Raw genomic sequence first — 47663 nt, forward strand, 5'->3', positions numbered from 1 at the left:
GGGCGCCTGATCGCCGAGCAGGACGCCCTCGGCGCCGTCACCGAATACCATTATGACGAAGCCGGCCGGTTGATCGTGCGGCGTGCGCCCGATGAGGCGCCCATGACCTGCAACTATCGGCACGGTTTCCTGCGCACCCTCACCCGTGGTCAGGCGACCTGGACCTGTCAGCGCAATGCCCAGGGCGACATCACTGCTGTTTCCGATCCCGACGGGCAGATCACCCGCTATTTCTACGACCCCAAGGGGCGCTTGCTGACAATCCGATTCCCCGATCAGAGCGGTCACCGGTTTGTCTGGAACGCCTTGGGGCAAATGTTGGAGGAGACCTTGCCGGACGGTGCCCAGCGCGCTTTTTCCTACGATGTGCTGGGCCGGCGGATTACCCGGCAGGACGAACACGGTGCCGTCACCGGCTATGAGTGGGACGCCGTGGGTCGACTGACCAGGATCACGCTGCCCACCGGTGCCTGCCGTGCCTATCGCTACAACGCCTACGGCCAGGTCACCGCCGAAACCGACGAACTGGGACGGGTAACCCGTTACGAATACGCCGACGACCTGCACTTGGTCAGCCGTCGGATCAACCCCGACGGCAGCACGCTGAAGTACGGCTACGATCATGCGCAACTGTTGCTCACCGAGATCGAAAACGAGGTCGGCGACTCCTATCGGCTGGACTACACGCCTGGCGGATTGATCCGACAGGAAACCGGCTTTGATGGCCGTCGTACCACCTATGCGTATGACGGTAATGGCCAGTTGCTGAAAAAAACCGAGTTCGGCGACGACGGTTCGCAACTCGTCACACAATACCAACGCGACAGCGCCGGGCGCTTGTTGCTCAAGACCCTGCCCGACGGGATCAAGGTCGAGTACCACTACGACAACTCAGGGCGACTGGTTCGCGTCGATGACGGTCAAGGCCATCCGCTGGCGTTCGAATACGACCGCCAGGGCCGGCTGATCACCGAACATCAGGGCTGGGGCACCCTGCGTTACGGCTACGATGCCTGCGGTCGGCTCAAGCGGCTGCACCTTCCGGACGACAGTGTCCTTGTCTACCACCATGCCAAGGGGGGCGCCCTCACTGCCATCGATCTCAATGGCACGCGCCTGACCTGCCACCGTTTTGTCGGCGGGCGCGAACAGCAACGCCAACAGGGCCTGCTGCTCAGCGACTACGCCTACGACGAGCAAGGCCGCTTGCAGCTCCATTGCGTCAGCCAAAAGCAACGAGCGCTGTATCGCCGCGAATATGCCTACAGCGCCAAGGGCAATCTCCTGCAGATTGCGGACAGCCGTCACGGCCAACGCCACTATCAATACGATGCGTTCGACCGCCTGACCGGCGTACGCCACGACCGCGATCCGTTCGCGGAGAACTTCACCCATGACCCGGCCGGCAATCTGCTGATCCGTGGCCGTCCAGGCCCGTTCGTGCTCCAGGGCAACCGTCTGCACCGCCATTGCAACAGCCACTACGACTACGACGCCTTCGGCAACCTGATCCGCGAACGCCGCGGCATGCCGCCCCAAGTCACCCAATACACCTATGACAGCCAGCACCGCCTGATCAGCGTCAGCACCCCGGACGGTAAAAGTGTCAGCTACCGCTACGACGTCTTCGGCCGGCGCATCCGCAAAACCATCGACAGCCAGACCACGCAATTCTTCTGGCAAGGCGACCAGCTCATCGCCGAAAGCACTCCCGAGCACTACCGCAGCTACGTTTACGAACCCGGCAGCTTCCGCCCGCTGGCGCTGCTTGACGGAAAAGGCCGGGCAGACGCCCGCCCGCTCTACTACCAACTCGACCACCTCGGTACTCCGCAGGAACTGACCAACTACGGCGGCGCTATCGTCTGGTCGGCCAAATACACCGCCCACGGCAAACTTCGTGAAGTGAGCCAGGGCGACGGCGAACGACTCAAACAGCCTCTACGGTTTCAGGGGCAATACTTCGACGCCGAGAGTGGCCTGCACTACAACCGTCATCGCTACTACCATCCCGACATTGGTCGTTATCTGACGCTGGATCCGGTCATGCTGGCCGGTGGGCTGAACCCGTATCGGTACACCCGGAACCCGACGGGGTGGGTGGCTCCATTGGGATTGGGCGGGAATTGCCCGCAGGAGAACAGGCCGGGATGCTCGGTGCCGTATGGGCAAGGAAGGGCAAAGGTTGATGAGGGAGAGCCTGATGCGCCCTCTCCAAAACCGTCGAATAAATAGGTGTATTGCGGAGACTCACTAGAGCCCCGGGGAATTTTCTAACCGGATTCCCCCCTCGGACCGAAGCTTCAAAGAAGCAATCGAGACCCGGGGTGCTTCACTGTCGCTTTGTAATAGCTGGCTCACCCGTGCCATCGTCCCGATCTTCTGGATTGGCCTCTATATCATCGTCGTCGCTCGGAACCTGCTCCACACCTGCATCATCATCGTCCGGTGGTCGTTGGTCGCGGCTCAAGGAATCGGTAGGCGACGGCAGCGGATACTCCGGTGTTTCATCAACGTCGGGGACTTTCCGATCAGTGTTCATATCGCACCTCTCGCGTGACCTGAAGTGCAGGCCACGACCTGGCGAGGATCGGGCGATGGACACGTTCGATCAGCTGGACAACCGGTCAATCCGACAGCACGATTCGATCAGTCCTCGTCCTCTTCCTCATCTTCAAACTCGATATTCCCCACATCGCCCGCATCATCAGCATCGTTAAGCGGCACCGTCGCATCGTCCATCAGCGATCCCGGATCTTCATTGCCGGGATCGTTTATAGATGGCTGTGCGCTCGGCCCCTTTTCTTCCTTGTCTTCGCTTTTCGCAGTCATGGGATGCCTCGCTCAACTAGTGATGCTTATTGTGGTGCTTATTGTGGTGCTTGTTCGAATGTTTATGTCCGCCACCGGAATGGGAGTGGCCGCTATCACTCCCCAGATCATTGCCGACCGCACCACCGGCTGCACCGCCAAGACCGGCACCGATGGCCGATCCGGTCGAACCGCCAAGACTGTTGCCGATCACTGATCCACCCGCCGCGCCCAAACCACCGCCTACCGCCGCTTCGGTGCGACTGCGCTTTGGTGCGGCAATGGCACTACCGGCCGCGCCGCCGACCCCGGCACCGACGGCCGCACCCGTGCTGCCACCCACCTGGCCACCGACAACATTGCCCAGCACCCCACCAAGACCACCGCCCACTGCGGCATCTCCATTACCTCCCGCCAGCGCCACCTGAGAAACCAACAATCCAAAAACAATCGCAGGCAACATCAATCGCCGAGCACTCTGGCTTACGGTTTTTTTGTCGTTGGTTTTCGGGTTCATGGCACGCCTCACATTCTTCAAGGGAGTATGGAAGATTTGAGCCATTGCGGCGTAAAACGTTCATAAATGAAAAAGCCCGGCATCAAGCCGGGCTCTTTTCAAATCTGGATCAGGATCAGTGACGCTTGTGACCATTGGCCAGGTTGCTGCCCACGCCGCCGCCCAATGCACCGCCCAGGCCCGCACCGATGGTGGCACCGGACTTGCCGCCGAGGCTATTGCCGATCACCGAACCACCGGCCGCGCCGACACCGCCACCGATAGCAGCGCTGGTGCGATGACCTTTTTTGGCGGCAACTGCGCTGCCTGCCGCGCCAGCGACGCCCGCACCAATCGCGGCGCCAGTGCTGCCGCCCATCTTCTGGCCGACGACGTTACCCAATGCGCCGCCCAAGCCACCGCCCAGCGCGGCAGTGCCGTCACCAGCCATTGCACCTTGAGCAACCAGAAGCCCCAGAACCAGAGCGGGCAGTGTTAAACGCATGACAAAAACCTCAAAAATAGGGGGTACACAAAAGGGGGCGAGATTGAATGCTTTTGCGCGGATAAAGTCCAGCACACCGGTCCAACTTCGCGATTGGCGAGGGTTGGACAGCGTTTACCGAAAAGGTTTTATCGCGGACAAAAAAAAGCCCGCTGGGGAAACGGGCCAGGTGTTGCTTTCTAACGGATGAGTCGAGATTACGGAGGGTGTTGTGAAAAGTTTGTGAAAGATCTGCCCCTTCAAAAAAATTGTCATAAAATTTTTCAGGCATGAAAAACCCCGCTCTATGACGGGGTCTGCCTGACGTTCGATTACTTCCTGACCGGCGCTGTCACCTTGGGTAAAAATTTGCCCTTCAGTACCCGGCACGCCCTGGTCTTGATCTTGTCGACCTCAGTCTGGTCCTCGCCAAAACTGGCCACATACTGGGTCTGACCACACCGCACGGAGTTGTTGATCGGAAACTCTGCGCCATCGTCCTCGATATACGGATCAGCCATCTCTCCACCCCTTTCAAAAAGCGCGATCGACATCGGCAAGCCCTTTGCCTGAAAGAATATCGATCGCCAAGGTTTTTGAGACTAGACGGTCACTAACGGACCTGCCGTTCGGATTTCCCCGTGACCGACGAATGGCTTCTCACCTTTTACCTCAACTTGACCGCAGTCCCGGTCACAAACACCACGACCATTCCTCCCTTACCGGCCGGCATGCTGATCTCATAATCAAGCCCGACCACCGCGTCCGCCTGAAGCGCCTGAGCCCGCTCCTTGATCTCATCGGTGGCCTGAATGCGTGCTTCCTTCAACGCTCGCTCCAGTGTCTGGGAACGCCCGCCGAAAAAGTCGCGCATCCCGGCAAACACGTCGCGGACAACGTTGATCCCTTGCACCGACTCGGCGCTGACGATGTCCAGGTAGGCGGTAATTTGCCGGCCTTCGATGGACTGGGTCGTGGTGATGATCATGGGTGTTCCTTCCTGTTCAGATAGTCAGCCAACGCGTCAAACGCCGGCAAAGTGACGGGATCATTGGCCGAGTTGTTGGCCACCGGATGGGATGCGTAGCGGACGATGACCATCTCGGCCTTCGGGTCGACATAAATGCGCTGCCCATGGACCTGCTTCGTTTTCGCTTGGTTATCGGCAGGATGATGTATTTGGGGCCGGATTGCGGAGTAGATGGGGCATACGAACGGGAATATGATCCGGCAACATTCCCATATCGCCCTTTTTCAGACGCCAAAAACCACAAACCCCCGACTTTCTCTAGGAAAATCAGGGGTTTGTGTTTACTAAATGTGGCGGTGAAGGAGAGATTCGAACTCTCGATACAGTTTCCTGTATACACACTTTCCAGGCGTGCTCCTTAAGCCACTCGGACACTTCACCGTATCTCTTCAAACATGTTCTGTCTGTCGAGGCGCGCTAATGTAGTCGAAAGCTTTTCCGATGGCAAACATTTTTTTCAGAATTTTCATGCGGTTAACGCGATTCAGCGTTTCCGGTCGTTCCCGGCCATGGCAAACCGGCCAATCTCCGGCTTCGTGCCCTCTTCTATATAGAGGGGAATGCGCAGCAGGCACGGCGGGCTGCGCCTGACGGGCGGGCAAAGGGTGACTGGCGGGTCAGTCACGGCGCTTTACCTGGCTTGCGGCGGTGGGTAACGTCTGCCCAACTTTATTGAAAGGAATAGCGTCATGAGTGAGTTGATTTCCTACCATCTCGAAGACGGTATCGCGACCCTGACCCTGAGCAATGGCAAGGTCAATGCCATCTCCCCGGATGTGATTGCCGAGTTCAACGCTGCGCTGGATCGGGCAGTGGCTGATCGTGCGGTGGTGATCATTACCGGCCAGCCGGGCATTCTCTCTGGCGGTTATGACCTGAAGGTGATGACGGCCGGTCCTAGAGAAGCCGTGGCGCTGGTGACCGCCGGCTCGACCCTGGCCCGCCGCCTGCTGTCGCACCCCTTCCCGGTGATCGTGGCGTGCCCGGGGCACGCGGTGGCCAAGGGCGCGTTCCTGCTGTTGGCGGCTGACTATCGCATCGGCGTTGAAGGTGCGTTCAGCATTGGCCTGAACGAAGTGCAGATCGGCATGACCATGCACCACGCGGGCATCGAGATTGCCCGTGACCGCCTGAACAAAGTGGCGTTGCAACGTTCGGTGGTCAACGGCGAGATGTTCAATCCACAAGGCGCCGTGGCGGCCGGCTTCCTCGATGTCGTGGTCTCGCCTGAAGAACTGCAAGGCGCGGCACTGGCGGCGGCTCGTCAGTTGAAGAAGATCAACATGACCGCGCACAAGAACACCAAATTGAAAGTGCGCAAAGCGCTGCTGGAGGCCCTGGACAACGCGATCATCCAGGATCAGGAGCATTTGGGCTAAGCCCGGATCTGCTGCAACGAAAAGCCCGACCGTCGTGTCGGGCTTTTTCATACATGTCTGCGTTAAACGTCTGTGACCGCTCTAGGCTGCATCTGACCAAACAGTCGGAAACATCAGCTCAAACATCGACCATCTCCCACTTCCCTGGGAGCAATTGCCGAAAACAGTGCACATCCGTACACTGCGCCACCTTTTGTCCCGGTGGGGCCTGTAAATGCTGTTTTTGTGCCGTATGTCATTGATGGGCCTGCACTTTATCGTGGCGGGTGTGCTGGGGGTGATGCTCGGCCTGTGCCGGCCGTTCAATCCGGACAACAGCCGCCTGTGCGCACGCCTGTACGCATGGCCGGCCATGTGCATTTTGCGTTTGCGAGTGAAGGCCGAAGTCGGGCCGTTGATGGATAAACCCGACAGCTGCGTGATCATCGCCAATCACCAGTCCAACTATGACCTGTTTGTGTTTGGCAACGTGGTGCCCCGTCGTACCGTGTGCATCGGCAAAAAGAGCCTGAAGTGGGTGCCGCTGTTCGGGCAGTTGTTCTGGCTGGCCGGCAATGTGCTGATCGACCGTGGCAATGCACAAAAGGCACGCAAGTCGATGTTGACCACCACCCACACCCTGCAAAACAAAGACACCTCGATCTGGGTTTTTCCGGAAGGCACGCGCAACTTGGGTGAGGACTTGCTGCCCTTCAAGAAAGGCGCCTTTCAGATGGCCATTGCCGCCGGGGTGCCGATTGTCCCGGTGTGCGTCAGCAGTTACGTCAAACACATGCGGTTGAACCGCTGGCGCAGCGGGAAAATCCTGATTCGCTCGTTGCCGGCGATTCCCACCGCTGGATTGAGCCTGGACGACATGCCCCTGCTGATCGCTCAGTGCCGCGAGCAGATGCGTGAATGCATCGAATCGATGGACCGGCAACTGCAAGCCGCCTGAAAAAGAAACCCGCCTGGTGCGGGTTTTCTTTTGCCTGTGCGTCTTTGCCCAGAACTCGGCAGATTTAACTGACTCTCAAACACTGCAAGGCTAAGCTGAGCCACACTGCCAATGCATTCGTTGCCAATTGAAAGCTGCCAAAAGAAGTGAACCACCATCATGGGTAGAGTTGTTGCTGCTGCGGTTTATAGCGCCGGTAAGAGAGTCACTGATATCAGCCTTGACGAAGGCGCAGCCTGGGCTGCAAAGCCCGGGCACTTTGTCTGGATCGGCCTCGAAGAGCCGAACGCCGAGGAGCTCTACAATCTGCAACGCCAGTTCAACCTGCACGAACTGGCCATCGAAGACGCCCTGGAAAAGCACAGCCGACCGAAGCTGGAAACCTTCGGCGATGCGCTGTTCATCGTGACGTATTCGCCCATCCGCCATGAGGGCAAACTCGAGTTCATCGAGACGCATATCTTTGCCGGCAATGGCTACATCATTACTGCGCGCAACGGTCACTCCGCGTCCTACGCCCATGTCCGCCAACGCTGTGAGGCGCGTCCGCTATTGCTTGAGCACGGGGAAGATTTCGTACTCTATGCCATCCTCGATTTCGTGATCGAAAACTACCAGCCGATGGGCGAAGCCATTCACGGGGAAATCGATGAGTTGGAGCGCAACGTGTTGTGCGGCTCGCTCAATGACTACGACATCCAGAAGCTACATGGCCTGCGTCGTGATGTTTTGCGCTTGCGTCGTTATGTGGCACCGATGATTGAGATCGGTGAGGAATTGCAGAGGCTGAGCTTCCCGTTCATCGACAAGAACATGCGCCCGTACTTTCGCGATGTGCAGATCCACGTCACTCGACAGATGGAAGACCTGACAACGCTGGCGGATATTGCCAGCCAGACGATTGAGGTCGGGGTGCTGTTGGAGGCCTCTCGCCAGAGCGTGGTGCAACGCAAGTTTGCGGCTTGGGCGGCGATTCTGGCCTTCCCGACGGCGGTGGCGGGGATCTACGGAATGAACTTCCAGAACATGCCGGAGTTGGGCTGGCACTACGGGTATTTCGGGGTGCTGGGGTTTATTACGGTGGGTTGTCTGGGGTTGTGGGCGAGCTTCAAGAAATCGGGGTGGCTGTAGGAGCGAGCCTGCTCGCGAAAAACCTGAGAGCACCGCGGGCTGTCAGGTTTGGCGCGTTATCGTTCACGACCATCGCGAGCAGGGCTAGCTCCTACAGGTTTTAAACAGCTGTTGGCTTGTGCGCGACAAACCGCATCATCCACTCGGCAACCGTGGTGCCGTGGTGTTCCTGTTCCAGGCTCGCGATACCTTTGGAGTAGACCTGCTCGCCCAGTGCCTGTTGGCGAATATCCAGCAGTGCACGGGAGTAGTCGTGGATGAATTCCGGATGCCCCTGGAAGCACAGCACCTGGTCGTTGATGTGGTAGGCGGCAAACGGGCAGAAGTCGCTGGAAGCGATGACCGTGGCGTTCTCCGGCAGCGACGTGACCTGATCCTGGTGGCTGATCAGCAACGTCAGCTCCTCGCGCACCGGGTTCATCCACGGCGCCTTGGCGGCCAATTTGTAATTGTGGGTGCCGACGCCCCAACCCTGGGTCGCACGCTCGCTCTTGCCACCGAGCAGCAACGCCAGCAACTGATGACCGAAGCAGACGCCCAGCAACTTGTCGCCGCTCTCGTAGCGGGTCAGCAGATATTTCTTGAGGGTTTCGATCCACGGGTCGGTGCCGAAAGAGTCGGCCTTGCTGCCCGTCACCAGGTAGGCGTCGAACGTCAGGTCGTCGCTTGGGTACTCACCCTGCACCACGTTGTAGACGGTGAACTCGGCGGCAATCGGCTGCTGCGAAAACAGGTGTTTGAACATCTGCCCGTAGCCCTGATATTGGTCAACCAATTCCGGACGCAGGTGGTCGGTTTCCAGAATGCAGATGCGTAACGACATAAAAAATACCTGACACGTGATGGGAATAATGCACACCCCAGAGCCTGCCTTGAAACGCTGTGACAAGGCAAGCCCCGAAATGCATCATATCCCCCTTAGAACCCCTCCCCTTTGGCGGCCTTCTCCAGCAGCAAGGCGGGAGGCGCGAACCGCTCGCCATACTGTGTGGCCAGATACTGGGCTCGGGCCACAAAGTCCTGCACGCCGTACTGGTTGATGAACTGCAGCGCACCGCCGGTCCAGGCGGCGAAACCGATGCCGAAGATCGAGCCAATGTTGGCATCCGCCGTCGAGGTCAACACACCCTCCTCCACACAGCGTACGGTTTCGATGGCTTGCACGAACAGCAGGCGATCACGCACGTCCTTGGGCGAAATCTGCCCGTCGGCTTTCTCGAAGCGGGTTTTCAACTCAGGCCACAGGTGTTTCTGGCCGCCCGCCGGATACTCGTAGAAACCTCCACCGCCAGCCTTGCCCGGACGCTTGAACTCATTGAGCAACAAGTCAATCACGGCAAATGCCGGGTGTTCTGTCAGCGGTTTGCCTTCTGCTTGCAGGTCCTTGGCCGTTTGCAGGCGGATATGGTTCATCAGGCTGAGGGAAACTTCGTCAGAGATCGCCAGCGGTCCTACCGGCATGCCGGCCTTGCGCGCTTCAGTCTCGATCATCGCCGCGCTCACGCCCTCACCCAGCATGGCAATGCCTTCATTGGTGAAGGTGCCGAACACCCGCGACGTGAAGAAACCGCGGCTGTCATTGACCACAATCGGGGTTTTCTTGATTTGCAGGACGTAATCGAAGCCGCGGGCCAGGGTTTCATCGCTGGTGTTGGCGCCCTTGATGATTTCCACCAGCGGCATTTTTTCCACGGGGCTGAAAAAATGCAGGCCGATGAACTTGCTCTGATCGGGCACGGCACACGCCAGGCCGCTGATCGGCAAGGTCGAGGTGTTGGAGGCGATCACCGCGTCCGCGCCGACGACCTTCTGCGCCGCCAACGAGACTTTGGCCTTCAAATCCCGATCCTCGAACACTGCCTCGATGATCAGGTCGCAACCGGCCAGGTCGGCATCGCTTTCACTGGTTTGAATGCGTGACAGAACGGTGTCGCGTTGCTCGATGCTCATTTGTCCGCGAGCAACCTTCTTGTCCAGCAGCGCCGCCGAATGCGCCTTGCCCTTCTGCGCCGCCGCGAGGTTGATGTCCTTGAGCACCACATCGATCCCCGCCGACGCACTGACAAACGCAATACCGGCGCCCATCATCCCGGCGCCGAGCACGCCGACCTTGCGGGTGACATAAGGCGCAAAGCCTTGAGGCCGCGAGCCGCCGGCATTGATTTCGTTGAGCTGGAACCAGAACGTGCCAATCAGGTTCTTCGAGACCTGGCCGGTGGTCAGTTCGGTGAAGTAGCGGGTTTCGATCAAGTGCGCCGTGTCGAAGTCCACTTGGGCGCCCTCGACCGCTGCGCAGAGGATTTTCTCTGGCGCGGGCATCGTGCCCTGGGTTTTGCTGCGCAGGATCGACGGCGCAATCGCCAGCATCTGCGCAACTTTCGGGTTTGACGGTGTGCCGCCCGGAATCTGGTAGCCCTTCACGTCCCAGCGCTGCACCGCCGCTGGATTGGCCAGAATCCACGTCCGCGCCTTGGCCAACAAGTCTTCGTGATCAGTCGCCAACGCGTCGATCAATCCTGCCTGCAATGCCTGTGGTGGCCGCACTTTCTTGCCTTCAAGCAAATAAGGCAGGGCTTTTTCCAGGCCGAGCATGCGCACCATGCGCACCACGCCTCCGCCGCCCGGCAGCAGGCCAAGGGTGACTTCCGGCAGGCCGAGTTGCACCGACGGGTGGTCCAGCGCCACGCGGTGATGGCAGGCCAGGCAGATTTCCCAGCCGCCGCCCAGTGCGGCGCCATTGATCGCCGCGACCACAGGCTTGCCGAGGGTTTCCAGGGCGCGCAACTGGCCCTTGAGGCTCAGCACCATGTCGTAGAAGGCCTTGGCCTGGGGTTTGCCAACCTTGATCAGCTCGTTGAGATCGCCGCCAGCGAAAAATGTCTTCTTGGCCGAGGTGATGATCACACCGGCGATGCTGTCCTTGTCGGCCACCAGGCGCGCAACGCAGTCCGCCATGGCTTCGCGGTACACCGCGTTCATGGTGTTGGCGCTCTGGCCCGGCATGTCGATAGTCAGGACGACGATCTGGTCCTGGTCTTTTTCGTAACGAATGGCTTCGCTCATAACTGGGTTCCTTGATGTCCGGGCTCAGAGGCGTTCGATGATGGTGGCAATGCCCATGCCGCCGCCGACACACAGGGTCGCGAGGCCATAACGCAGGCGCCGGGCTTCCAGCTCATCGAGCAGGGTGCCGAGAATGGCGCAGCCAGTGGCGCCCAGCGGGTGGCCCATGGCGATTGAGCCGCCGTTGACATTGACCTTGTCCGGATCGACGGCCATGTCCTTGATGAATTTCAACACCACCGACGCGAACGCCTCGTTGACCTCGAACAGGTCGATGTCTTCGACCCGCAGCCCGGCCTTGGCCAGCGCCTTGCGGGTCGCCGGCGCGGGGCCGGTGAGCATGATGGTCGGATCGGTGCTGGTGACCGCCGTGGCGACAATCCGCGCCCGTGGCTGCAAGCCCAGCGCCCGGCCCTTGGCTTCGGAGCCGATGAGCATCAGCGCCGCGCCGTCGACAATCCCGGAGCTGTTGCCGGGGGTGTGCACATGGTTGATCCGCTCGACATGGCTGTATACCCGCAGCGCGGTGGCATCGAAACCCATCTGCCCCATCATCTCGAAACTCGGCTTGAGCTTGCCCAGGCCTTCCAGGGTCGAGTCGGCGCGAATGAACTCATCGTGATCGAGCAGGATGATGCCGTTCTGGTCCTGCACCGGCACCAGCGATTTGTTGAACGAGCCATCGGCCCGCGCCCGTGCAGCCTTTTGCTGGGAATGCAGGGCGTAGGCATCGACGTCCTGACGGCTGAAGCCTTCAAGGGTGGCAATCAGGTCGGCACCCACGCCCTGTGGCGTGAAGTGACTGTGCAGGTTGGTCGCCGGGTCCAGCGCCCAGGCCCCGCCATCGCTGCCCATCGGCACCCGGGACATCGACTCGACACCACCGACCACCACCAGGTCTTCGAAACCGGAACGCACTTTCATCGCGCCGAGGTTCACGGCCTCCAGCCCCGAAGCACAGAACCGGTTGATCTGTACTCCCGCCACGCTGACATCCCAATCGGCCACCTGAGCGGCAGTCTTGGCGATGTCGGAACCTTGATCACCAATCGGGGTTACGCAGCCAAGCACCACATCATCGACCTGGCTGGTGTCCAGCGCTGTGCGCTGTTGCAGTGCGGTGAGCAAACCAGCCACCAGGTTCACCGGTTTGACGCTGTGCAAGGCGCCATCGGCCTTGCCTTTGCCACGGGGCGTGCGTAACGCGTCGAAAATCAATGCTTGGGTCATGACGTCCTCGAACCGCAGTGCAGGTGGGTAGATACCGAGTGCCCACTCTTGGCCCGAGCCGCGTTTGATTCAATGACCGCAGCGCTCACAGACATTGACCCTCACGCTCAGACGAACGGTAGTCAGCTACCGTTCAGGACACCAAGCTGTCTAGCCAACGGCTGCCAAAGAAGCTGGCACTAGGCCTCATGCCATTTTTAACGCGAATTTGAAGAACACCATACGAAATGGATCTAAGCCAAGCGTATCGCGGGCTCTAAGGTGAACATGTACGAAGTTGTCGTCGGGTTTTGCCGAGGCACTCGTCACTACAGGAAGTGCAACGCGCTGCCATCATGGATGCTATGCGGGCAGGCATCAGGAAATAACAAAAAAGGCGGTCAAGCCATGTTCAAACAATCGAAAGTACGTCAAGCCGGGCTCATCCTTTTCGCCACCACGCTGTTGTTGATATTGCCGAACCTGACCAAGGTCATCGGCTAGTCGCGTCTATAAAGCTACGGCGTCACAGTTTTTGAATTGCCACTCTCAAAATGTGACTGGCCCGCTACCCGGGCCAGCGTGGCTGTGCCAATCTTTGCGGCACTTGCACGACATGGACGGCGATCACTTGAAAATGCTCATTCTGCTCGGGGCCACGCTGTTCGGCTCGCCCCTGTATGCCGCACAGCTGAACCTGGAGCTGGGCGCGAACAGTCGCACCTGGCAGACCGAGCAATTGCTCAAGCATCCTCAGGTTCAAACCATCGACATCAGCAACGACGTTTCCTACAAGCGGGACATGAGCTACCGCGCCGTGCCGCTGTCCGCACTGCTGACCGGCATCAAGCCTGAAGACCACCTGCAAGCCGTTGCGCTGGATGGTTTTGCCGCCGAAATGACCGCCGCGCCGTTGCTCAATACCCAGGGTGCACAGGCGTGGCTGGCGATTGAAGACCCGAGCAAGCCCTGGCCACCGCTATCCGAAGGCAAGCCGGGCGCCGGGCCGTTCTATCTGGTCTGGAGCAATCCGCAGGCCGGCAACATCAGCCCAGAACAATGGCCATTCCAGGTGGCGAGCATCAAACGCCTGGCACCCGTGGCCGAGCGCTTTCCCGCACTGCTGCCCGATCCGGCATTGAAGGCGGATGATCCGGTGAACAAGGGATTTGCGTTGTTCCAGAAGAACTGCCTGGCGTGTCATCGACTCAATGGCGCCGGGGACGCGCAATTCGGGCCGGACCTGAATATTCCGTACAACCCGACCGAGTATTTCGGTGCGGACTTCCTCAAGCGCTACATCCGCGATCCACAGAGTTTGCGCCAGTGGCCGCAAGCGAAGATGCCCGGGTTCTCGGCCGAGGTGTTGCCGGATGGGGATCTGCAGAGCCTGGTGGGGTATTTGCAGCATATGGTCGGGCGCAAGGTTAAGCCGTAACAACATCGTACCTGTGGGAGCGAGCTTGCTCGCGATAGCGGTGTATCAGTCACAAAAGTATTGACTGAAATGACGCCATCGCGAGCAAGCTCGCTCCCACAAGGTTCCTTGGTATCGCGCCTACTGCTGCTGCACTGAAATCACCGGCGCTGGCGTCGGTGACACCAGCACCTTGGCGTGCATCTGCTCACACCCGCCGCCCCGGCGCATCCCGCGCACCGGGCAGGCATCCAGGTAATCCAGGCCCACCGCCAGTTTCAGATGGCGTTCCGGCCGGGCCAGCTCATTGGTCACGTCGAAGCTGTACCAGGCGTCATCCAGCCAGGCTTCGGCCCAGGCGTGGCTGGCCAGGTGTTCGCTGTTTTCGCTGTACAGATAGCCCGACACATAACGCGCTGGAATGCCCAGGCTGCGGGTGCAGGCGAGAAACGCGTGGGTGTGGTCTTGGCACACGCCGGACCGTCCGGCAAAGGCCTGGGCCGCGCTGGTGTCCACTTCCGTGGAGCCCGGTGTGTAGGTCATATGCTGGTTGAGGCCGTGCATCAGATCGATCAGCGCCGTGCGATCGCGACGTTGCCTGCATTCCTTCTCGGCGAACGCACGCAGGGCGGCGTCGGCTTCGGTCAAACGGGTGAAGCGCAGAAACGGCAGTGCCGACTGGCTCTCGTGTTCGGCCTCACGCAATTCGTCGATATCGACCTGGCCACGGGCACCGATGATGATCGCCTCATGGGGCTCGTCCATGGTCAGCACATGCAGGATGTTGCCGAACGGATCGAGTTGCGCCCGCACCGGACGCGGCAGGTCGAGCTGCCAGCTGAGCACGTGCTGGCGCTCGCTGTCGTGGGGGGTCAGGCGCAGATACTGGATGCTCGCACGCACCTTGTCTTCGTAGTGATAGGTGGTTTCGTGGCTAATGGAAAGTCTCATGCGGCCTCCAGATAAGAACTGTGTATCGCGTTACCCAACTGGCGCACCAGCGGGATGAACTCGGTCAGCCAGGCGTGCAGGCCTTCTTCGAGAATTTCATGGATGCCGGTGTAGCGCAGGCGTGCGTCCATTTCTGCCGCCAGGCGTTGTGCCGGGCGACCGTTGGCCCCCGGCAATTGCGAGAGAATCTGGTCGATTTCTTCGGTGCAGGCGCGCAGGGATCGCGGCACATCGGCGCGCAGCAACAGCAACTCCGCCACATGCCTGGCGCCGGGGGCGTCGCGGTAGATTTCCGTGTAGGCCTCGAACGACGACAATGCCCGCAACAACGCGCTCCACTGGTAATACGCATGAGCGGTGCCATCGCTGACCGCTTCGGCCTGATCGCCGGCCATTTCGTAGCGGGCATCGAGCAGACGCAAGGTGTTGTCCGCCCGTTCGATAAAGGTCCCCAGACGAATGAAGCGAAACGCATCGTTACGCATGATGGTGCCGTAGGACGCACCCCGGAACAGGTGGGAACGTTCCTTGATCCACTCGCAGAAACGGCTCATGCCGTAGCGACTGAGGCCCTGTTCGGCGATGCCGCGAATTTCCAGCCAGGTGGCGTTGATGTTTTCCCACATGTCGGCGGTGATGCGCCCACGCACCGCATGGGCGCTGGCCCGTGCCGCACCGAGGCAACTGTAGATGCTCGCCGGGTTGGCCGCATCCAGGGCGAAGAAATGCAGCAGCCGTTCGGCATGCAGTTCGCCATGGCGCTCCAGGTAATCGTCCAGGGTGCCGGTGATCAACAGCGGCATGGCCAGTTCGTGCAAACCGTCGCCACGACCGTCCTGCGGCATCAGCGACAGCGAATAGCTGATGTCGAGCATCCGGGCGAGGTTTTCCGCCCGCTCCAGGTAACGCGACATCCAATACAAATCCGAGGCAGTTCTACTTAACATGACAGGCTTCCTTTAATCCTCGACCACCCAGGTGTCCTTGGTTCCACCACCCTGGGAGGAATTGACCACCAGGGAGCCTTCGCGCAGGGCGACACGGGTCAAGCCGCCGGGCACGACCCGGGTTTCACGACCCGACAGGACAAACGGCCGCAAGTCGATGTGGCGTGGCGCAATGCCGTTTTCGACAAAGGTCGGACAGGTCGACAGCGACAGCGTCGGTTGCGCGATATACGCATGGGGCTTGGCGATGATCCGCGCACGGAAGGCTTCGATTTCCGCCGCCGTCGCCGCCGGCCCCACCAGCATTCCGTACCCGCCGGAGCCTTGGGTTTCCTTGACCACCAGTTCTGGAAGATTGGCCAGCACGTGGGAAAGCTCAGACGGATTACGGCATTGCCAGGTCGGCACGTTCTTCAGGATCGGTTCTTCATCGAGGTAGAAACGGATCATGTCGGTAACGAACGGATACACCGATTTGTCGTCCGCTACCCCCGTGCCAATGGCATTGGCCAGCACCACGTTGCCGGAACGGTAGGACGACAGCAGCCCCGGCACACCGAGCATCGATTCCGGGTTGAAGGCCAGGGGATCGAGGAAGGCGTCGTCGAGGCGACGATAAATCACGTCGACCGCTTTCGGCCCGTCGGTGGTGCGCATGTAGACCTTGTCGTCCCGCACGAACAGGTCCGCGCCCTCCACCAGTTCCACGCCCATTTCCCGCGCCAGGAACGCATGTTCGAAGAACGCACTGTTGAAGCGCCCCGGCGTCAGCACCACCACGCTCGGGTTATCGATGGGACTTGAACTTTTCAGGGTGTCGAGCAGCAAGTTCGGGTAGTGGTCGATGGGGGCAATGCGTTGCGCCGCGAACAGCTCGGGAAACAGGCGCATCATCATCTTGCGATCTTCGAGCATGTAGCTGACGCCGCTCGGCGTACGCAGATTGTCTTCGAGCACGTAGTAGGTGCCGTCGCCGTCGCGCACCAGGTCGACGCCGGAGATGTGCGAATAGATATCGCGGTGCAGGTCCAGGCCCTGCATCGCCAACTGGTACTGCTCGTTGGCCAGCACCTGCTCGGCCGGAATGATGCCGGCCTTGATGATGCGCTGCTCGTGGTAGAGGTCGGCGAGGAACATGTTCAACGCCTTGACCCGCTGGATGCAGCCGCGTTCGACAATCCGCCATTCGCTGGCGGGGATGCTGCGTGGAATGGTGTCGAAGGGGATCAGGCGCTCTGTGCCCTGCTCGTCCCCGTAGAGCGTGAAGGTAATCCCGGCGCGATGAAACAACAGATCGGCCTCGCGTCGCCGTTGTGCCAGAAGCTCGTCAGGCGTCTCGGCCAGCCAACGGGCAAACTCCCGATAATGCGGGCGGACCTGGCCGCCGGCATCGTACATCTCATCAAAATAGGTGCGGATCATGCCGTACTCCTTGTCACTCGGACGTCCAGACCTTCGCAAGGCCCGTGCCATCGGCATAAACGCTTAAATTTCAATCGGTTGGATAATCAACGCGCACGTACCGCACCAATCCTGTGCGGTAAATGCCCCAACCTGATCGCCCCCGCTTCATTGCAAGGCGTGGTGGTCGCCTATCACCAGCATAGTCAGAGTTGATTTCACTGCCCGGCAATGGGTACGGATAATCCAGGCATTCGCTGAAAAGCTCACCGGACTTCCCTTTTAGCCGCCTGCCCTGGTGGCTTTTTTTTTGGTGTCCAACGCCCACAAATGAAAACGGCCAACCCGAAGGTCAGCCGTGATTGCTGATTGTCACTGTTCATAAGGTTATGCGAGTCGCCCTCGTACCTCCTGTTTCACACCCCAGCCTTCGATGATGCCGCCCAGAGGCTCGACCACTGCTTCGAAACCCTGTTCGAAGTCGCCGATATCGTCGTAGGTGGCATACATGACCTTGCACAGCTCCAGCGCCCAGGCGCCGTCGTCGCGCACACTGACTTGCGCATCCAGGGATTCACCACGGTGGAAATGACCTGCCGCCCTGCGTGCCCGCTCCTCATCCGGGAAAATGGCGTAGAACTCGATGGGATGAAACCGTGAAAAGTCAAAACCGCCTTCTTTCATGCGGCGCAGCACGCTGCTGCTGATGTCTTCTTGATAGGCTGTGCTCATGAAACGTCCTCCTCAAAACGATGGATAGACTTTCCGTACTCCCTCACCCGCAACCGAACAGCGCGAGCGACGGCAACCGATGTGCCGGCGGGAAACAAGCATGGAGCTACAAGACCAGACCTTAGCGATTCATTCGCTGATCTCGCTTGCAGAGTAGCCTCAAGACAGAGCCCGTGCCAAGGCCTGGATGTGAATGCGACAGGTGTTGTTCAGATTGGAGTAATGTCGAGGATTTGAATGCTGTTCTGGGACTTGAGCTCTTTGACGCTCGCGTCACTGGTCCGCCCTTCCAGATCGTTCAGATCCAGTTCGGCGGCGACAGGAAGAAGCCGGGCCTTGATGAGCTTGGCAGCACGCTCGTAGTCCGGGCGCTCGGTGCACTCAAAGACTTCGTTGATGGTTTCGCCATGATCATCCACGAAAGTGACCTTCCACTTTTGCATTGGTGCCTCCTCGATAAAACCCATGGATGGGCTTACCTCTATCTCGACCTTGTTAGCTGGCTAATTGTTCCGGTGGATCTGCACCCATCGCAAATTTCTGTAGGAGCGAGCCTGCTCGCGAAAAACTTGAGAACGCCGCGTTAAATCAGACATCCCGCGTCATCGTTCACGTCCATCGCGAGCAGGCTCGCTCCTACAGGTCTGCGTTTCAATCCATCAGTCGTTACTTGGCTTGTTCACTGCCTGCAACACGTATTGCGGCAAGGCGAAGGCGCCGATGTGGATTTCAGGATTGTAGTAGCGGGTGATGATGCCGCTGCCCGCGAAGCGCTGTTGCAGGGTTTCGCGGGACAACTTGCGATAAGCGGTATTGGTGGCGCCCCAGGCGAAGGTCATCGAGCCACCGATGTAGGTCGGTACGGCGGCCTGATAGAAGTGCCAGTCCGGGAACAGGCTGCGCAGGCGACCGGCGGTGGTCTTCACTTCTTCGATCTGCATGAACGGCGTGCCGTTCTGGGTCACCAGGATGCCGCCTTCGTTCAGGCAGCGGTGGCAAGCCTGGTAGAAGTTTTCCGAGAACAGCACTTCGCCCGGTCCGATCGGATCGGTGGAGTCAGAAATGATCACGTCGAACTTTTCAGTGGTGGTAGCGACGAAACGCATGCCGTCGTCGATCACCAGGTTCAGGCGTGGATCATCGAATGCACCCTTGGAGTGATTCGGCAGGAATTCCTTGCACATGTCGACCACGGTGCCGTCGATCTCGACCATGGTGATGTGCTCGACGCTGCGGTGCTTGGCCACTTCACGCAACATGCCGCCGTCACCGCCGCCGATGATCAGCACGCGCTTGGCGGCACCGTGCGCCAGGATCGGCACGTGGGTGAGCATTTCGTGGTAGATGAATTCGTCGGCTTCGGTGGTCTGGATCACGCCGTCCAGCGCCATCACCCGGCCCATGCGCGGGTTCTCGAAGATCACCAGGTGCTGGTGCTCGGTGCGCACTTCGTGCAGCAGTTTTTCCATGCGAAAACGCTGGCCGTAGCCTTCGTAGAGGGTTTCCAGGTAGTCGCTGGCAGGGATGTTGCTCATGGGAAGTGCTCCGATGAATGCGGGTGGCAACGGACGGTTACCCGCCCATGATGGCCAATCGAGCGTCTCGATTGGCCGGGAAAGGCGCGCATTCTACGTCGCGCAACATGACAGGTCGAACCTCTGTTGATCAGCATTCCACAATCCTGTGGGAGCCTGTTCAGAGTTTGACGTTGCCCCGCGGCCCGGCAATGGCCCAGATGATCAGTCCCAGCACCGGCAACAGCGCAATCAGCAGTACCCAGAGGATTTTCATCCCGGTCCCGACACTACTTTTGAAGACGTTGATGATGGCCCAGATGTCCAGGACAAAAATGATCAAGGCAACCAGGCTGTTGAACGTAGAACCCATGGTGACGCTCCCGAAAAGTGATATGCACCCTCAGGATAGACGGTCGTCGCGAGGATCCCTTTTTATTGACAGTGTCTGGATCAGACGTGGATCGCCACTTTCAGGGCTTCCAGGGATGGCGCGGCTGTAATACCCACTTCGGTGCACAACTCCAGCACCCGTGGCACGTCGTTGCCGTAGACCAGGACCACCTGCAACTCGTCATCGAGCAACTGGCTGAAGTTCATCAGCGTGTAGCCACCGTTTTCCTTGTTCATGCTGCTCATCTGTATCTGGATGCGGTTGAGCGCGGTCAGGGCTTCGGTCCTGGCCAGTTGCTTGGGCTTGAGATTGAACTCCACCCCCGGGCCGAACGAGGCGACGATCTGCGCGAACAGGTCCATGTATGTGTCAGCCTGGAACAGCACCGTTTCCGGCAGGCTGCCGACCACCACCCACTCACCCAGCGGGATCGGGAAGGTTTCGTCGTAGTTGATGTCCAGATTGGCCGTCAGAAATGCCTCGGGATCGGCGTAGGCCTGGGCTGCTTCGTCCGCGATCTTGAGGATTTCGTCTTCGCCCATGCACCCGGAGCTGATTTTGCTGATGAGTTCGACGAGTGCGGCTTTCATGGGGAGGATCCTGTAGCGAGGTGAATTTTGAGGGCGCGAAGGATAGCGCATTAATGAGGGAAATGCGGACCTGTGGCGAGGGGGCTTGCCCCCGTTGGGTCGCGAAGCAGCCCCAAAACATTCAATTGGGGTACATCAGAAAGACCGCATATGCTGATTCTACGACTGCTTCGCAGCCGAACGGGGGCAAGCCCCCTCGCCACAAAAGCCCCCTCGCCACAGGGTACGGCGTCAGCTCAAGAGCTTTTGCAGTTGCGCAACGGTATCGGAAGCCCCCATGGTCCTGGCAGCCTCCAGCGCGGTGATGCCATTGGCGTCCTTGGCTTTCGGGTCGGCGCCCTTGCTGATCAGGTAATCGACCACTTCGACGCGGTTGAACATCGCCGCCATCATCAGCGCCGTGCGGCCATCGAAGGACGAGCCTTCAACCTGGGCGCCGCCATCGACCAAGGCCTTGATCACCGCCAGGTCACCCTTGAAGGCGGCACCGGCAATCGGGCTCTGGCCGTTGTCGTTGCGGATCTCCGGGTCGGCCTTGTGCTCCAGCAGGACTTTTACCGTGTCCACATGCCCGTGATACGCGGCCAGCATCAGCAAGGTATCGCCCTTGTGGTTACGCAGGTTCGGCGGCAAACCCTTGGTCAGCAGCGCGGCCATCATCGCCGCATCGCCCTCCCGTGCCTTGTTGAATACCTGTTCGGTAAATTCGGCGGCTTCTTCGGGGGTCATCTGGCGGCTTTTGTCTGACATTGGGCACTCCCTTTTCTGTCATTCGTAAAAGCCGACAGTTTCCCGAGCGCCCCCGGCACTGTCACTTGTTTTTTCTCATGGGCCGCCATAGTCAGATTCAATAGCGGTACTTGCCGCCGTGAATGTCGGACAACAACTGCTCCGTGACCTGTACATAAGTCTGAGTCCCCGGCAGCCAGGCATAGATCGGGTCATCGCCGGTTTTACCCGGGTCGAAGGCCTCGTCCTTGAGTCGGGTCTTCTGATATTTGAACGTCCCGGTGGTTTCCATTTTCACTTTCACCCGCAGGAACAACGGCACTGCATAGGCCGGCATCTGCTCGCGGGCGAAGGCCAGCAGCTCACTGAAGTCCAGAGTTGCCAAGGATTCGGCGGGAGTGATCGCCGCCATCCCGGCCCGGCCATTGGTGTTGCGGATTTCCACGCCATAGGCCACGGCTTCGGAAATAAGCGGGTGTTGCAGGAGGATGTTTTCGACCTCCGTGGTCGAAACGTTTTCGCCCTTCCAGCGGTAGGTGTCGCCCAGGCGGTCGACAAACTGTGCATGCCCAAAGCCGATGCTGCGCAACAGGTCGCCGGTGTTGAAGTAGCGGTCTCCCTTTTCGAACACATCCTGAAGCACGACCTTGGCGGTTTTCTGCGGATCGGTGTAACCGTCCAGGGGGGCCTTGTCGTCGATTTTTGCCAGCAACAACCCCTGCTCACCCTTGGCGACCTTGCGCATCAGGCCATTGGCCTGTCGAATCGGCGCGCCGCTGTCGTGGTCGTACGCGACCAACTCCCAGGACATCAGGGAAAAGCCGATGGTGTTGTCGAAATTGAGAATGTTGGTGAAACCGATATTGCCGTCGCTGGCAGCGTACAGCTCGCAGATGTGATTCACCGCAAAGCGGGTCTTGAACTCGCTCCAGGCGCCGGGGCGCAGGCCGTTGCCGATCATTTTCTTCACATCGTGCCGGCTGTCCTCGGAGCTGGGCGGTTGATCGACCAGGTAGCGGCACAGTTCGCCGACATAACCGATGGTGGTCGCCCGGTACTTGCGCGCATCGTTCCAGAACTGACTGGCGCTGAATTTGCGGCGGATGGCGAACCCGCTGGCCCCACTGACGGCCGAACCCCAGCACACGCAAAGGCCCGTGGCGTGGTACAGCGGCAAAGTGCAATAGACGACATCCTCAGGGCGCATGTCCAGGGCGATCATGCCGAAGCTCGCAGAGCTGCGCATCCAGCGACCGTGCTTGAACACGCCGGCCTTGGGCAGCCCCGTGGTGCCCGAGGTGTAGATATAAAAGCAGGGATCGTCGAAGAAAATCTGCTGGCTGCTGGCCGGGTTGTCGCTGGCGTCGTCGAGGCTGACGGTCATCAGGTTGATGAAACCTTCAGGCGCGATACCGGGTTGGCGAGAGGTGTCCTGATCGGCAACGAACCAGGTTCGCGCAGCCTTGATCGACACCCGCTCACGCACCGCCAGGTACGCCGGGACCAACTCCTCACCGACAATGATCGCCACCGGCGCCACCAGGTTCACACTGTGCACCAGGGTGTCGCGGGTCTGCGAGGTATTGAGCAGCGCACTGATCGCGCCGACCTTGGCCACCGCCAGAATCGTCACCAGCAATTCCGGGCGGTTCTCGATGAAGACCGCCACCACATCACCCTTGCCGATGCCTTGGCCGATCAGGTGATGAGCGATGCGATTGGCCCATTGGTTGACCTCGGAGTAACTGAGCGTTACGTCGCCTTGCAACAGCGCCGGGCCATCCGGGTTGCGCAACGTGGCTTGCTCGAAACTCCAGCCCAAACCACACGCCTGGGTCGGGTCCTTGACGTTGGCTGCCTTCATGCCCCTCACCACCCGGGGGATGGCCTTGGCGATGGAAGGCAGCTTGCGGAGCATCATGCTCCAGGTAATCGTGTCGTTCGACGTGCGACTCATGATGCTCCCGTTCGATCTTTTTATTGTCGGGCTGCGATGACTGAGTCCGAAAATACGTCAACGGTTCTTGAGCTGTACACGCGGTTTTTGAAATGTTTTGTATCTGCGATCTTGATCCGCGATCTTGATCCGCGATTGATACAAGGCCAATCGTGAACCCCCGCACACGCAATGGTTCCATCGAATCGCCGAGCGACCTCGCAAAATGCAGGATGCACGATGGCCGTTCATGCAGAATGCACGAAAGCAAAAATCACCACAGATACTAACTTGTTGTTTTATAAGATAATTTACAAACAACCCAGACTGGCACAATCACTGCAACCCTCTCCGTATGCTTGCCATTCAAGAGCCAACGGAGCTGAAAGAAATGAACCTGATTCAGGAAAAATTTTCGTCCCTGTTCTCCAACTTCGAAGTCACCACCCATGCCCGGCCTGACGGTGGGATCCTGCTGACCCTGAGCGGCGGCGAAGGCAAGGTGTTCAAGCGCTCGATTTCCTATCAGCAATTGCACAATGGCGACCAACTGACGTGGGTCATCAGTGCGATTCGCCGCGACCTCGCCGAACAAGCCAGTGAACTGCCGCAGATTTCCATGCTGCAGAGCCAGCAACGGTTTGCCCTGCCGACCTATCACTCGCTGTAAATAAAATTGCCGGAAAAACACTGTGGGAGCGAGCCTGCTCGCGATAGCGGAGTGTCAGTCAACATCAATGTTGGATGACATATCGCTATCGCGAGCAAGCTCGCTCCCACAGGTTTTGCGGCGTTTAGAAATTGGCGGGATTTATCCGCGCAAAGCTGTCCACGGTGACATGCCCCGCCAGTTCCCCACCCTCGCGGGCCAGCCCGCAAGTGGCCATCCCCGCCGTGCACGCCGCGTCGAGTTCTTCGACGATGTCCGACAGAAACAGAATCTGCCCCGCCTCAAGGTTGATCGCCTGGGTGATGTTGGCGTAGGACTGCGCCTCGCGCTTGGGGCCTGAAGTGGTATCGAAATAGCCGCTGAACAGTGGCGTCAGATCCCCCGCCTCTGAGCAGCCGAAGATCAACCGCTGGGCCTGGATCGAACCGGACGAATAAACAAACAGTTGAAAGCCGTCCCGATGCCAGCGCTCGAGCGCTTCAACGGCGTCCGGGTACACGTGCCCCTTCAACTGCCCGGCCTGATAGCCCTGCTCCCAGACCATGCCCTGCAACGCTTTCAGCGGCGTGGCCTTGCGGTCTTCAGCGATCCAGCCCAACAGGATCTCGACGACCCGCTCGACGTCGGCGTCCGGTTCATTGCTGTCGCGGCGCACGGCAGCCAGTTGCTCCGCCACATCGGCGCGTTCGGCATGCTGACGGACAAACGCCGGCAAGTGTTTGGCGGCATAGGGGAACAGCACGTCGAACACAAAACTCACCGCGCTGGTGGTGCCTTCGATGTCGGTGAGAATCGCTTTGATCGGCATCGACTCAGTCCTCCAGGCGCGGGAATTGGCTGGCGATGTCTTCACCGGTGAAATTGGCCACCCAACCTTCCGGGTTGTTGAACAGACGGATCGCGACGAAGTGCGGATGCTCGCCCATGTCGAACCAGTGTTTGGTTCCGGCCGGCACCGAGATCAGGTCGTTTTTCTCGCACAGCACCGCGTAGACGTAATCGTCGATGTGCAGGGTAAACAGGCCACGGCCGGCAACGAAAAATCGTACTTCATCTTCGCCGTGGCGATGTTCGTCGAGGAACTTGGCACGCAGTTCGGCTTTTTGCGGGTGATCGCTGTTGAGGCTGATCACGTCGACAGTGACGTAACCGCGCTCGGTCATCAGCTTGTCGATTTGCTCCTGGTAGGCGGCAATCACTTCGTCCTGAGTGGCGCCCGGCTGGATCTTCGCCGCGGCTTGCCAGCGATCGAAGCGTACGCCCTGCTCGGCCAGGGTCGAGGCTATGTCCTCGAAATGGGTCAGCACCTTGTTGGGGATTTCAGGGCTGGAGACGTGATAGACGGACAGGCTGCTCATCAGGGCAACTCCTTAACGGTTCATGCTTTAAAGAGCGAGCGCATCTTCAACTCGCACTCGAACAAAAATTCAAAGGCCTCGATCTGCCGCAGGGCATCGCTCATGCGCGCGCCCCAGGTGTACAGGCCATGGCCACGGATCAGGTAGCCGACGCAATCGGGATGGGCGTCGAGCCAAGGCTGCACCTTGGCGGCCAGTCGCGCAATGTCCTGGTCGTTGTCGAAAATCGGCACCCGCACCCGGGATTCGTGGGTCGTCACACCGCTGAAGGCCTTTTGCAGTTCGTAGTCTTCGAACTCGATGAAGTCTTGCGGCGTCAGGCGCGACAGCACGGTGGCGTTCACGGAATGGGTGTGCAACACGGCACCGATCTCCGGGCGCCAGCTGTAGAGCTGGGTGTGCAACAGGGTTTCGGCGGACGGTTTCTTGCCCGGTTCCAGGCTGTTGCCGGACAGGTCGGTGGCCAACACGTCGTCCATGCCCAGTTGCCCCTTGTGCTTGCCGGACACGGTCAACAAGGCTTCGCTCGGCGACAGGCGCGTCGAGTAATTACTGCTGGTGGCCGGCGACCAGCCGCGGCCATACAGAAAACACCCGGCGTCGATTATTTCCTGGGCGAGTTGTTCACGGGTAAGGCTCATGGCCTGTCCTCTTGCATACGTGTGGCAATGATAACGGCAGCCGCGACGGCTGCGAGACTGGCAATACTAAATGTCCATGCCGCGCCGAGGGCATTCCAGCTGTAGCCGGAATACAACGCGCCCAACGCACCGCCGGTGCCGGCCAATGCGGCGTACAGCGCCTGGCCCTGGCCTTGCTGGCGCGCACCGAAGCTACGTTGCACGAATGAAATGGCAGCGGCGTGAAAGCTGCCGAACGTCGCCGCGTGCAGGATCTGGGCAAACAGCAGTACCCAAAGAAACTCTGCGAGCGAACCCAGCAACAGCCAACGCAACGCCGCCAGCAGAAAGCTGGCCATCAGCACCCGGCGCAGTGAAAAGCGCGCGAAGATCCGGCTCATGGCCAGAAACATCAGGACTTCGGCGACCACGCCGACCGCCCAGAGCATGCCGATCACACCCCGGCTGTAACCCAGGCGCTCAAGGTGCAAGGTCAAGAACGTGTAATACGGTCCGTGGCTCATCTGCATCAGCGCCACGCAGCCGTAAAACGCCAAAACACCGGGGTTGCGCAGTTGCTTGAGGAATCCCTCCCCCGCCACCCGGTTGCCCGGGGCCGGTTGGGCATTGGGCACCCACAGACTGCTGAGCACGATGCCCACCATGATCAGCACCAGCGCCGCCGGATAGATGTCCAGGCTCAGCCATTCAAACAAACGGCCCAGCGCGACCACGGTGATGATGAAACCGATCGAGCCCCACAGGCGAATCTGGCTGTAGCGCGAGGTCTGGCTCTGCAAATGCGCCAAGGTGATGACTTCGAACTGAGGCAACACCGCGTGCCAGAAGAACGCATGCAAGGCCATGACCATCGCCAGCCAGGCGTAGGTCTTGCTGACGAAAATCAGCGAAAAGGTCAGCAGCGTGCACACCGCGCCAAAGCGCACGATGGCCAGTCGCCGACCGGTGTAGTCGCCCAGCCAGCCCCAGATGTTCGGCGCCACACAGCGCATCAGCATCGGGATCGCCACCAGCTCGCCGATGCGCGCGGCGCTGAACCCCAGGTGATCGAAGTACAGCGCCAGAAACGGCGCTGTCGAACCGAGCAAGGCGAAATAGAACAGATAGAAACTGGAGAGCCGCCAGTACGGGAGCGCCGCAGTCGCCATCAGACGGCTGCGACCATGATGTCAGCCATTTACAGCTGACCCAGCACCGGCGTGCTCACACGCACGTCGGCGTTTTGCCCACGATGGCGCAGCAGGTGATCCATCAGCACGATGGCCATCATCGCCTCGGCAATCGGCGTGGCGCGGATGCCCACGCACGGGTCGTGACGGCCCTTGGTGATCACTTCCACCGGGTTGCCATGGATGTCGATGGAGCGGCCCGGCGTTGTGATGCTCGACGTCGGCTTCAGCGCCAGGTGCGCAACGATGGGCTGACCGGAGGAAATACCGCCGAGAATGCCGCCCGCGTTGTTGCTGAGGAAACCTTCCGGGGTCATTTCATCGCGATGCTCGGTGCCACGCTGGGCGACGCTGGCAAAACCGGCGCCGATTTCCACGCCCTTGACCGCGTTGATGCTCATCAGCGCATGGGCCAGCTCCGCGTCGAGGCGATCGAAGATCGGCTCGCCCAGGCCCGGCATCACGCCTTCGGCGACCACGGTGATTTTCGCACCGACCGAATCCTGGTCGCGACGCAACTGGTCCATATAGGCCTCCAGCTCAGGCACTTTGTCCGGGTCCGGGCTGAAGAAGGCGTTCTGCTCGACCGAATCCCAGGTCTTGAACGGGATTTCAATCGGCCCCAACTGGCTCATGTAGCCGCGAATGACGATGCCCTGGCTGGCCAGGTATTTTTTTGCAATCGCACCGGCCGCGACGCGCATCGCGGTTTCACGGGCCGAGCTGCGACCACCGCCGCGATAATCGCGCTCGCCGTATTTGTGGTGGTAGGTGTAATCGGCGTGGGCCGGGCGGAACAGGTCCTTGATCGCCGAGTAGTCCTTGGACTTCTGGTCGGTGTTGCGGATCAACAGGCCGATGGCGCAACCGGTGGTGCGGCCTTCGAACACGCCAGAGAGGATTTCGACTTCGTCGGCTTCCTGGCGCTGGGTGGTGTGGCGGCTGGTGCCGGGCTTGCGGCGGTCCAGGTCACGCTGCAGATCCTCCAGGGATATCTCCAGCCCCGGCGGGCAGCCATCGACAATGGCGACCAACGCCGGGCCATGGCTTTCGCCCGCGGTGGTGACAGTGAACAGCTTGCCGTAGGTATTGCCGGACATGCAGGACGCTCCGTGAAATGAACCTGAATACGTAATGCGCGCCAGTATACGCAGGCTACCCAAGTAGTTCATCCTCGAACCTTATGGGTGCCCGTGAGTCCAACCGGCATCTTCTTGATAATGGCGCGATGATGCTGCGAGTTCTAGCCTTGAGCCTTACCCTGATTTCCGGCTTCGCCCAGGCGACTGTCCTGCAACGACCGATCACATTGGATACGGGCACCGGCGAGCTTTTCGGCTCGCTGTTGCTGCCAAAATCCGACAATCGAGTACCGGTTGTCCTGATCATTTCAGGCTCCGGCCCTACGGATCGTGACGGAAACAACGCCGACGGCGGGCGCAATGACAGCCTCAAGCGCCTGGCCTGGGTGCTGGCCAAACACAACATCGCCAGCGTGCGTTACGACAAGCGTGGCGTGGCCGCGAGCCTGGCGGCGACCCCGGATGAACGCAATCTGACGGTGGAAGCTTATGTGGCCGACGCCCAAGCCTGGGGCCGGAAACTCAAGACCGATCCGCGCTTTGGCCAGTTGATCGTGCTGGGTCACAGCGAAGGCGCCCTGATCGCCAGCCTCGCTGCGCCGGATATCGATGCCGACGCGGTGATTTCTGTCTCCGGCAGCGCAAGACCGGTGGATCAGGTCATTCGCGAGCAACTGGGCAATCGCCTGCCTCAACCGCTGATGCTGCGCAGCAATCAATTGCTCGACAGCCTCAAGGCCGGGAAAACCGACGACAATGTGCCGCCACCCTTGCAGGTGATTTTCCGCCCGAGCGTGCAGCCTTACCTGATTTCCCTGTTCCGCCAGGACCCGGCCGCGGCATTTGCGAAGTTGAAGATGCCAGCACTGATCATTCAGGGCAGCAACGACATCCAGGTCGGCGTCAATGACGCAAGGCTGCTCAAGGCTGCCAAACCGGACGCCGAACTGGCGCTGATCGAGGGCATGAACCACGTCATGCGCATCGTGCCCAACGACGTCAAACGCCAACTGGCCTCCTATAAGGACCCGCAGCTGCCCCTGGCGGCGGAACTGGGCACGCGAATCCTCGGTTTTATTGACGGACTTCGCGCCAGTTAACCTCCAGTCTTGAAAAAAACGGCCGATAAGCCTTTGTCGCCAACACATTGGTTGGCGACAAGCTGAGCTTGGACAGGATCTCGCCGTTATGACTGACACCCAGACTTCACCCGACACCAGCGCTGAAAAAGACGCACCGCCAGCGGTCGAGCTGCCCTGGGCGGACCTCCACGTCGAGCACCACAAGATGCTCCGTCTGGCGCCGCTGCAGACTGACCGCAACACAGGCGGACGCCCATTGCGCTTTGTCGAGTTAGGCTATGCCGAACGCAATGACAAGACGCACAGCCTGATGCGCATGAGCATCACCCTGCCCGGCCAGCGCGTACGCAAGGAACAGAATCATCTGGACGTGTGGGTCGATCACGCTGAAAAACGCGTGCATTTCGGACCGGAAAGCGGACTGCAGATTGAACCGCTGAACCGTGGCATTGGTCGCTACTTGGCGGCCCAGGGCATCAATTGGGCGAAAAAGCGCTGGCCGACCTACACCGTCGACGGCTTTGACCTGAACAACAAGGATGCACTGAACGAAGACACCCGCCTGCGCCGCGATCATTTTTTGCGCGTGCACGGTTTCGACGTGGTGTATGCCGATGCCCAGCATTTGAAAGGCAGTGTCAAGCCGGTCAAGGTCGGCGACCTCTCTGGCGACTGGAACAGCGAAAAACTGCAGGTCGTGGAAATCCTCGAGGCGGCGCAGATGCTCCAGCAAGCCGAACAGAACCTGGCCGAGCAGGAAGTCAAACTCAAGAAACACGAAGAAAAGGTCAGCAAGTACAAACGCGAAGACGCCGGGTTGCGATTCACCATCACCTGCCTGGTGGCATTTGCGGTGTTTCAGGCGGGGTTGTTGATCTGGATTGCCACGCATCGTTGAAGGCTTGAGTTACTGCACCTTGTGGCGAGGGGGCTTGCCCCCGTTCGAGCGCGAAGCGGTCGCAAAACAGCTACCACAGACATATCTGGATAAATCTGGTGTGAGGGTTCAGGGCTGCTTCGCAGCCCAACGGGGGCAAGCCCCCTCGCCACAAATGCCCGGTCAGACGCGAGAAGCGAACAACGCCTGATGCTCACGACACTGCTGCGCGCTGAGCATGAACACACCATGGCCGCCACGCTCGAACTCCAGCCAGGCGAAGTCGACTTCCGGGTACAACGCCTCGACGTGCACCTGGCTGTTGCCCACTTCGACAATCAGCAAGCCCTTCTCGGTCAGGTGATCCGCCGCCTCGGCAAGCATGCGCCGCACCAGGTTCAAACCGTCGTCACCGCAGGCCAGGCCCAGTTCCGGTTCGTGCTGGTATTCGTCCGGCATATCGGCGAAATCTTCCGCATCGACGTAGGGCGGGTTCGACACGATCAGGTCGAAACGTTGACCCGGCAAGCCCTCGAAACCGTCACCCTGCACCGTGTACACACGCTCATCGACACCATGACGCTCGATGTTCTGATTGGCCACTTCCAGCGCTTCGAACGACAGGTCCCCCAACACCACCTCGGCATGCTGGAACTCGTAGGCGCAGGCGATGCCGATGCAACCGGAACCGGTGCACAGGTCGAGAATCCGCGCCGGCTCGGTAGCCAGCCACGGGGTAAAACGGTTTTCGATCAACTCGCCGATGGGGGAGCGCGGGATCAGCACACGCTCATCGACGATGAACGACATGCCACAGAACCAGGCCTCGCCCAGCAGATACGCGGTAGGCACCCGATCTTCGATGCGGCGCTTGAGCAAAAGCTGCAAGTGAACCACTTCGTCTTCTTCCAGATTGCAGTCGAGGTAGCTGTCGGATATTTCCCACGGCAGGTGCAACGCGCCCAACACCAATTGCCGGGCTTCGTCCCAGGCGTTATCAGTGCCATGGCCGAAAAAAAGATCCTCCCCATGGAAGCGGCTGACGGCCCAACGGATATGGTCACGCAGGGTACGAAGGCGGGAAGTGATCACGACGGCAAACTCCAGAAAAATCGACGGGGGATTCTACCAGTCAAACGACTTCACGACGACGCGGGAAAGTACCGATTCAAATGTAGGAGTTATCCATTTTTTCGCTAGGCTATTGAACAAAACGTGACTATTGACAAGGCTACAGGCCAGCAACGACGGCACCTACGATCGTAGCGATTCACAGAACCGCTCAGCCAGAGGACAATGGCGCAAAAGCCCCACTCCAAGGAGCCCCAGAATGTCTGTTCCAAAAACGATGTTTCAACTCAGCGGCCGCGGTTATGCAGCGGCCAATCTGAGCCATGCCACCCTGGTCATCATCGATGCCCAGAAAGAATACCTCAGCGGTCCCCTGGCCCTGAGCGGCATGGATGAAGCTGTCGCGAACATCAAGCAACTGCTCGCCGCTGCCCGCGCCGCCGGCCGGCCGATCGTGCATGTCCGCCACCTCGGCACCCTCGGCGGGCTGTTCAACCCACAGGGCGTAGGTGGTGAGTTCATTCCGGGCCTGGAGCCACAGAGCGATGAAACCGTCATCGGCAAATTGTTGCCAAGCGCTTTTCACGGCACCGAACTGGCACAACGCCTGGAAGACCTCGGCGCCCTTGACCTGATCGTCTGCGGTTTCATGAGCCACTCCAGCGTCAGCACCACGGTACGTGCCGCCAAGAACCTGGGCTTCCGCTGCACCCTGGTGGAAGACGCCTGCGCCACCCGCGACCTGCCTTACAAGGGCGGCGTGCTCAGTGCCGCACACGTCCATCAGACGGAAATGGCGATCATGGGCGACAACTTCGCCACCCTCGCGCTGACCCGTGAACTGATCTGATCGACGCTCAATGAGCGGCCTGGAACGCCGCTCATCCGCAAAAGCCTCCCATTTGCCGTAATTGTCTTAGCCTCAGGAACATCCCGGTCAACTCCCGGTCGAAGGGCCGATACCCATTGAGGAAGGTCGGAATGAAGTTATCCGATGGTTTTGACGCTCGCCGCTTGCGGCCCAAAGGCCAAAGCAACTGGCGTTTTCGAATCGGCGCGACGTTCGCGGCGTTGCTGGCGATGTGCGGCGTGTTGCTGGCCATGGCCGGTGCCGCCAGCCTGCTCGGCCACGCACCCGCCCTGGGTGAATTGAACACAAGCCGCACCGGTGCTGCCGTGATCCTGGCCATCGGCCTGTTCGTGCTGTACCTCGGTGTCTGGCTATGGCGCCGTTGCCGTCGTCGCTCACGGCAGTCGCGGGAGCTGGCCATGTCCCCGCACCTGATGAAAAAACACGACTGAGCCTGGCATCGCGCGCGTTTTTGTCGCGCCCGATTCGCTTCGAGTTGGGTAAACTGGCCGCCCTTCGCGGAGGCTGACATGCAAGACGACGATTTTTCCCTGTTCAAAAGCGCGATCCAAGGCGTCAAGCCGATCAAGCACGATCGCGCCGAAACCGGCAAACCCAAGGCTGACCGCGCGCAGATTGCCAAGCTGCGTCAAGCGGCCACCGTGCGCACCGAATCCACCACCGTCGACGGGCTGTCCGATCAGTTCGTCATCGACGTCGGCCCTGAAGACGAGCTGATGTGGGCCCGCGATGGCGTGCAGGAAAGCCAGATGCGCAAGCTCAAGGTCGGGCAGATTCCTTTCGAAGGCAGCCTCGACCTGCACGGCATGAGCGTGGAAAAGGCCCGGGAAACCCTCTGGGCATTTTTGGCTGAAGCTACCAAATTCGAAATCCGCTGCGTGCGCGTCACCCATGGCAAGGCTGTTCGCCTGGACGGCAAGCGGCCGATGATCAAAAGCCACGTCAACACCTGGCTGCGCCAGCATCCACAGGTACTCGGCTTCACCTCGTGCCAGGCGAAACATGGTGGTGCCGGCGCGGTTTATGTGATGCTCAAACGCACCATGATGGAAGGTCGTGACGAGTAAAGCTGACGCGTCACGCTTGCAGCGTCGTGTCCGTCACCGTACCCTTGCCCTTTGCGTAAAATCCCACAGGTAGTTTCATGTCCCTGGAACAGAATTACACGGCGATCCTCGGCCAGCTCGGCGAGGACGTTTCCCGCGAAGGCCTGCTCGACACGCCAAAACGTGCCGCCAAAGCCATGCAGTACCTCTGCCGCGGCTATGAACAGACACTGGAAGAGGTCACCAACGGTGCCCTGTTCAGCTCCGACAACAGCGAAATGGTGCTGGTCAAGGACATCGAGTTGTACTCGTTGTGCGAACACCACTTGCTGCCGTTCATCGGCAAGGCTCACGTCGCCTACATCCCGAGCGGCAAGGTCCTGGGCCTGTCGAAAGTGGCGCGGATCGTCGACATGTACGCCCGCCGCCTGCAGATCCAGGAAAACCTCAGCCGCCAGATCGCCGATGCGGTCCAGCAGGTTACCGGCGCCCTGGGCGTTGCGGTGGTGATCGAGGCCAAGCACATGTGCATGATGATGCGCGGTGTGGAAAAGCAGAATTCGACGATGATCACCTCGGTGATGCTTGGTGAGTTCCGCGAGAACGCCGCCACCCGCAGCGAATTCCTCAGCCTCATCAAGTAATTCGCGGCACGAAGAAAACCGGCGTTCATCGCCGGTTTTTTTTCGCCTGTGAAAAATCAGGTAAGCTGCGCGCCCTTATTCATTTGCACCGTGAGGCTTTCAACGTGTTCGTAAAAGCGCTTCGTGTCGGCCTTGGCCAACTGATCATCTTCATCGACTTCATCACCCGCCCAGGCAAGAAGCAGCGCCCGGCGGAAGTTCAGGCACAGGTCAATTCGGCTGCCAAGGGCCTGACGCTGTATCAATTCCACGCCTGCCCGTTCTGCGTGAAGACTCGCCGTACCCTGCGCCGCCTGAATGTGCCGGTGGCCCTTCGCGACGCGAAGAACAACGAACAGGATCGCCAGACCTTGCTGGAGCAAGGCGGCAAGATCAAGGTGCCGTGCCTGCGCATTGAAGAGAATGGCCAGACCACCTGGATGTACGAGTCCAAGGTGATCATTGATTATCTGGACAAGCGTTTTGCGGCAGCCTGAAAAATTTGGGCGGGGCTGATGCCCCCATCGCGAGCAAGCTCGCTCCCACAGTGGACTTGTGGTGTACACAAAACCTGTGGGAGCGAGCTGGCTCGCGATGAGGCCGGCACAGGCACCATAAATTTCAGACAAAAATAAGCCGGCCCATTGGCCGGTTTATTTGTATCTAGGCTGCTTTTGCGGCCTGGGCAGCACGCACCACCGCCGCCAACCGCTTGAGCCCCTCATCCAGCCGCGCCGGATCAATGTGGCTGAAGTTCAATCGCAGATACCCCGGATGGTTGTCCGGCTCGGGGAAGAACGGCTCCCCCGGCATGAACGCCACGTCGTTGGCCAGCGCGGCATTCAGCAAGGTGCGGGTGTCTTGCGGCTGCTTGAGTTTCAACCAGAAGAACAGCCCGCCCTGCGGCACGTTCCAGTCCGCCAGATCGGAGAAGTGCGTTTCCAGCGCAGCCTGAAACGCATCCCGACGCCCCCGATAAAAATCGCGCAACTCACTACGGTGTTGCTGATATTTCTCGGTGCCGATCCATTGCAGCGCCTGCCACTGGCCGACCCGATTGGTGTGCAAATCCGCCGATTGCTTGAGTTTCAACAGATGTGGAAACAGGTCCGGGCTGGCGATCAAGTAGCCGACACGCAAACCCGGCAACAGGGTTTTCGACACGGTCCCGGTATAGATCCAGCTGGCCTTCTTCAAGCGACTGACAATCGGCGTGGCGCTGCCACCGTCGAAGGTCAGCTCGCGATAAGGCTCGTCCTCAATCAGCGTCACGCCAAACTCATCAAGCAATGCCGCCACCGCGTTGCGCTTGGCTTCGCTGTAACGCACCGCCGATGGATTCTGGAATGTCGGGATCAAGTAGATGAAAGACGGGCGGTGTTGTTCCAGGCGAGCACGTAGCGCCGTCAAGTTCGGTCCGTCAGCCTCCAGCGGCACGGTCAGGCAGTCGGCGCCGAACAGCTGGAAAATCTGCAATGCCGCCAGATAAGTCGGCGCTTCGAGCAGGATTTCGGTGCCCTTGTCGATGTACAGCTTGGCGGCCAGGTCGAGGGTCTGCTGTGAGCCGCTGACCACCAGTACCTGGCTTGCCTCACATGGCACTCCCAACGCTCGCGCCTCGGCGGCCAGCGCTTCGCGCAGCGCCGGTTCGCCCTCGCTCATGCCGTATTGGCCCATGGAAACCGGCATCTCGGCCCACTCGACCTTCGGCAACATGGTTTCGGCCGGCAAGCCGCCGGCAAACGACATCACCTGCGGACGTTGGGCCGCAGCGAGGATTTCACGGATCAAGGAACTTTTAAGGCGTGAGACACGTTCGGAAAAAGCCATGGGGATCACCGGTAGCGAGGCATGTGAAAAATGAGTCAAACTTGTTGACCGAAATTACGCCTCCACGAACGGATACGTCAATATGCTTGACCTTAAAAACCCGCTTTCCCAGCAGCAAGCCATGGAAGCGTTTTTCTTCGGCTACCAGGCCTTCACCGCCAAGGCCGATGAAATGCTCGAACGTCGCGGCCTGAGTCGGGTGCATCAGCGCATCGTGTTTTTCATCGCCCGCTATCCGAACCTGAGTGTCAAGGAACTGTTGGCTTTACTCGGTGTGAGCAAGCAGGCGCTGAACATGCCGTTGCGTCAGTTGGTCGAGATGCATCTGGTGGACAGCGTCGCGTCCGAGACTGACAAGCGTAAGCGTCTGCTGGAACTGACCGATGACGGCGCTCGTTTCGAACAGTCGTTGCGCCGTGAGCAGGTGAAATTGCTGGAGCGGGTGTTTGCCGAGGCCGGGGAGACAGCGGTGAATGGGTGGTTGACGGTGAACCTGGCGTTGGGAAAAGGCCAGTTGTCGGCAGACTGAGTATTCAATCTGCTGGATTTGCAGTGGCTGAACCGACGCCTTCGCGAGCAAGCCCGCTCCCACAGGTGACCGCATTCCCCTGTGGGAGCGGGCTTGCTCGCGAAGGGGCCAGAACAGGCGATATATCCCTATTGCCAAACTTTTCGTCTACAAAATCAAAAACATTATTTGCTTTCTTTGTATACAAAAGCATAATCCACTTCGTGCGAGTTCCTGACCAAGCGGTCAACAAATTCGCAAGTACCTCAAAGGGCCGCTGCCACCCCTCTCGGATCCGGCCCTGGAAATAACAATAAAACTCTTGAGGAGTACTCGCTGTGGAAAGCCGCAAATCCGAAGCATCGACGCTGGAAATCTCGCCGCCATTACGCAATGGCTTGCTGGAACGTCTGTTCAAACTCAGCTTGCACGGCACCACGGTGAAGACCGAGCTGATTGCCGGTCTGACAACCTTCATCACCATGGCTTACATCATTTTCGTCAACCCCAACATCATGGCCGACGCCGGGATCGATCACGGGGCGGCGTTCGTCGCCACCTGTATCGCCGCGGCACTCGGTTGCCTGTTGATGGGCCTGTACGCCAACTGGCCGGTCGGCCTGGCACCAGGCATGGGGCTGAACGCCTTCTTCACCTACACCGTGGTTGGCACCATGGGCTACAACTGGGAAACCGCCCTCGGCGCGGTGTTTGTGTCCGGTGTGTTGTTCATGATCCTGACCTTCTCGCGGATCCGCGAATGGCTGCTCAACAGCATCCCGGTCAGCCTGCGCTTCGCCATGGGCGCCGGCGTGGGTCTGTTCCTGGGGCTGATCGGCCTGAAAACCGCAGGTATCGTCGTCGATAGCCCGGCGACCCTGATCAAGCTCGGCTCCCTGCGCGAACCCGGTCCGCTGCTCGCCGCCGTGTGCTTCCTGATGATCGCCATCCTCAGCTATCACAAGGTGTTCGGCGCGATCCTCATCAGCATCATCACCGTGACCCTCGCCGGTTGGGGCCTTGGGCTGGTGCACTACGAGGGCATCATGTCCGCCCCACCGAGCCTGGCTCCGACCTGGATGGCCATGAACGTTGTAGGTGTATTCAACATCAGCATGGTCAGCGTGGTCCTGGCCTTCCTCTTCGTGCACATGTTCGACACCGCAGGCACCCTGATGGGCGTTGCCCAGCGTGCCAACCTGGTGGGCGCTGATGGCAGGATTGAAAACCTCTCCCGCGCCATGAAAGCCGACAGTGCTTCCAGCGTATTCGGTGCGGTAGTCGGCGTTCCTCCGGTCACCAGCTACGTGGAAAGTGCTGCCGGTGTCGCAGCGGGTGGTCGGACTGGTCTTACCGCAGTGACCGTAGGTGTGCTATTTATTGCAGCCATGTTCTTCGCACCGCTGGCCGGCATGATCCCTGCCTATGCAACCGCCGGTGCGCTGATTTATGTAGCGATGCTGATGATGGGCGGCATGGCCCACATCGAATGGGACGAAGCCACCGACAGCATTCCGGCGATCGTTACCGCAATCATGATGCCACTGACCTTCTCGGTCGCCGACGGCATCGCGCTGGGCTTCATCACCTACGTGGCGATGAAGGCCGGTACCGGCAAGTACAAGGAAATTTCGGTGAGCCTGTGGGTGCTCTGCGCGATCTTCATCGCCAAGTTCATCTTCTTGTAAACCACACGCGGTACACGCTTGAAAACAGCCTCACCCCGTCGGGTGGGGCTTTTGTGCAAATGGAGGAAAGTGATGAGTCTGGAAACCTGGCTGCTGTTCAGCGGCGCTGCGCTGATAGTGATCCTGATCCCGGGGCCGCTGTCGTTGCTGATGATCAGCAACAGTCTGAATTACGGCCTGCGCCGCTCTTACCCGGCCTTTCTCGGCGGCGTGTCGGCATCGATCTGCCTGCTGAGTGCTTCGGCGCTGGGTCTGGGGGCGTTGTTGCTGGCGTCGGAACAGCTGTTCAGTGCCCTGAAGATTCTTGGCGCCCTTTACCTGTTCTACCTCGCCTGGCAGAGCTGGCAGCAATCGCGCCTGCCTTCCCATGGCGCTGAAGTGCCACAGGCCGCGCCGGTGCCACGCTTTCGCGCACTGTTCGGGCGTGCGTTCATGCTGGGCGCAAGCAACCCGAAAGATATCCTGTTCTTCGCCGCTTTCCTGCCGCAGTTCTTGAGTGCCGAACAGCCGTTCCTGCCACAACTGCTGGTGATGATCGTGACCTGGACCGTGCTCGACCTGCTGTGCAAATTGGCCTACGGCCTCGGCGCCCATGGTGCGGCACGGTATCTGCGCAGCGGCAAGGGCCAGAGCTGGTTCAACAGGATCAGTGCGGGGTTGTTCAGTGGTGCGGGGGCTGCATCGTTGTTGAGCCGATAACAGTTGTAGGAGCGAGCTTGCTCGCGATGGACGTTAACGATGACGCGGGCCATCTGAATGCCCGCGTTGTCTAGGCCTCCATCGCGAGCAATCGAGCGTCGACCGGCTGCTCCTACAGAAGACGAAAAAAAGCCCGCAGTGTGAGCGGGCGAAAGACCAAAGAAGCTATATGCGCAGTCGCTTCCAGGTTGCAGCAGCTGCCTGGGGGATCAGCTGCCGCGGTAGGTGGAGTAGCTGTAAGGCGAAATCAACAACGGCACATGGTAGTGATCCTGCTCGGCGGAGATGCCAAAACGCAGCACCACGACATCCAGGAATGCAGGCTCCGGCAGCTGAACGCCACGGGCGCGGTAGTAATCGCCGGCATGAAACTGAACCTGATAGACCCCGGTGCGGTAGTCATCGCCTTGCAGCAGCGGTGCATCGACACGGCCATCGCTGTTGGTTATCGCGCTGGCGACCAATTCCAGGTGCGATCCTTCAACGCGGTACAACTCGACCTTGATCGAGCTGCCCGGGCAACCGTGTGCTGCGTCCAAAACGTGTGTAGTCAAACGTCCCATTGATTCTGCGCGCCTGCCTGCGTGGAGCAGTCAGACTTCGCGCCTCCCGAAGTCAGTTGAAAAGGAGACCGCACCGATTCGGAGCACGAAAAGCTGCGGCGAGCGACTGATTAAGACACTTTTCAAAAAAATTGTACACAATAAAAACGACATTTTTCGCATGACACCCGCCATCTGCATGTTTACCGCCGATTTCCCGCCAAACCGCACCGCCTATGAACCCTTCAATCAATAATTGACCAGTCAGGCAGATTTCTTGCAGGCTCACGCCAATAGCAGTAAAAGATGACAGTCGGTGAAAAATGCGAAAAATCAGGCTTACAAAGTGAATATAAAGTTGTATACAATCAGCCCATCGCTGTGACGCAAGCCCGCCATCCCATTTTCAGCTGCGTCACACCAACCGTCATCATCGAATAAGAAGGAAGCCTGCAGTGAGCGCTGACTACCCACGCGACCTGGTCGGTTACGGCAGTAACCCTCCTCACCCCCACTGGCCGGGCAATGCCCGTATTGCCCTGTCGTTCGTACTCAATTACGAAGAAGGCGGCGAGCGCAACATCCTGCACGGCGACAAAGAATCCGAAGCGTTCCTCTCGGAGATGGTTTCAGCCCAGCCGCTGCAAGGCGCGCGCAACATGAGCATGGAATCCCTCTACGAGTATGGCAGCCGTGCCGGCGTGTGGCGGATCCTGAAGCTGTTCAAGGAATTCGACATTCCACTGACCATCTTCGCCGTGGCCATGGCCGCCCAGCGTCACCCGGACGTGATCCGCGCCATGGTCGATGCCGGCCACGAGATCTGCAGCCATGGCTATCGCTGGATCGACTACCAGTACATGGACGAAGCCCAGGAACGCGAGCACATGCTCGAAGCGATCCGCATCCTTACCGAAATCACAGGCACTCGCCCGCTGGGCTGGTACACCGGCCGCACGGGTCCAAACACCCGTCGCCTGGTGATGGAGGAAGGTGGTTTCCTCTACGACTGCGACACCTACGACGACGACCTGCCCTACTGGGAACCGAACAACCCGACCGGCAAGCCGCACCTGGTGATCCCGTACACCCTTGACACCAACGACATGCGCTTCACCCAGGTCCAGGGTTTCAACAAGGGCGACGACTTCTTCGAATACCTGAAAGATGCGTTCGACGTGCTTTATGCCGAAGGCGCCGAAGCCCCGAAAATGCTGTCGATCGGCCTGCACTGCCGCTTGATCGGCCGTCCGGCGCGTCTAGCTTCGCTCAAGCGCTTTATCGAATACGCTAAAAGTCATGAACAGGTGTGGTTCAGCCGTCGCGTCGACATCGCGCGTCACTGGCAAGAAACCCACCCGTACCAAGGGGCCGCGAAATGAGCGCCTTTCAAACATTGAAACCATCGACATTGAGCCGAGACGCCTTCGTCAAAGCCTTCGCCGACATCTACGAACATTCGCCATGGGTGGCCGAAAAGGCCTTCGACCTGGGCCAGGACACTTCGATCGACGAGATCGAAACCCTGCACCAGCGCATGAGCGACATCCTGTTGAGCGCCGATCACACCAGTCAGCTGGCATTGATCAACGCTCACCCGGACTTGGCCGGCAAAGCCGCCGTCCAGGGCCAACTTACCGAAGCCAGCACCAATGAACAGGCTGGCGCCGGTATTCACCAATGCACGGCCGAAGAGTTTTCTCGCTTCACCGAGCTGAACGACGCCTACAAAGCCAAGTTCAAGTTTCCCTTCATCATGGCGGTAAAAGGCAGCAACCGGCATCAGATCCTCGCAGCGTTCGAAACGCGCATCCACAACCCGGTCGACACCGAGTTCAAGTGCGCGCTGGCGGAGATCAACAAGATCGCCCTGTTCCGATTACTGACCCTATAGCAAGCCTGGCCCCAGCGGATTCAAGAACGCCGAAACCGCCCGGGGGCCTGGCAAGTATCCCAAGCCACTTATTTAAAGGCAGACAAGAAGAATGAAAGCTTACGCCGTACCTTTCGAGAAGTTCGTCAACCTGGCCGATGCCCGCCTGGGCACCAAAATCATCTCGGTCACCGATGACTGGTTCGCAGACGCCAACCGTCTGTTCCAACCGACCCCGGCCGTATGGAAGGAGGGCGTGTTCGATGACAACGGCAAGTGGATGGACGGCTGGGAATCGCGCCGCAAGCGCTTCGAAGGCTTCGACAGCGCAGTGATCCGCCTGGGCGTACCGGGTTCGATCAAGGGCGCCGACATCGACACTTCATTCTTCACCGGCAACTTCCCGCCATCGGCATCCCTGGAAGCCTGCTTCCTGACCGAAGGCGAGCCGAACGAAAACACCCAGTGGGTTGAAGTGCTGTCGGCCGTCGAGCTGCAAGGCAACAGCCACCACTACCACGAAATCAACAACGACCAGGCCTTCAGCCACCTGCGCTTCAACATCTACCCGGATGGCGGCGTGGCCCGTCTGCGCGTGTACGGCGTGCCGTTCCGTGACTGGTCGGCTACCGGCGACAACGAGCAAGTCGACCTGGCTGCAGCCCTTAACGGTGGTCGCGCCCTCGCCTGCTCCGATGAACACTTCGGTCGCATGAGCAACATCCTCAACCCGGGCCGTGGCATCAACATGGGCGATGGCTGGGAAACCGCGCGTCGTCGTACCCCGGGCAATGACTGGGTCATCGTCGCGCTGGGTCATGCCGGCGAAGTCGAGAAAGTCATCGTCGACACCCTGCACTTCAAAGGCAACTACCCGGACAGCTGCTCGATCCAGGGCGCGTTCGTGAAGGGCGGTACCGACAGCCAGATCGAAACCCAGTCGCTGTTCTGGCGCGAACTGCTGCCAAGCCAGAAGCTGGAAATGCACGCCGAACACACCTTCGCCGAGCAGATCAAGGCACTGGGCCCGATCACCCACATCCGTCTGAACGTGTTCCCGGATGGTGGTGTGAGCCGCCTGCGTGTACTGGGCAAGGTCGCCAAATAAGCGGTGGGACCAATCGCGAGCAAGCTCGCTCCCACAGGTTTTGTGAACGCCACAGTCCACTGTGGGAGCGAGCTTGCTCGCGATGGCGATAGAACTAACAACACAGAATTCGGATAAGAACAGCATGCGCACACTGACGATTGAACCGCTGACCAAAGAAGCCTTCGCCCCTTTCGGTGACGTGATCGAAACCGACGGCAGCGATCACTTCATGATCAACAACGGTTCGACCATGCGCTTCCATAAACTGGCTGTGGTCGAAACCGCTAAGCCAGAGGACAACGCGATCATCAGCATCTTCCGCGCCGATGCGCAGGACATGCCGCTGACCGTCAGCATGCTGGAGCGCCATCCGCTGGGCAGCCAGGCTTTCATTCCGCTGCTCGGCAACCCCTTTCTGATCGTGGTCGCGCCACTTGGCGATGAACCTGTATCAGGCTTGGTCCGCGCCTTCGTCACCAACGGCAGGCAGGGCATTAATTACCATCGCGGCGTCTGGCACCACCCGGTGCTGACGATCGAAAAGCGGGATGACTTCCTGGTGGTTGATCGCAGTGGCACAGGCAATAACTGCGATGAGCATTTTTTCAAAGAGGATGAGCGTTTGATCCTCGCCCCCCACCAATAAGAGAAGGTCTGATCACTCGACAACAGAGTGACAGGCGAGAGGTAAAGACTGTGGAAGCACATCTGTTGGAATGGCTGAACCTGAGCGTGCGCTGGGTTCACATGATTACTGGCGTGGCCTGGATCGGTGCGTCGTTCTACTTCGTCTGGCTGGAAAACAACCTCAATCGGGTCAATCCGAAAAGCGGTCTGGCCGGTGATTTGTGGGCGATCCACGGCGGCGGTATCTATCACCTGGAAAAATACAAACTGGCTCCACCGACCATGCCGGACAACCTGCACTGGTTCAAATGGGAAGCCTACTTCACCTGGATGTCGGGTATCGCGCTGCTGTGCGTGGTGTTCTACTCCAACCCGACGCTCTACCTGCTGGCTCCGGGCAGCACCCTGAGCGGTCCTGAAGGCGTGGCCATCGGCCTCGGCTCGCTGTTCATCGGTTGGTTCATCTACTCCTTCCTGTGCGACTCGGCCCTGGGCAAACGCCCTGCCCTGTTGGGTTTCATCCTGTTCGTCCTGATCATCGGCGCTGCCTACGGCTTCAGCAAAGTGTTCAGCGGTCGGGGTGCGTACCTGCACGTCGGCGCGATCATCGGCACCATCATGGTCGGCAACGTGTTCCGCATCATCATGCCGGCACAGCGCGCACTGGTTGCGGCGATTGCCGAGAACCGCACGCCGGATCCGGCGCTGCCGGCCAAAGGCCTGTTGCGTTCGCGTCACAACAACTACTTCACCTTGCCGGTGCTGTTCATCATGATCAGCAACCACTTCCCGAGCACCTACGGCAGCCAGTACAACTGGTTGATCCTGGCCGGGATCGCGGTACTGGCGGTGTTGGTGCGTCACTACTTCAACACCCGTCACGACAGCCACAAGTTTGCCTGGACCCTGCCGGTGGCAGCGGTGGGCATGATCTGCCTGGCTTATGTGTCCGGTCCGAAGCCGATGTCCAGCGCCCCTGAAGTGGCCAACGCTCCAGCGAAAATCGAATACCAGCCGCTGCCGGAAACCGCAGTGGGCGGTGGTTTGAAACCTGCTGAAGCCAAACCTGCACAAGCACCTGCTGCCGCTCCGGCTCAGGCATCCAATGCCGGCCCGGGTTTCGACAAGGTGCACAGCGTGATCCAGGAGCGTTGCACGGTCTGCCACTCGGCCAAACCAACCAGCCCGTTGTTCAGCGCGGCCCCGGCCGGGGTGATGCTGGACACTCCCGAGCAAATCCGCCAGAACGCACCGCGGATTCAGGCGCAAGCCGTCACCAGCCAGATCATGCCACTGGGCAACATCACGCAGATGACTCAGCAGGAACGTGACCTGATCGGCGCCTGGATTGTGCAGGGAGCCCAGACCAATTAATCGCTAAAAGCATCGCGGGCAAGCTCGCTCCCACAGGTTTTGCATGGCCTGCGTGGGAGCTGGCTTGCCTGCGATTGGCCGCAACGCGGTCCACCAGATTCGAATACAGCTGCCAGCAGCACTGCAGCTGTAAATCACAAGAATAAAAAGATCCGAGGTGTTGCATGTCCGAGCTATCCGAAGCGCGCATCCCCGACGCACCCGCCATTCAGCGTTTGCCCCTCTTGCAACTGATCCTGGTCGGTTTGCAACATGTTCTGCTGATGTACGGTGGTGCCATCGCGGTACCGCTGATCATCGGACAGGCCGCTGGCCTGAGTCGTGAAGAAATCGCCTTCCTGATCAACGCCGACCTGCTGGTGGCGGGTATCGCCACCATCGTCCAGTCCCTCGGCATCGGCCCCATGGGCATTCGCATGCCGGTGATGATGGGCGCCAGTTTCGCCGCCGTCGGCAGCATGGTCGCCATGGCCGGCATGCCCGGTATCGGCCTGCAAGGGATCTTCGGCGCGACCATCGCCGCCGGGTTCTTCGGCATGATCATCGCCCCGTTCATGTCCAAAGTCGTACGCTTCTTCCCGCCGCTGGTGACCGGCACAGTCATCACCTCGATCGGTTTGTCGCTGTTCCCCGTGGCTGTGAACTGGGCCGGCGGCGGTGCCAGCGCCACTCAATTCGGTTCACCGATTTACCTGACCATCGCCGCACTGGTACTGGGCACCATCTTGCTGGTGCATCGCTTCATGCGCGGTTTCTGGGTCAATATTTCCGTGCTGATCGGCATGTGCCTGGGCTATGTGCTCTGCGGCCTGCTCGGCATGGTCGACCTCAGTGGCATGGCTCAGGCTCCATGGCTGCAATTCGTCACTCCGCTGCACTTCGGCATGCCCAAATTCGAACTCGCGCCGATCCTGTCGATGTGTCTGGTGGTAGTGATCATCTTCGTCGAGTCCACCGGGATGTTCCTGGCGCTGGGCAAGATCACCGGCCAGGAAGTCTGTCCACGGATGCTGCGTCGAGGCTTGTTGTGCGATGCCGGCGCTTCGTTCTTCGCCGGCTTCTTCAACACCTTCACCCACTCCTCCTTCGCCCAGAATATCGGCCTGGTACAGATGACCGGCGTGCGTTGCCGTTCGGTGACCATCGTTGCCGGCGGGTTGCTGATCGTCTTGAGCCTGCTGCCCAAAGCCGCGTTTTTGGTGGCGTCGATTCCTCCAGCAGTACTGGGCGGCGCAGCGATTGCGATGTTCGGCATGGTCGCCGCCACCGGAATCAAGATTCTCCAGGAGGCCGACATCGGTGACCGTCGCAACCAGTTGCTGGTGGCGGTGAGCATCGGCATGGGCCTGATCCCGGTTGTACGCCCGGAGTTTTTCGCCCACCTGCCCGTGTGGATGAGCCCGATCACCCACAGCGGCATCGCCATGGCCACCCTCAGCGCGCTGACGCTGAACCTGCTGTTCAACATCCTTGGTGGCGCCGAACGCGCGGCCATCAACGACTGCCACGCCCACTAACAGGTAAAGACACGACCCCTGTAGGAGCGAGCTCGCTCGCGATGGACCCGAGAGCATCACGGGTATTCAGACAACACGCGTAATCGTTGACGACCATCGCGAGCAAGCTCGCTCCTACAGGGTTTGGGGTTGCCTGCGCCTCGCAAAAATAAAAACAAGAGGGAGCAACAGATGATTCGGACACAAACCAACCTGCTGTTGGGTGCTGGCCTGCTGGCCGCGAGTCAGGCCATGGCCGGCGATCTGCTGCTGTGGCAGACCAACAGCCTGAGCTATCTGTATGGCAAGAACTTCGCGATCAACCCGGCGATCCAGCAGACGATAACCTTCGAACACGCCGACCGCTGGAAGTACGGCGACAACTTCATGTTTATCGACAGCACCTACTACAACGGCGAGAAAGACCGAAACAAAGGCGTTCATGCCTATTACGGCGAGTTCAGCCCACGCCTCTCCTTCGGCAAGATCCTCGACCGCCGTTTCGAATTCGGCCCGATCAAGGACGTGCTGCTGGCCATGACTTACGAGAACGGCGAAGACGACACCGAGGCCTACCTGATCGGTCCCGGTTTCGACCTGGCGGTACCGGGTTTCAACTTTTTTACCCTGAACTTCTATTACCGCCAGACCGAAGGCTCGCGCCCTGGCGATGATGTCTGGCAAATCAGCCCGGCCTGGTCCTACACCCTGCCACTGGGCAACTCGAACCTGTTGATCGACGGCTACATCGACTGGGTCGTGGATAACGACCAGAACTCCCGCGGCACCTATCACGCCAACCTGCACTTCAACCCGCAGATCAAATACGACCTGGGCAAAGCCCTGGGCTGGCGCGAGAAACAGGTGTATGTCGGCACCGAATACAGCTACTGGAAAGACAAATACGGCGTCCAGGACAGCTCCCGTTTCAACACCAATGAAAACACCGCCAGCCTGCTGGTAAAGGTGCACTTCTGATGCTGCTCCGCAACCGTGCCCAAAACCTGCCGTCGGTGCGCCGTTGCGGAGCACTTGAGACCTGGCCGAGGAGTCAGTATTCTCCGCGGCCGCCCGAATCCGGTTTAAAAAAAAGCCCGGATGTAAAACCTGACCAGAAAGCCAACTTATCCCGGCTCTGGCAGGCACCAAGGCACTCCAAAACCCCTCTCAATCGACCGCTCTTGAGCCGTCGAACGGGAGTTTTTTTGCTTTTTGAAAGCCTTGGCTCAGCTCTTGCTAACAGCATTAAAGCTGACCGAATGGATGATTTTTTACCGCTACAGAAAAAGGCGCCACACCAGAGCGCCGACCTTAAAAAAATAACGTGGAACCACCTACTTTTTGGGAGCAACCGAATGAAACGTACGTGCACTAGCCTGATGCTGGCGGGATCGATGCTGGCCGGGGGCCAGGCCATGGCCGGCGATTTGCTGCAGTGGCAGAACAACAGCCTGACCTACCTGTATGGCAAGGACTTCCAGGTCAACCCGCGCATCCAGCAGACGGTGACCTTCGAACACGCCGATGCCTGGAAGTACGGCGACAACTTCTTCTTCATCGACAAAATCTTCTACAACGGCAAGGAAGACCATTTCGCGGGTGAAAACACTCACTACGGCGAATTCCAGCCACGCCTGTCGTTCGGCAAGATCTTTGACCAGAAGCTGGAGTTCGGCCCGATCAAGGACGTGCTGCTGGCCATGACGTATGAGTTCGGCGAAGACGACACCGAGTCGTACCTGGTCGGTCCTGGTTTCGACCTGGCCATTCCTGGTTTCGATTACTTCCAGTTGAACTTCTATAATCGTCACACCGAGGGTGGCCGTCCGGGTGACGATGTCTGGCAGATCACTCCGGTCTGGTCCTACACCATTCCGGTGGGTGGCTCGGACGTCCTGATCGACGGCTTCATGGACTGGGTGGTAGACAACGACGTCAACAGCAAAGGCGAGTACCACGCCAACCTGCACTTCAACCCGCAGGTCAAATACGACCTGGGCAAGGCGTTGAATCTGGGTGCCAAGCAGCTGTACGTCGGTGTCGAGTATGACTACTGGAAAAACAAATACGGTATCGAAGACAGCGAGGGCTTCAAGACCGATCAGAGCGTGACCAGCTTCCTGGTCAAGGTTCACTTCTGATCTGAAAACCTCCTGTAGGAGCGAGCCTGAACTGGTCAAGTAATCCCGGACACCGGTTACGGTGTTTATGCCGCTTTTTGCTCCATGGCTATTGGCGACAGATAGTTGTTGTAGCTGTGGAGCCTGGTGCGGTTGTAGTACATGAAGAAGCGCA

The 47663-nt window shown here is 59.5% G+C and carries 51 protein-coding genes, 1 tRNA gene and 1 pseudogene (1 of these 53 running past the window's edge); 24 read left to right on the plus strand and 29 right to left on the minus strand.

The genetic code is table 11. The features are described from left to right. Nucleotides 1-2235: the 3' portion of an RHS repeat-associated core domain-containing protein gene (locus tag KW840_RS18655; RefSeq protein ID WP_218496802.1), read on the plus strand. Its footprint begins 1056 nt before the window's first position; the window shows 2235 of its 3291 coding nt (coding positions 1057-3291); its start codon lies beyond the left edge, outside the window; its stop codon occupies nt 2233-2235. A gap of 97 nt (nt 2236-2332) precedes the next feature. On the opposite strand, the gene KW840_RS18660 is transcribed toward KW840_RS18655, so the two are convergent. The 8 genes and pseudogenes from KW840_RS18660 to KW840_RS18690 form a co-directional block, all read right to left on the minus strand. Then, entirely contained in the window at nt 2333-2542 is a 210-nt protein-coding gene (locus KW840_RS18660; RefSeq protein WP_150812362.1) for a hypothetical protein, read from the minus strand. Nucleotides 2543-2649: 107 nt separating this feature from the next. Further along, entirely contained in the window at nt 2650-2832 is a 183-nt protein-coding gene (locus KW840_RS18665) for a hypothetical protein (RefSeq protein WP_057715722.1), read from the minus strand. 16 nt (nt 2833-2848) lie between these two features. Then, complete coding sequence (locus KW840_RS18670; protein ID WP_150812360.1) at nt 2849-3328, minus strand: YMGG-like glycine zipper-containing protein; 480 nt, start codon at nt 3326-3328, stop codon at nt 2849-2851. Between the two features lie 115 nt (nt 3329-3443). Continuing rightward, a complete protein-coding gene (locus tag KW840_RS18675; RefSeq protein WP_007988063.1) occupies nt 3444-3812 on the minus strand; it encodes a hypothetical protein in 369 nt (122 codons plus the stop codon). 311 nt (nt 3813-4123) lie between these two features. Further along, nucleotides 4124-4312 (minus strand): hypothetical protein, encoded by a 189-nt coding sequence (locus KW840_RS18680; protein ID WP_032829518.1) that lies wholly within the window; start codon nt 4310-4312, stop codon nt 4124-4126. Between the two features lie 146 nt (nt 4313-4458). Then, complete coding sequence (locus tag KW840_RS18685; protein ID WP_057715723.1) at nt 4459-4779, minus strand: YbjQ family protein; 321 nt, start codon at nt 4777-4779, stop codon at nt 4459-4461. After that, nucleotides 4776-4931: pseudogene (locus KW840_RS28590) on the minus strand (6-aminohexanoate hydrolase); the annotation flags it as partial. The gene KW840_RS18685 and the pseudogene KW840_RS28590, both read right to left, overlap by 4 nt. 181 nt (nt 4932-5112) lie before the next feature. Beyond that, nucleotides 5113-5202, minus strand: a tRNA-Ser gene (locus KW840_RS18690). Nucleotides 5203-5510: 308 nt separating this feature from the next. Here KW840_RS18690 and KW840_RS18695 point away from each other — a divergent pair. The 3 genes from KW840_RS18695 (at nt 5511) to KW840_RS18705 (ending at nt 8268) form a co-directional block, all read left to right on the plus strand. Beyond that, nucleotides 5511-6200, plus strand: coding sequence for a crotonase/enoyl-CoA hydratase family protein (locus tag KW840_RS18695; protein WP_218496813.1), 690 nt, complete (start codon nt 5511-5513; stop codon nt 6198-6200). A gap of 214 nt (nt 6201-6414) precedes the next feature. After that, nucleotides 6415-7137: a 1-acyl-sn-glycerol-3-phosphate acyltransferase gene (locus KW840_RS18700; RefSeq protein ID WP_057715729.1), complete on the plus strand. Its 723-nt coding sequence runs from the start codon at nt 6415-6417 to the stop codon at nt 7135-7137. Nucleotides 7138-7296: 159 nt separating this feature from the next. Next, nucleotides 7297-8268, plus strand: a complete 972-nt coding sequence (locus KW840_RS18705; RefSeq protein ID WP_057715730.1) for a magnesium and cobalt transport protein CorA — start codon at nt 7297-7299, stop codon at nt 8266-8268. 100 nt (nt 8269-8368) lie between these two features. Here the strand turns inward: KW840_RS18705 and KW840_RS18710 are convergent, their stop codons facing one another. The 3 genes from KW840_RS18710 to KW840_RS18720 form a co-directional block, all read right to left on the minus strand. After that, the gene (locus KW840_RS18710; RefSeq protein WP_218496814.1) at nt 8369-9091 is read right to left on the minus strand and encodes an amidotransferase; all 723 of its coding nucleotides are present in this window, start codon (nt 9089-9091) and stop codon (nt 8369-8371) included. Between the two features lie 95 nt (nt 9092-9186). After that, nucleotides 9187-11331, minus strand: a complete 2145-nt coding sequence (locus KW840_RS18715; protein WP_218496816.1) for a 3-hydroxyacyl-CoA dehydrogenase NAD-binding domain-containing protein — start codon at nt 11329-11331, stop codon at nt 9187-9189. Between the two features lie 24 nt (nt 11332-11355). Next, nucleotides 11356-12561, minus strand: coding sequence for an acetyl-CoA C-acetyltransferase (locus tag KW840_RS18720; RefSeq protein ID WP_007993058.1), 1206 nt, complete (start codon nt 12559-12561; stop codon nt 11356-11358). Between the two features lie 595 nt (nt 12562-13156). Between KW840_RS18720 and KW840_RS18725 the strand changes: the two genes are divergently transcribed. Next, complete coding sequence (locus KW840_RS18725) at nt 13157-13978, plus strand: cytochrome c (protein ID WP_090454001.1); 822 nt, start codon at nt 13157-13159, stop codon at nt 13976-13978. Nucleotides 13979-14098: 120 nt separating this feature from the next. Here KW840_RS18725 and KW840_RS18730 read toward each other — a convergent pair whose 3' ends face one another. The 10 genes from KW840_RS18730 to KW840_RS18775 all read right to left on the minus strand — a co-directional run bounded on the left by KW840_RS18730 (nt 14099) and on the right by KW840_RS18775 (nt 23172). After that, nucleotides 14099-14908 carry a transglutaminase family protein gene (locus KW840_RS18730; protein ID WP_057715735.1) on the minus strand — a complete coding sequence of 270 codons (810 nt, stop codon included), beginning with the start codon at nt 14906-14908 and terminating at the stop codon, nt 14099-14101. Then, nucleotides 14905-15855 (minus strand): alpha-E domain-containing protein, encoded by a 951-nt coding sequence (locus tag KW840_RS18735; protein ID WP_057715736.1) that lies wholly within the window; start codon nt 15853-15855, stop codon nt 14905-14907. The genes KW840_RS18730 and KW840_RS18735 overlap by 4 nt, the downstream gene beginning before the upstream one ends. 12 nt (nt 15856-15867) lie before the next feature. After that, nucleotides 15868-17277: a circularly permuted type 2 ATP-grasp protein gene (locus tag KW840_RS18740; RefSeq protein WP_007988088.1), complete on the minus strand. Its 1410-nt coding sequence runs from the start codon at nt 17275-17277 to the stop codon at nt 15868-15870. Between the two features lie 366 nt (nt 17278-17643). Further along, nucleotides 17644-17988, minus strand: coding sequence for a ribonuclease E inhibitor RraB (locus KW840_RS18745; RefSeq protein WP_007971898.1), 345 nt, complete (start codon nt 17986-17988; stop codon nt 17644-17646). Nucleotides 17989-18197: 209 nt separating this feature from the next. Continuing rightward, on the minus strand, nt 18198-18431 hold the full coding sequence (locus KW840_RS18750; protein WP_150812355.1) for a hypothetical protein: 234 nt from the start codon (nt 18429-18431) through the stop codon (nt 18198-18200). 216 nt (nt 18432-18647) lie between these two features. Next, nucleotides 18648-19523 carry a polyamine aminopropyltransferase gene (gene speE, locus KW840_RS18755; RefSeq protein ID WP_057715739.1) on the minus strand — a complete coding sequence of 292 codons (876 nt, stop codon included), beginning with the start codon at nt 19521-19523 and terminating at the stop codon, nt 18648-18650. 160 nt (nt 19524-19683) lie between these two features. Beyond that, entirely contained in the window at nt 19684-19875 is a 192-nt protein-coding gene (locus tag KW840_RS18760) for a PLDc N-terminal domain-containing protein (RefSeq protein ID WP_090453997.1), read from the minus strand. A gap of 80 nt (nt 19876-19955) precedes the next feature. Then, nucleotides 19956-20486: a hypothetical protein gene (locus tag KW840_RS18765; protein ID WP_218496819.1), complete on the minus strand. Its 531-nt coding sequence runs from the start codon at nt 20484-20486 to the stop codon at nt 19956-19958. Between the two features lie 231 nt (nt 20487-20717). Then, a complete protein-coding gene (locus KW840_RS18770; protein WP_218496822.1) occupies nt 20718-21236 on the minus strand; it encodes an ankyrin repeat domain-containing protein in 519 nt (172 codons plus the stop codon). A 97-nt stretch (nt 21237-21333) separates the two neighbouring features. After that, complete coding sequence (locus tag KW840_RS18775; RefSeq protein WP_218496824.1) at nt 21334-23172, minus strand: long-chain-acyl-CoA synthetase; 1839 nt, start codon at nt 23170-23172, stop codon at nt 21334-21336. Between the two features lie 370 nt (nt 23173-23542). Between KW840_RS18775 and KW840_RS18780 the strand changes: the two genes are divergently transcribed. Continuing rightward, a complete protein-coding gene (locus tag KW840_RS18780) occupies nt 23543-23821 on the plus strand; it encodes a DUF3509 domain-containing protein (RefSeq protein ID WP_057715744.1) in 279 nt (92 codons plus the stop codon). Between the two features lie 124 nt (nt 23822-23945). Here the strand turns inward: KW840_RS18780 and mtnC are convergent, their stop codons facing one another. The 5 genes from mtnC to aroC are packed head-to-tail and all read right to left on the minus strand — an operon-like array spanning nt 23946 to nt 28089. Continuing rightward, nucleotides 23946-24629: an acireductone synthase gene (gene mtnC / locus KW840_RS18785; protein ID WP_218496827.1), complete on the minus strand. Its 684-nt coding sequence runs from the start codon at nt 24627-24629 to the stop codon at nt 23946-23948. A 4-nt stretch (nt 24630-24633) separates the two neighbouring features. Further along, complete coding sequence (locus tag KW840_RS18790) at nt 24634-25179, minus strand: acireductone dioxygenase (protein WP_057715746.1); 546 nt, start codon at nt 25177-25179, stop codon at nt 24634-24636. 20 nt (nt 25180-25199) lie between these two features. Then, nucleotides 25200-25820 carry a methylthioribulose 1-phosphate dehydratase gene (locus tag KW840_RS18795; protein WP_218496829.1) on the minus strand — a complete coding sequence of 207 codons (621 nt, stop codon included), beginning with the start codon at nt 25818-25820 and terminating at the stop codon, nt 25200-25202. Next, nucleotides 25817-26968: an MFS transporter gene (locus tag KW840_RS18800; RefSeq protein ID WP_090453989.1), complete on the minus strand. Its 1152-nt coding sequence runs from the start codon at nt 26966-26968 to the stop codon at nt 25817-25819. Before KW840_RS18800 ends, KW840_RS18795 begins: the two co-directional genes overlap by 4 nt. A gap of 29 nt (nt 26969-26997) precedes the next feature. Beyond that, a complete protein-coding gene (aroC, locus tag KW840_RS18805; RefSeq protein WP_057715749.1) occupies nt 26998-28089 on the minus strand; it encodes a chorismate synthase in 1092 nt (363 codons plus the stop codon). 83 nt (nt 28090-28172) lie between these two features. Between aroC and KW840_RS18810 the strand changes: the two genes are divergently transcribed. Both KW840_RS18810 and KW840_RS18815 read left to right on the plus strand, forming a co-directional pair. Continuing rightward, nucleotides 28173-29171, plus strand: a complete 999-nt coding sequence (locus KW840_RS18810; RefSeq protein WP_057715750.1) for an alpha/beta hydrolase — start codon at nt 28173-28175, stop codon at nt 29169-29171. Nucleotides 29172-29259: 88 nt separating this feature from the next. Beyond that, nucleotides 29260-30051 (plus strand): hypothetical protein, encoded by a 792-nt coding sequence (locus KW840_RS18815; RefSeq protein ID WP_218496831.1) that lies wholly within the window; start codon nt 29260-29262, stop codon nt 30049-30051. A 162-nt stretch (nt 30052-30213) separates the two neighbouring features. Here KW840_RS18815 and prmB read toward each other — a convergent pair whose 3' ends face one another. Beyond that, nucleotides 30214-31122, minus strand: a complete 909-nt coding sequence (gene prmB, locus KW840_RS18820; RefSeq protein WP_218496843.1) for a 50S ribosomal protein L3 N(5)-glutamine methyltransferase — start codon at nt 31120-31122, stop codon at nt 30214-30216. Nucleotides 31123-31360: 238 nt separating this feature from the next. Here prmB and KW840_RS18825 point away from each other — a divergent pair, with 238 nt between their 5' ends. The 5 genes from KW840_RS18825 to KW840_RS18845 all read left to right on the plus strand — a co-directional run bounded on the left by KW840_RS18825 (nt 31361) and on the right by KW840_RS18845 (nt 34138). Continuing rightward, nucleotides 31361-31951 (plus strand): cysteine hydrolase family protein, encoded by a 591-nt coding sequence (locus KW840_RS18825; protein WP_056721821.1) that lies wholly within the window; start codon nt 31361-31363, stop codon nt 31949-31951. Between the two features lie 131 nt (nt 31952-32082). Further along, entirely contained in the window at nt 32083-32403 is a 321-nt protein-coding gene (locus KW840_RS18830) for a hypothetical protein (protein WP_008048404.1), read from the plus strand. A gap of 78 nt (nt 32404-32481) precedes the next feature. Continuing rightward, nucleotides 32482-33039: a Smr/MutS family protein gene (locus KW840_RS18835; protein WP_057715753.1), complete on the plus strand. Its 558-nt coding sequence runs from the start codon at nt 32482-32484 to the stop codon at nt 33037-33039. A gap of 77 nt (nt 33040-33116) precedes the next feature. Beyond that, nucleotides 33117-33662, plus strand: a complete 546-nt coding sequence (gene folE, locus KW840_RS18840) for a GTP cyclohydrolase I FolE (protein ID WP_007988130.1) — start codon at nt 33117-33119, stop codon at nt 33660-33662. Nucleotides 33663-33766: 104 nt separating this feature from the next. Beyond that, nucleotides 33767-34138, plus strand: coding sequence for a glutathione S-transferase N-terminal domain-containing protein (locus tag KW840_RS18845; protein ID WP_046042961.1), 372 nt, complete (start codon nt 33767-33769; stop codon nt 34136-34138). 166 nt (nt 34139-34304) lie between these two features. Here the strand turns inward: KW840_RS18845 and KW840_RS18850 are convergent, their stop codons facing one another. Then, a complete protein-coding gene (locus KW840_RS18850) occupies nt 34305-35471 on the minus strand; it encodes a PLP-dependent aminotransferase family protein (RefSeq protein WP_218496846.1) in 1167 nt (388 codons plus the stop codon). 82 nt (nt 35472-35553) lie between these two features. Between KW840_RS18850 and KW840_RS18855 the strand changes: the two genes are divergently transcribed. The 3 genes from KW840_RS18855 (at nt 35554) to KW840_RS18865 (ending at nt 38366) form a co-directional block, all read left to right on the plus strand. Beyond that, entirely contained in the window at nt 35554-36000 is a 447-nt protein-coding gene (locus tag KW840_RS18855) for a MarR family winged helix-turn-helix transcriptional regulator (protein WP_218496849.1), read from the plus strand. A 317-nt stretch (nt 36001-36317) separates the two neighbouring features. Continuing rightward, nucleotides 36318-37667 (plus strand): NCS2 family permease, encoded by a 1350-nt coding sequence (locus KW840_RS18860; protein ID WP_090453980.1) that lies wholly within the window; start codon nt 36318-36320, stop codon nt 37665-37667. A 72-nt stretch (nt 37668-37739) separates the two neighbouring features. Further along, nucleotides 37740-38366: a LysE family translocator gene (locus tag KW840_RS18865; RefSeq protein ID WP_150812347.1), complete on the plus strand. Its 627-nt coding sequence runs from the start codon at nt 37740-37742 to the stop codon at nt 38364-38366. A 209-nt stretch (nt 38367-38575) separates the two neighbouring features. Here KW840_RS18865 and uraH read toward each other — a convergent pair whose 3' ends face one another. After that, the gene (gene uraH, locus KW840_RS18870) at nt 38576-38929 is read right to left on the minus strand and encodes a hydroxyisourate hydrolase (protein ID WP_003223171.1); all 354 of its coding nucleotides are present in this window, start codon (nt 38927-38929) and stop codon (nt 38576-38578) included. 434 nt (nt 38930-39363) lie between these two features. On the opposite strand from uraH, the gene puuE reads away from it, so the two are divergent. From puuE to KW840_RS18910, 8 genes are all read left to right on the plus strand, one after another. Beyond that, nucleotides 39364-40290 carry an allantoinase PuuE gene (gene puuE, locus KW840_RS18875; RefSeq protein WP_218496852.1) on the plus strand — a complete coding sequence of 309 codons (927 nt, stop codon included), beginning with the start codon at nt 39364-39366 and terminating at the stop codon, nt 40288-40290. Next, nucleotides 40287-40802 carry a 2-oxo-4-hydroxy-4-carboxy-5-ureidoimidazoline decarboxylase gene (gene uraD / locus KW840_RS18880; protein WP_218496855.1) on the plus strand — a complete coding sequence of 172 codons (516 nt, stop codon included), beginning with the start codon at nt 40287-40289 and terminating at the stop codon, nt 40800-40802. The genes puuE and uraD overlap by 4 nt, the downstream gene beginning before the upstream one ends. Before the next feature lie 91 nt (nt 40803-40893). Next, nucleotides 40894-41889 (plus strand): allantoicase, encoded by a 996-nt coding sequence (gene alc, locus KW840_RS18885; RefSeq protein ID WP_218496857.1) that lies wholly within the window; start codon nt 40894-40896, stop codon nt 41887-41889. Nucleotides 41890-42013: 124 nt separating this feature from the next. Then, nucleotides 42014-42517 (plus strand): ureidoglycolate lyase, encoded by a 504-nt coding sequence (locus tag KW840_RS18890; protein ID WP_007993087.1) that lies wholly within the window; start codon nt 42014-42016, stop codon nt 42515-42517. A 50-nt stretch (nt 42518-42567) separates the two neighbouring features. After that, nucleotides 42568-43872 carry a urate hydroxylase PuuD gene (locus KW840_RS18895; RefSeq protein WP_057715761.1) on the plus strand — a complete coding sequence of 435 codons (1305 nt, stop codon included), beginning with the start codon at nt 42568-42570 and terminating at the stop codon, nt 43870-43872. Nucleotides 43873-44036: 164 nt separating this feature from the next. After that, nucleotides 44037-45389: a nucleobase:cation symporter-2 family protein gene (locus tag KW840_RS18900; protein ID WP_090453974.1), complete on the plus strand. Its 1353-nt coding sequence runs from the start codon at nt 44037-44039 to the stop codon at nt 45387-45389. A 171-nt stretch (nt 45390-45560) separates the two neighbouring features. Then, nucleotides 45561-46346, plus strand: a complete 786-nt coding sequence (locus tag KW840_RS18905; RefSeq protein ID WP_218496859.1) for an outer membrane protein OmpK — start codon at nt 45561-45563, stop codon at nt 46344-46346. A 377-nt stretch (nt 46347-46723) separates the two neighbouring features. Further along, complete coding sequence (locus tag KW840_RS18910) at nt 46724-47509, plus strand: outer membrane protein OmpK (protein ID WP_057715764.1); 786 nt, start codon at nt 46724-46726, stop codon at nt 47507-47509. Nucleotides 47510-47663 lie beyond the last annotated feature (154 nt).

Source organism: Pseudomonas sp. PDM30 (assembly GCF_019218985.1).
GTDB classification, from domain to species: Bacteria; Pseudomonadota; Gammaproteobacteria; order Pseudomonadales; family Pseudomonadaceae; genus Aquipseudomonas; species Aquipseudomonas jessenii.

What these genes read in the sequence shown, in the direction of transcription:
- KW840_RS18660 (WP_150812362.1), bottom strand. Translation starts at nt 2,542, where the DNA reads ATGAACACTGATCGGAAAGTCCCCGACGTTGATGAAACACCGGAGTAT.
- KW840_RS18665 (WP_057715722.1), bottom strand. Translation starts at nt 2,832, where the DNA reads ATGACTGCGAAAAGCGAAGACAAGGAAGAAAAGGGGCCGAGCGCACAG.
- KW840_RS18670 (WP_150812360.1), bottom strand. Translation starts at nt 3,328, where the DNA reads ATGAACCCGAAAACCAACGACAAAAAAACCGTAAGCCAGAGTGCTCGG.
- KW840_RS18675 (WP_007988063.1), bottom strand. Translation starts at nt 3,812, where the DNA reads ATGCGTTTAACACTGCCCGCTCTGGTTCTGGGGCTTCTGGTTGCTCAA.
- KW840_RS18680 (WP_032829518.1), bottom strand. Translation starts at nt 4,312, where the DNA reads ATGGCTGATCCGTATATCGAGGACGATGGCGCAGAGTTTCCGATCAAC.
- KW840_RS18685 (WP_057715723.1), bottom strand. Translation starts at nt 4,779, where the DNA reads ATGATCATCACCACGACCCAGTCCATCGAAGGCCGGCAAATTACCGCC.
- KW840_RS18695 (WP_218496813.1), top strand. Translation starts at nt 5,511, where the DNA reads ATGAGTGAGTTGATTTCCTACCATCTCGAAGACGGTATCGCGACCCTG.
- KW840_RS18700 (WP_057715729.1), top strand. Translation starts at nt 6,415, where the DNA reads ATGCTGTTTTTGTGCCGTATGTCATTGATGGGCCTGCACTTTATCGTG.
- KW840_RS18705 (WP_057715730.1), top strand. Translation starts at nt 7,297, where the DNA reads ATGGGTAGAGTTGTTGCTGCTGCGGTTTATAGCGCCGGTAAGAGAGTC.
- KW840_RS18710 (WP_218496814.1), bottom strand. Translation starts at nt 9,091, where the DNA reads ATGTCGTTACGCATCTGCATTCTGGAAACCGACCACCTGCGTCCGGAA.
- KW840_RS18715 (WP_218496816.1), bottom strand. Translation starts at nt 11,331, where the DNA reads ATGAGCGAAGCCATTCGTTACGAAAAAGACCAGGACCAGATCGTCGTC.
- KW840_RS18720 (WP_007993058.1), bottom strand. Translation starts at nt 12,561, where the DNA reads ATGACCCAAGCATTGATTTTCGACGCGTTACGCACGCCCCGTGGCAAA.
- KW840_RS18725 (WP_090454001.1), top strand. Translation starts at nt 13,157, where the DNA reads ATGGACGGCGATCACTTGAAAATGCTCATTCTGCTCGGGGCCACGCTG.
- KW840_RS18730 (WP_057715735.1), bottom strand. Translation starts at nt 14,908, where the DNA reads ATGAGACTTTCCATTAGCCACGAAACCACCTATCACTACGAAGACAAG.
- KW840_RS18735 (WP_057715736.1), bottom strand. Translation starts at nt 15,855, where the DNA reads ATGTTAAGTAGAACTGCCTCGGATTTGTATTGGATGTCGCGTTACCTG.
- KW840_RS18740 (WP_007988088.1), bottom strand. Translation starts at nt 17,277, where the DNA reads ATGATCCGCACCTATTTTGATGAGATGTACGATGCCGGCGGCCAGGTC.
- KW840_RS18745 (WP_007971898.1), bottom strand. Translation starts at nt 17,988, where the DNA reads ATGAGCACAGCCTATCAAGAAGACATCAGCAGCAGCGTGCTGCGCCGC.
- KW840_RS18750 (WP_150812355.1), bottom strand. Translation starts at nt 18,431, where the DNA reads ATGCAAAAGTGGAAGGTCACTTTCGTGGATGATCATGGCGAAACCATC.
- speE (WP_057715739.1), bottom strand. Translation starts at nt 19,523, where the DNA reads ATGAGCAACATCCCTGCCAGCGACTACCTGGAAACCCTCTACGAAGGC.
- KW840_RS18760 (WP_090453997.1), bottom strand. Translation starts at nt 19,875, where the DNA reads ATGGGTTCTACGTTCAACAGCCTGGTTGCCTTGATCATTTTTGTCCTG.
- KW840_RS18765 (WP_218496819.1), bottom strand. Translation starts at nt 20,486, where the DNA reads ATGAAAGCCGCACTCGTCGAACTCATCAGCAAAATCAGCTCCGGGTGC.
- KW840_RS18770 (WP_218496822.1), bottom strand. Translation starts at nt 21,236, where the DNA reads ATGTCAGACAAAAGCCGCCAGATGACCCCCGAAGAAGCCGCCGAATTT.
- KW840_RS18775 (WP_218496824.1), bottom strand. Translation starts at nt 23,172, where the DNA reads ATGAGTCGCACGTCGAACGACACGATTACCTGGAGCATGATGCTCCGC.
- KW840_RS18780 (WP_057715744.1), top strand. Translation starts at nt 23,543, where the DNA reads ATGAACCTGATTCAGGAAAAATTTTCGTCCCTGTTCTCCAACTTCGAA.
- mtnC (WP_218496827.1), bottom strand. Translation starts at nt 24,629, where the DNA reads ATGCCGATCAAAGCGATTCTCACCGACATCGAAGGCACCACCAGCGCG.
- KW840_RS18790 (WP_057715746.1), bottom strand. Translation starts at nt 25,179, where the DNA reads ATGAGCAGCCTGTCCGTCTATCACGTCTCCAGCCCTGAAATCCCCAAC.
- KW840_RS18795 (WP_218496829.1), bottom strand. Translation starts at nt 25,820, where the DNA reads ATGAGCCTTACCCGTGAACAACTCGCCCAGGAAATAATCGACGCCGGG.
- KW840_RS18800 (WP_090453989.1), bottom strand. Translation starts at nt 26,968, where the DNA reads ATGGCGACTGCGGCGCTCCCGTACTGGCGGCTCTCCAGTTTCTATCTG.
- aroC (WP_057715749.1), bottom strand. Translation starts at nt 28,089, where the DNA reads ATGTCCGGCAATACCTACGGCAAGCTGTTCACTGTCACCACCGCGGGC.
- KW840_RS18810 (WP_057715750.1), top strand. Translation starts at nt 28,173, where the DNA reads ATGGGTGCCCGTGAGTCCAACCGGCATCTTCTTGATAATGGCGCGATG.
- KW840_RS18815 (WP_218496831.1), top strand. Translation starts at nt 29,260, where the DNA reads ATGACTGACACCCAGACTTCACCCGACACCAGCGCTGAAAAAGACGCA.
- KW840_RS18825 (WP_056721821.1), top strand. Translation starts at nt 31,361, where the DNA reads ATGTCTGTTCCAAAAACGATGTTTCAACTCAGCGGCCGCGGTTATGCA.
- KW840_RS18830 (WP_008048404.1), top strand. Translation starts at nt 32,083, where the DNA reads ATGAAGTTATCCGATGGTTTTGACGCTCGCCGCTTGCGGCCCAAAGGC.
- KW840_RS18835 (WP_057715753.1), top strand. Translation starts at nt 32,482, where the DNA reads ATGCAAGACGACGATTTTTCCCTGTTCAAAAGCGCGATCCAAGGCGTC.
- folE (WP_007988130.1), top strand. Translation starts at nt 33,117, where the DNA reads ATGTCCCTGGAACAGAATTACACGGCGATCCTCGGCCAGCTCGGCGAG.
- KW840_RS18850 (WP_218496846.1), bottom strand. Translation starts at nt 35,471, where the DNA reads ATGGCTTTTTCCGAACGTGTCTCACGCCTTAAAAGTTCCTTGATCCGT.
- KW840_RS18855 (WP_218496849.1), top strand. Translation starts at nt 35,554, where the DNA reads ATGCTTGACCTTAAAAACCCGCTTTCCCAGCAGCAAGCCATGGAAGCG.
- KW840_RS18865 (WP_150812347.1), top strand. Translation starts at nt 37,740, where the DNA reads ATGAGTCTGGAAACCTGGCTGCTGTTCAGCGGCGCTGCGCTGATAGTG.
- uraH (WP_003223171.1), bottom strand. Translation starts at nt 38,929, where the DNA reads ATGGGACGTTTGACTACACACGTTTTGGACGCAGCACACGGTTGCCCG.
- uraD (WP_218496855.1), top strand. Translation starts at nt 40,287, where the DNA reads ATGAGCGCCTTTCAAACATTGAAACCATCGACATTGAGCCGAGACGCC.
- alc (WP_218496857.1), top strand. Translation starts at nt 40,894, where the DNA reads ATGAAAGCTTACGCCGTACCTTTCGAGAAGTTCGTCAACCTGGCCGAT.
- KW840_RS18890 (WP_007993087.1), top strand. Translation starts at nt 42,014, where the DNA reads ATGCGCACACTGACGATTGAACCGCTGACCAAAGAAGCCTTCGCCCCT.
- KW840_RS18900 (WP_090453974.1), top strand. Translation starts at nt 44,037, where the DNA reads ATGTCCGAGCTATCCGAAGCGCGCATCCCCGACGCACCCGCCATTCAG.
- KW840_RS18905 (WP_218496859.1), top strand. Translation starts at nt 45,561, where the DNA reads ATGATTCGGACACAAACCAACCTGCTGTTGGGTGCTGGCCTGCTGGCC.
- KW840_RS18910 (WP_057715764.1), top strand. Translation starts at nt 46,724, where the DNA reads ATGAAACGTACGTGCACTAGCCTGATGCTGGCGGGATCGATGCTGGCC.